Below are 57,671 nucleotides of genomic sequence, written 5' to 3'. Positions count from 1 at the left end.
TTTTAGTTTTGTAATTTTCGGTAAAGTTATCGAGTTGATTTACCAAAATTTGAGCAGCCCTTGCACCTAAATCTTCGGCGTGTTGAGAAACCGTTGTTAATTTTGGATATGAATGTTTTGACAAAAGACCATCGGTAAATCCAATTACCGAAATATCTTCAGGTATCTTGTATCCCAATTTTAAGGACATATTAATAGTTACTGCTGCCGCCGTTTCATCTAATCCCAAAACTGCATCAATATCATTGGTTTTCAGGAAATTTTCTATTTCATTCTCAAAACTTTCTGAATCTCCCAAGGACAATTCTACCAATGAAACCCCATTATTTTGTGCAGTTACTTCTTTTACCCCTTCTAATCTTAACTTAGCTACGCTTAAATCTCCTATGGTCTTAATTACTGCAATTTTTCTACACCCCGTATCAACAAGATATTGAATTGCATTCTTTGAAGCTACTTTATCATCGACAATGACCTTATCACATTCGATTTCTTCGCTTACCCTGTCAAACATTACGATAGGAACATTATCTCTCTTTAAAGCCTGATAATGATCAAACTTATTTAACACCTGTGTTTCTTGACTTAATGCTACTATAAAACCATCGACACTACTATAATTTAGCATTTCTACATATTCTACTTCTTTACTATATGATTCGTTGGTAATACAGGTGACGATTTTATATCCGCTTTTTGAAGCTTCTTGCTCTATCCCAAATAATGCTTTAGCAAAGAAATGATTAAGAATTTCGGGCAAAACAACGCCAATTGTTTTTGTCTTACTACTCTTTAAACTTACAGCCAAGGCATTAGGTTTATAATTATAAAAGTCGGCCAATTCGTGAACCCGATTTATCGTTTTTTGACTAATCTCGGGGTCGTTTTTCAATGATTTAGAAACCGTAGAAATCGATAAGTTTAACTCCTTAGCGAGCTGTTTTAGTGTAACCTTTTTCCTCATAACCGTAAATTTGGCATTCCATTATTTTAGACTAATAAGAATATTTGTCAAATTATCTTTGGAGTCTAAATTAAGCTTTTTTCTTAATCTATGCCTGCTTACGTCTACACTTTGTGAACTTATTCCAAGTAATGGTGCAATTTCTTTTGATGAAAGATTCATTTTAAGGTATGCACACAATCTTAAATCTTTAGAAGTTAGATTGGGATAGCTCTTGGATAATTTTTCATAAAACTCTTGATGAGATTTATCAAAATTGATCTCAAACAACTTACTTTCTTTATCGGTTATATAATATTCTACCAGCCTAAGAAGTTCATTATATTTGTTGGTTGGTAATTTTTGCTCTGAAGATCTTTGGATCTTAACAATTCTGTCTCTTATTTTTTTGAGAATCTTGTTTTTATTAAGATTGACATATGCAATTTGTGTAAGTTCCCTGCTCTTTGCCTTTATTTCGTCTTGTAATTTCGAATTATTAAGTTCAATAATTTTACGTTCCTGTTCTAATTTTTGTGATCTATGTTTTTCTTCTTGCTTTTTAAGTTTTTCGGCTTTTTGTTCCAGCAACATTGTTTCCTGTTTTCTCATCTTATAACGATTGAAGGAAACCATCGCCATTATCAATCCAAAAAACAGGAGGATATATAAAAAATATGCCCATGAAGTTCGATAGATAGGTGGATTTATAACAAAACTTAATGATGCCTCTTTAATTTTGCCATTATACTTGGCTCTCATATCAAAAACGTAACTACCTTCTTTGATATTAAATAGAGTTTGTTCAGTTTTTGTAGTCCAATTGCTCCATTCTTGATCATTAAATTTGGTTTGATACAAAATCTCATTCGCATAAACAGGAAGAGAATAATTTATTTTAAGGTCGTTGTCTGAAAAAGGTATCTCAGAACCTTCAAAATACAATTTAGAACTATTTACAGAGGTAAAGTCCCTTACCAGCAAATCGTTTTCTGAATTTTCAGATGTCGTCTTTTGATTTTTATAATACATTGAATATCCATTGAAAACAGGTATTATTTCATGCTCCTTGTCCAAAGCAAAAATATTTAATACCCCTGGTATCAACTGATCTTTCAATTCATGAAATTCAACTAAACCATTTTCACCCTCTATCGTAACGTTATTATCATCTACATACCAAATTTCTTTATTTCTTTTAAAAATCCTGGGAGCATCTCCTTTCTGTTTTCCAATTTTAACAATATCAAAAGCATCTTTTTTGTAGTTATAGGTATATGAATTAAAGTTCGAGGTGATAACGATTTTATTATCAACTTTTGACATCGACAGGGTTTGTCCCGCAAAGTCCTTTAAAGGATAAAACGCCTTTTTTTCAAGTGATTTCGTCTTATAATTTAATTCAAACCTAAACACCCCTTCAGACCGTAAAGCGACCCATATATTGTTATTAAGATCTACTTCAAGATATCTTGCAGATTTTTCAAAGCCATTTAACCTATTAGCATTCCAATTTCCATTATCATTTTGGTACAAAGAAACTCCATTATAATTACCAGAAACAATAAATGGAGCTTGTTGGTATGGCTCTTTAATTTTCTTAAAATTCCAAGCTCCTAAATCTTCTCCCAACCTAATAAGCGTTTTCCCTTTTACCAAATAAGCTCCTTTGTCGTGACCAACAAAAATGTCTTCATCAACTTTTTCGATATTCCAAACCTGACCATTAAGTAGTAGCTCAAATTCTGTATTGACCGAGGTATTATCTGTAACATAAAAACCTTGATTAGTCCCCAAATAAGTATGGTTCTTCTTTTTAAATACTGCATAGGTGGTACCCAGTTCACCATAATAATCATAAAAATAAGTAAGAGGGGAATTCAATTTTACATAATCTATCCCATAATCCAATCCTAACCACAAGTTATCTTCTTTATCTTGATAGATCGATAAAATTGTGTTGTTTTGAAGACCGCTTTTTTTATTAATGTTAAACGTTTCGCCTGTTTCGGGGTTTAATACATAAAGGCCATTTGATACTGTCCCCAATGCGATTTGACCATCTCTAAGCTTGGAAAAAGAAAAAATCTGCGCTTTCTTAATCTTTTCAATATTTGGAAAATCTAACGGGATAAGTTTTTCGTTATCAACTTCAAACAATCCCTGGGTATCTGTAATGACAACCAATTTGTCTTTTATAGAAGTTATACCGATAATGTGTTCATTAAGGTTTTGATCGCTAGCGACAGGCAATAAATTGGTTTGATCTAAGACAAAAACTCCATACTTAAGATCATTTACAAATAACTTGTCATTAACTACATAACTCCATTTAAAGCGATAAGGAGCGGGAATCTTGGTAATAAGATTACCATGGTTAACATATAAGTTTCTGAAAGTTTGAAAAACCACCTCATTTTTGATGTAATGCGTTCTCCAATATTCTTCAAGATGTGCCACAACATCTTTGTTATTGGTTGTAAGTGACACTACCTCGTAATCGCTATATTTTTTATTAATTAAAAGACCACATTGTCCATCGGCACCAAAATAAATGGAATCTTTATTCTTAACAAATAAGCTTCTATTTATTACATCAAAACCAGTTCCTGTAGATTTCCATTGTGTCCCATCGAAAATTAAAATTTGATCTCCGTTGGCCACATAAATAAGGCCATTATTATCTTGATCAATATCCCAAGATTGAGCATTAAAACCCATTTCTTTGGTATCGTAGTGGGTTATATGTGGCAATGCCTTACTGATTATCGACTGCGCAAAGCCATAATAACCCAAAAAAATCAAGAATAAAAATCGATACATTTCAACGAGAATTAATAGACGAAGACGTATAAAGATACCATAAAAATCTTAACATTTTATTTTAAACTTCTATTCAAAACTTGAAACTTGCATTAGATTACTACGATTGTCACTGCACATCTATTTGGTAAAAGAAAAACCTTTTTCAAGTTTGGTATTAGAACTTCCTCCTATAAAAATTTTAAAATCACCAGGCTCTGCTTCCCATTTTTTATTGGCGGTATAAAACTGAATCGTTTCTTGGGTAATCACAAAAGAAACCTCTTTACTTTGTCCGGGTTCTAATTCAATCAATTCAAAACCTTTTAGTTCTTTTATAGGCCTGGTAAGACTTCCTATTAAATCTTGAATATACAATTGCACTACTTCTTTCCCTTTTCTTTTTCCTGTATTAGTAACTGTTACTGAAACCGTAATTTCTTCACCTGAGGAAAAAGAATCCTCACTTATTTTAAAGTCTTTATATTGAAATGTTGTGTAACTTAATCCATGGCCAAATGGGAACAATGGGTCGTTTTTTTCGTCTGTGTAATGCGACCAAAACACCATGCCATCTTTATTCAAAGGTCTTCCGGTGTTTTTTGCATTATAATAAATAGGTACTTGACCTACATGACGAGGAAATGAAACCGGTAACTTTCCAGAAGGATTATAATCCCCAAACAAAACATCTGCTATTGCATTTCCTGATTCTGAACCTAAATGCCAGGTCTCCAGAATTGCCGGAGCTTTTTCTGCAATATTTGTAATTGCAAGGGGACGACCATTCATCAATGTCACTACAATGTTCTTATTTACTTCCCAAACCGCGTCAAAAAGTTTTTGTTGTGGTATGGTAAGCTCAATATTTACTTGACTTCGTCCCTCTCCAGACTGAAAAGCTTCTTCGCCAATTGCCATCACCACCACTTCTGCATTTTTTGCAATATTTACAGCTTCAGCAATCCCTGTTACATCTTCTCTATTGACTTTTAATTCTTTTATAAAACTTCGTTGACCAACACCCAGTTTGACCCCTTCTGCATGTGATATTGATACACTTTTTCCTACTGCCGATTTAATTCCTTCAAGCAAAGAAACGGCAGAATTTGGTACAGCCTTGGCTCTCCAACTTCCTATAGGTGTATCTTTGTCATTTGCAAGAGGACCAATTACCGCAATACTTTTTAAATCCTTTCTTAGTGGTAGTATATCATTATTATTCTTGAGTAAAACAATAGATTTTTTTGCTACATCTCTTGAGGCTTCCAGGTTTTCTTTGGTGTATATATCATTTTTTTCTCTTGCCTCATCACTATATTTATAAGCATCATCAAATAGGCCGAGCTCGTACTTAACTCTTAATATTCTTCTGGCTGCATCTTCTATAAGGTTTTCGTCTACTTTTCCATCTTTAACCAACTCCTCTAATCCGGTTTCATAGGCCTTTCCTTCCATATCCATATCATTACCAGCTATAATAGCCTTTTCGGCGGCTTGATTTTTATCCTTTGCAAATCCATGATATATCATTTCTGTGATGGACGCCCAGTCTGAAACAATAAAACCATCCCAGCCCCATGTTTTCTTCAAAATATCCCTTTGTAACATTTTATGACCGGTAGCAGGAATTCCATCAACTTCATTAAAAGCACTCATCATGCTCGCAACACCGGCTTCTACAGCCGCTTTAAATGGAGGCAAAACCGTATTATGAAGCTCATACTCTCCTATACTAACTGTATTATAGTCTCTACCACCTTCGGCAAAACCATAGGCTGCAAAATGTTTAACACAAGCCGCAAGTGTATTTGTATTAGACAAGTCTTCACCTTGAAAGCCTTGTATTCTTGCCACCGCAACCTTAGAACCAAAAAAAGGATCCTCCCCGGCTCCTTCCATAATTCTTCCCCATCTTGCATCCCTTGAAATATCTACCATAGGACCAAATGCCCAATTAATACCAGAAGCCGTAGCTTCTTTTGCGGCTACACTCGATGATTTTTTTATTGCTTCCAAATCCCAGCTAGCACTTTCTCCCAAAGGTATAGGGAAAATTGTTTTATAACCATGAATAACATCATAACCAAAGAGCAAAGGAATTTTTAGTCTTGAATGCTCCATAACATCACTCTGTATTTTTTTTGTTGCCTCTACTGAGGTAACATTAAGCATAGCACCAACTTCACCATTCTTGAGTTTTTCAAATTTTTCTTTGTTCCCTAAATCAGATGGTGGACCCGTTACATCCCAACTACCATTATACAAAACCAATTGCCCAATTTTCTCTTTGAGAGTCATTATAGAAAGTAATGAATCTATTTTATTTTCTATGATGTCTTTGTTTTCCATTTCAAGGATATTATTCTTATGTGAGTCTTGACCGAAAGAATTAAGAGAGCTAAAAAAAAGCATCCCTGTAACTATTAAAATTAAGGTCTCTATTTGATTTTTTAATGTTTTCATAAACAAATAAGTTTTCTGAATTTGTGCGTTTACAAGTTCTAATTTACAATACAACTTGTTAAATGGATCTTTTTAAGATCTAAACATTGTATATACATTAATAAAAACTAATTACAAACTTAGCATTATTATATCTAAAATATTTTATATCAGATATTTAATAAAAAATTATTTAAATAAAAACAGATGAAACATACTTAAATAAAGTTAATTTGTATAGATTAAATACATACCATATGTCAAGCCCCTATATCTAAAATTCTATAAATTTCTTATCATCGATAGAAGCTCTGCCATAATTGTAAGCATTAATAAAATCGTATTACAAAAACTAATTTTTGTGTAGATTTTTATGCAATTGATCCTATTTGTTTTAAAAATTGGTAAAAGCTTCAATAAATTACACATTAAACTTCATTTTATATTTATATCATAAAACAATAAGTATTTTTTAATTTTAAATAAATAAGGTTTTTATTGTAAGTTGCCATACAATTATAACGACTAAAAGTTTCACCCTTATATCAAAATAATATAACATGTCAAAAACATATTACGACCCGGCTGACTTAAGAAAATTTGGAAAGATTACCGAATGGAGCGAAGAACTAGGCACCAAATTCTTTGATTACTATGGCAAAGTATTTGAAGAAGGTGCTTTAACAGCCCGAGAGAAATCTTTGATTGCACTGGCCGTATCACACGTCGTAAAATGCCCGTATTGTATAGATGCTTATACCAAAGATGGTTTACAAAGAGGGATTACAAAAGAGGAAATGATGGAAGCAGTTCATGCAGGTGCAGCGATAGAAAGCGGAGCCACTCTTGTACATGGAGTACAAATGATGAATAAATATGAAAAATTATCTATGTGATATAGATCACCAATTTGTTTCATGAAATACTAAGCAATTTATTTTATCGTAAACTATGATTTAGTTAAGAAATAAGTGCTAATAAAATACAATCTAAGAGAACAAGAAGATGTCCGATACCAAAACGAAACAATCCTTACATAAAAGGAATGACCAATTGGCAAATGCTCAAAGACAATTAGAAATTTTGAACAATGGAATTTTTGCCAATGGTGAACTGCCAAAATTTGCAGATAAAATTGCCGAAATAGGTCATTCTCCTCTACGCCCAAACAAACTAGAGATCTTGCAAATTAATGTTGGGTACATGTGTAATCAGGTTTGTGAGCACTGCCATGTTGATGCTGGTCCCGATCGTAAAGAAATCATGACCAAAGAGACTATGCAGCAATGTCTTGAGGTAATCAAGAAAACAGGTGCCCATACCTTAGATTTAACCGGAGGTGCTCCCGAAATGAACCCTAACTTCAGATGGTTTGTAGAAGAAGCCAGTAAAGCCGGGATCAAAGATTTTATAGTACGAAGTAACCTTACAATTATTCGTGCAAACAAAAAGTATTATGATCTACCAGATTTTTTCAAAAAACACAATGTACATGTAGTATCTTCTATGCCGCACTGGACAAGAGGAAAAACCGATAAACAAAGAGGTGATGGTGTTTTTGATAAATCGATTAAAGCTTTGCAAGAACTAAATGAAAGAGGTTATGGCATGCCGAATAGTGAACTTAGGTTAGATTTGGTATACAACCCATCTGGCGCTTTTTTGCCCGGGGATCAAGCAGCGATGGAAAAAGATTTCAAAAAAGCGCTACTTGAAGATTTTGGAATCCATTTTCATAATTTATTTGCAATTACTAATTTACCTATTAGCAGATTTTTAGATTATTTGATCGCTTCTGAGAACTATGAAGATTATATGTATGCCTTGGTCGATGCCTATAATCCTGCAGCAGTGGCCAATGTTATGTGTACCAACACCATCTCTGTGAGTTGGGATGGATGGCTCTATGACTGCGACTTTAACCAAATGCTGGGCTTAAAGGTTGCTAGCAAAGTAAAACACATAAGTGAATACAATGAAGAATTGCTTCAGAATAGAAACATTGTAATCTCTCAACATTGCTACGGGTGTACGGCAGGTGCAGGAAGCAGTTGTCAAGGATCAGTAGCTTAATTTCTTTTACTACATTACCCCAAATGAAAAGTACATTCACCACCATACTATTCTTGTTTTCAGGTTTAATCTATACTCAGGATTCATTGGATGAATTATTGAAAAAATTCAATAATGAAAGTATCCCTTACATTTCTGTTACTGAATTAAAGGAAATTCAGGACAGCGTAATTCTACTTGACGCAAGAGAAAAAGAGGAATTTGAAGTAAGTCATATTCCCAAGGCAAAATTGATAGGATATAATCAATTCATGATACAAAATGTTATACAACAAAACATTCAAAAAAATGATACTATTGTAGTATATTGTAGTTTGGGGGTTAGATCTGAAGATATTTCCGAAAAATTAAAACAAGCAGGGTATCTCTATGTATATAATTTATACGGTGGTATTTTTGAATGGAAAAACAAAGATTTCGTAGTCGTAAATTCGAAAGAACAACCTACTGAAGAAATACATGCCTGCTCAGCGCAATGGGCAAAATGGTTACTAAAAGGGAAAAAAGTATATACAAATTGAAAGAAAAAAATCTACTTTTAATATTTACCCGCAATCCAGAATTGGGCAAGTGTAAAACTCGTTTGGCAGCAAAAATTGGCAATCAGGCAGCTTTAGAAGTCTATAAATTTCTATTACATCATACGGTTACTATCACCAAAAATCTTAATGTTACAAAGCAGGTACAATATTCTGTTGCTGTAAGAGAAAATGATCTTTGGAGCTCAAAAAACTATGAAAAAAGACAACAGTTTGGAGATGATCTTGGCCAACGTATGGAGAACGCTTTCAAACAAGGTTTTAATGATGGTTACCAAAATATTATAATCATTGGTAGTGACATTTATGACCTCACTCAAGCGGATTTGGATAACGCATTTAAGCAATTAGAAACACATGATTATGTTATTGGACCAGCCCAGGACGGAGGATATTATTTATTTGGAATGAAATCATTAAATTCACAGGTTTTTAAAAACAAAGTCTGGGGAACCGAAACAGTTCTTAAGGATACTCTTAACGACTTACAAAAAAGCAACGTAAAACTATTAGAAGAACGCAACGATGTGGATTATTATGAAGACATAAAAGATGTTGATGTTTTTCAAAAATTTTTAAACCAATGATAAAGTATATTGAAGAAACAACAGATTTCCTAAAAGAAAAAGGGTTCGAAAATCCAGAGATAGGAATTATATTAGGAACTGGGTTGGGACAGCTTATTAATGAGATTGAAATTATTACTGAAATAAGTTATAATCATATTCCAAATTTCCCTACGGCTACTGTAGAGTTTCATAAAGGAAAATTGATCTATGGTATTATTGAAGGCAAAAAAGCCGTTGTAATGCAGGGACGTTTTCATTTATACGAAGGGTATTCGCTTCAGGATGTAACGTATCCTGTGAGAATCATGCATAAAATGGGTGTAAAAACTCTTTTGGTTTCAAATGCTTCCGGAGCGATTAATCTCAACTTTAAAAAGGGAGAGTTAATGCTTATCGATGACCATATTAATCTTCAAGGAGGATCTCCTTTGGCATTTAAAGGAGTAGAAAAACTTGGAACTCGATTTACAGATATGAGCGCTCCATATGATCAAAAAATTAATACCAAGCTACGTGCTATAGCAAAAGAAAAGAATATTAATCTTCACGAGGGCGTTTATGCTTCTGTATTAGGACCGCAACTGGAAACAAGAGCTGAATATCGCTACCTGAAAATCATAGGAGCCGATGCTGTGGGTATGAGTACCGTTCCCGAAGTTATTGTTGCAAACCACCTTGATTTACCTGTAGCTGCTGTATCGGTTTTGACAGATGAATGCGATCCAGATCACCTTAAGCCTATTGATATTGATGAAATCATTGCAATGGCAGGAAAAGCCGAACCTGAAATGATTTTGCTTTTCAAAGAACTGATAAAATCTCTTTAAAGTAAATTCTGAAAGTTCTATCTTAACTTTTCGACTAATTAATTTATAACCCTATAATACCTTATATTTCCAAATTAAAGGAAAGACAAAATACAATTTATGAGCTATTTAAATACAACCCATGACGTATATAAAGAAGCAGCATTAACTCCAGATGTAGGACTTTGCTGTACAACAAATCCTATTTGGGAACTACCTGGTCTTAAAATTCCTAAAATTATGCAGGAAATGAACTATGGCTGTGGTAGTACAGTACATCCCAGAGATTTGAGTAATTCGCCAAAAATCCTATATGTTGGTGTTGGCGGAGGAATGGAGTTGTTACAGTTTTCTTATTTTTCTCGCCAAAAAAACGGAGTTATAGGAGTCGATGTAGTAAATGAAATGCTTGAGGCTTCTCGTAAAAACTTCAAAGAAGCCGAAGCTCAAAACGATTGGTTTAATAGCGAATTTGTAGATCTAAGACATGGTGACGCTTTAAATCTTCCTGTAGAAGACAACAGTATCGATGTAGCAGCGCAAAATTGTTTATTCAATATCTTTAAAGAAGAGGATCTAAAAAAAGCTATAGAAGAGATGTATCGGGTATTAAAGCCTCACGGCAGATTAGTCATGAGCGATCCTACTTGTGAGCAACCTATGAATGATAACCTTCGAAATGATGAGAGATTAAGAGCCTTATGTCTTAGCGGAAGCTTACCTATAGCAGAGTATGTTAAAGCTCTTACCGATGTTGGTTTTGGTACCATAGAAATAAGAGCTCGTAAACCTTATCGAATTCTGGATCCAAAAAATTATGATACCAACGAGTTGATTTACATCGAATCTATAGAAGTTGCCGCAATAAAGGATCCTATGCCAAAAGATGGCCCTTGCGTTTTTACCGGTAAAGCAGCTATCTATTTTGGAGATCAAGACTATTTTGATGATAAAAAAGGACATGTATTATTAAAAAATCAGCCGATTGCCGTTTGTGACAAGACTGCTGGGGCATTAGCCGATTTGGGAAGAGATGATATATTTATTAGCGAATCTACGTACCATTATGACGGTGGTGGATGCTGTTAAAAACGATGGCTAGCTAACTATAATCGAGAAGCCGGAAACCAAATTGGTTTCCGGCTTCTTTTTTTATCCAAAACCTTGACAATAATCACTGTATTCCATTAATCACTATCTTTAAGTATCATTTTCTAAACAACTTAAAACCTGGATTATGAATAGAAGAGTATGGTTAAAATCAACTTTAATTAGTGGTAGTATAGCCTCGTTGGGAGGAGTTGGCCTGGCCAATGCATTAACGCTAGAAGAGGTAAAGAAATTTAATCCTAGACCTCTTTCAGGTCTTATACGATTAAGCTCCAATGAAAATCCCTATGGCCCCTCAAAAAGAGTTCAAAAGGCTATTACTACGGCTTTTGATCATGGGTGTAGATACCCTTATGCCTATGCTGATGAATTAGCAGAAATTCTGGCAAAAAAAGAAGGAGTTACAAGAGAGCATATTATTATCTGTGGTGGTTCGACCGAGGGACTCAAGGTAACTGGGCTTACTTTTGCTTCGGGTGGTGGTGAAATCATCGCTGCAAAACCCACCTTTCTTGCCATGATGACCTATGCAAAACAATGGGGCGCAAGTATTAATTGGGTTCCTGTTGATAACAATAAAGGATATGATGTGGACGAAATCGAAAAACGAATTTCCTCGAAAACCAAATTAGTTTTTCTTTGTAATCCGAACAATCCTACGTCAACAATTCTTCCTTCGAAAAAATTAACTGATTTTTGTGATACCGTAAGTAACAAGACTATTTTGTTTAGTGATGAAGCTTATTATGACTTCATCGAAGAGCCTAATTACCCTTCAATGGTTGAGTTCGTTAAACAAGAAAAAAATGTAATTGTCTCTCGAACCTTCTCAAAAGTGTACGGAATGGCTGGTTTACGCATTGGTTATCTAATCGCAAAACCAGAATTGACACAAAAATTACGTAGAAATATGGTTGCCTATAGCAATGTACTAGCCATAGCCGGCGCAAAAGAAGCACTTTTGGACAAGGAATTTTATGCTTTTAGTTTACAAAAAAATCGAGAGGCCAAAGCCTTAATCTATAAAACACTTGACCAATTTGAATTGCCGTATGTAAAATCAAGTACCAATTTTATCTTTTTTAAATCAGGAAAAGATATTCGAACACTTCATAAAGAAATGATGAATAAAGGTGTACTTATAGGAAGGCCATTTCCTCCATTCTTTGATTGGTGCAGAATCAGTACTGGCACTCTTGAAGAAGTCTCAATGTTTACTAAGGCTCTATCTTCTATTTACGGTTAGAATTTTTTGGCCATTGCCTTTCTAAATTCGTAAATCACCAGAAATGTAGAACACCATAAGGGGCTCATAGTAACTTTAAGTTTTTTACCCTTCGAAAATCGTATTAATTGTCGGGCATAAAAACCGCCTTCTGCAGAATCCTCGAACTGCTTCATCCCTGTTCGCAAAACCAAATTTTTCAGGTTTTTAATTTCTCCCTTCAAAAATTTGGCAATATCTTCTCGATTAGTAATAAAAGGACGTCCCATCCCTATGAGGTCAACCTCTCCATTCTCTAGCACTTCATTACAAAAATCATAAGATCTGAAGCCTCCTGTAATCATTAAAGGTAACTCACTTATTGCTCTTACTTTTTTGGCAAAGTCAATAAAATAAGCTTCTCTTCTTTTGGTACTTTCTTTTACCTCTTTTCCTTCTTCGTTCAATAAGAAAAAGGCTAGTTTTTCATAAGTCCCGCCAGAGATTTCGAGTAGATCAATCCTTTCTTCATCCAACATTTTCACTACTTCTAGCGACTCTTCTTCAGTGAACCCTCCTTTTTGAAAATCTGCCGAATTTAACTTCACAGCTATTGGGAAATTTGCCCCAACCTCTTTCCTAATTTCCTGAATAATAGTTATAAGCAAACGACTTCTGTTTTCTATACTTCCACCCCATTGATCGGTTCTTATGTTTGTCTTTGGAGATAAAAATTGACTTAACAAGTATCCGTGGGCAGCATGAATTTGTACACCTGTAAAACCGGCTTCTTTGGCTAATCGCGCGGCTTTAACAAATCCTTTGATCACATCTTGAATATCTTCCTTGGTCATTGCTTTCGGTTTACCAAAAAGACCAAGTTTCTTAAGTTGTACCTCAGATGGGGCCAAGGGTCGAGAAGTCCCAAATCTATTAGTTTGTCTTCCCGAATGAGATATTTGCACCCAAATATGATTCCCTTTCTTTTTCCCTGCTTGTGCCCAAGATTTCAATTTGGGTAACATCTTTTCGTCATCAAAGCATACATTACCTGCCGATTCTAAATGTTTTCGGTCTATAACAACGTTTCCTGTAATCAATAATCCCGCTCCAGTATTTGACCAATCTTCATATAATCTTTCATGTCCTTTTACCGGTTCAAATTTTCTATTACTGATACGCTCTGTCATGGCAGATTTCACCAACCTATTTTTTAAAATGGTGCCACAAGGCAGTTTTAATTCTGTACTAATCATAATAAAATAGTTCGATTGCAATGATACATAATCCTTCTAAAATCCACAACTGACAGCCAATATAATATGTTAATATTTTTAACACATTATATGTTTTTTCTGTTCCAGAAATACGGTTTAACCGTAAAAATTTGCTTTTTATCGATATTTTTTGTTCTTTTATAGCCAAGAATTAATGAAAAAAACTCTAGTTTTCAATAATTTATAGCTATAATAAAACTCAAAACACCCTTAGAGTGATGAAAAAATGTAATGTATTATTTGTATTGGTTCTTACTTTATTCTATTGTAAAGTTAATGCACAAAATGCTCCTGACCATTCGGTTTGGGATCAAATTCTGATACTTAATGTTACTGATGATGGAAAAGTAAACTACGAAGGTGTAATGAAAGATAGCCCATTGTTTTATAAATACTTCAGATCATTATCTGAAAATTCTCCTACCGATCAATGGACTCGTGAAGAAAAATTAGCATATTGGATAAATGCCTATAACTCGATTGCCGTAAAAATGATAATTGATAATTATCCTGTAAAAAATATCAACGAACTTCACGATCCATGGAATCAAAAGTTCTTCAGAATTAAAGATAAAAGATATAGCCTAGACGATATTGAACATAAAATCCTAAGAAAATTTAACGAACCTAGGATACATTTTCTAATCAATTGTGCTTCATTCTCTTCTCCGAAACTTATGAATAGAGCATATACCGCTCAAAACATTGAAGAAGCTTTGGATAAATGCACCAGAGATTTTATTAATGACCCTGCAAGAAATACTATTACTCCAAACCAAATACAAGTTTCACAAATATTTGAATGGTATAAAGATGATTTTAATCAAGGGGATGTTGTCGAGTTTATTAATCTCTATTCTGAAGTACAAATTAATAAAATACCAAAAAATGGATATAAACAATACGACTGGACATTGAATGAACAGTAGTTTATGATCCTTAAAAGATTATAACCCCAAAATAAAACAAGCCATGACTAAAATCTTTGACCCCAAAAAGATGATTGGGATACTTTGCTTTCTTTCCATTTCATCTATTTCTGCTCAAACTATTCTTAACGGTTTTTTTCCTCAGCAAAATGAATTCACCTTTGCTACCTCGTATTCCTACAAGAGTTATGATAACTTTTACCGTGGTACAACAGCAACCGAAAGCAATCCGATGGGTATGGGACGAATCTCATCTTCTATTATAAGTGCATATGGAGAATATGGAGTGCTTAACTGGTTGTCAACAACAATGACAATTCCTTATGTATCGACAAAAAATGACCAGGGTGTTTTGGACCCGGTCCAAGGAACCAGTCAAGTAGAGGGTGTCCAGGATTTAAGCGTATTTCTAAAAGCCAAAATTCTTGATAAAAAATTCCAAAATGCCACAAAACTAGCAATTGGAGGAGCAACCGGGATAACATTACCTGTGGGTGGATATGAAGAAGCAGGAATCCTATCGTTGGGAAATGGGGCAACGGCCTATGACGGATGTGGTTTTGTTCAAATTACTACCTCCTCGAACATTTTTGTTGAATTACAAGCTGCATATAGTTTAAGAAATAATGCTGATTTTGAAGTTCCTAACGCCACAATGTACAGTGCCAAACTAGGATATTACAACAAATGGTTTTATGCACATGCAAAAGTAGGTATTCAAAATTCGTTAAGCGGATTTGATATTGGATCGCAAGAATTTATCGATGCCGGAGGAGCGGCAGCATTACCCGAAACCGAAGTAGATTATACTAACTTTTACTTTGATTTATATGTCCCGGTTTATAAAAACAACTTTGGAGTTTCTTCGGGATATGCGGTAAACATGAATGGGAAAAATTACGATAGAGCCTCTTCTTTTTCGATAGGTTTGGTTTATAAAGCCAATTAATCTAAAAATAATAACCTTACTTAAAAACACAAACCTCTAAAATAACATTCTTCTCCTGGATTAGAATTAATTTTAATTCAGGAGGAGAACTAAAAATACTTTGCATTGAACCTCACATAATGAGTTTATAAAGAACTAGATTATTAGAACAAATTAAAAACTATATTGGTCTTATCTCTAAAAAATCATTTATCTATGTAAAGAATGGCCCGAATTTTGGACTTACTCCAAGTGTCCAACATAATCTGTCCATAACCAATATACCCCGAGCAATAGAATAGATATAGAACTTGGGTTTGATGACGACATAAATTTCCCCCAGGAATCTATGGGACAGAAAATGTTTACCACTAAACTAAAAAAGTAATTATTTGGAATGAAAAACCTACTTATTATAATTATGATTTGCTTTTCGTTTGCATGCAGAGGAAGCAAGCAAGTAATACAAGATACCATAAAACCTTCTTCATCAGAATACGATATGGCCGATAAAAAGGATTCTGTAAAAATTACTATTCCTATAGAGAAAAAAGCCCCAGAAACACGTATCGAAGAAATTAAAACTGAAAAAGAGAAAAAAGATTCGGTCAAAATTGCTATCCCTATAGAAGAAAAAGCTCCTGAAGACTCCACTGGGAAAATCCAGATTAAAAAAAAGCCTACAGAAGCTAATACATCTCCTGGACCAACATCACCTCCTCCAACGCACCAATCCTGGAATGCTTTATTGAAAAAACATGTATCCAGTAATGGAAACGTAAATTATAGTGGTTTTATACAAGACCGTGCTGCTTTTAAAGTTTATCTAAATAAATTACGAGATAACATACCAGCAACACACTGGAGCAGAAATGATAAACTTGCTTATTGGATAAATGTATATAATGCGTTTACTGTGAAGCTAATCATAGACAACTATCCAATAAAAAGTATTAAGGATATCAAAAACCCCTGGGATCTACGCTTTTTCAGATTAGGAAAAAAATGGTATACACTTAATGATATAGAACATAGAATTTTAAGGAAAATGGGAGATCCCAGAATACATTTCGGGATTAATTGCGCTTCCTTTTCTTGCCCACCGCTATTGAACAAAGCATTTACACGCCAAAATGTAGATCAGGAACTTGAAAAATTGACGGTTGCCTTTATTAACGACCCTAAACGAAATACAATAAGCTCTGATAGGATACAATTATCTAAAATTTTCTCTTGGTTTGGTAAAGATTTCAAAAAAGAAGGAACTTTAATCGATTTTCTAAACAAATATTCGAAAGTTACTATTAATAATAACGCCAAGAAAAGTTTCAAAGACTATGATTGGGCATTGAATCAGTAGTTAAAAAACGCTTTAAAATCACTTCATAAAACATACTTTTTTAACAAAATTAGTATTCAAACTCCCTCCTATTTTTAAAAAATATTGAGGGAGTTTGTGTATTTTAAATGTTAATTTTTTTGTAAAAACTTAAAAAAATACTCAAGGTTAGTCGAAGGGTTTTAAAAACAAAAAAATTAAACAAAATTTTGATTATCAGGTGTTTACATGTTGTATATTAAAAATTAGCACACTTATATTTTTTACTTCAAACTAAAAATGAAGATCCTTACACTGTAAGGACGTTTCTTGATTTTCTACTAAAACTTCACATCGTCGATAAAGCGATAACTAAATAAAAGTCAAGTTATAACCATTCAAAAAACCGAAAATATGAAAGCTCCAAAAATTATATTAATTCTTTTAGCAGTATTATTTTTCAATCAAGTAAAATCTCAAAACAATTTTAATCATAGTGTTTGGGATCAGGCATTATTGTTAAATGTTTCTGAAGACGGAAAAGTAGATTATGACGGTTTTATGAGAGACAGTTCTCAACTTTATCAATATTTTCGTCAACTTTCTGAAAATCCGCCTCAAGAAAGCTGGTCAAGAGAAGAAAAATTAGCCTATTGGATCAATGCCTATAATGCGTATACCATCAAGTTGGTCATTGATAGTTACCCTTTAAAAAGCATTAAAGACATCCAAGATCCTTGGGGTAAGAAGTTTTTTAAAATAGATGGCGTGTGGCACAGTTTGGGTGAATTAGAACACAAAATCCTGAGAAAATTTGGTGATCCCAGAATTCATTTTGCTATTAACTGTGCTTCTATATCGTGCCCAGTGGTATGGAATAGAGCCTACACAGCAGATAACCTTCATACGGCATTAGATCAACAGACAGCAAAATTTATAAATGATCCCATAAGAAATACAATTACCGATAAAGAAGTAAGTGTTTCAAAAATATTTTCCTGGTATAAAAAAGATTTCAAAGTAAATGGTGGAGATGTAAAAGATTTTATAAACAGGTATGCTTCTGTTAAAATAACAAATCAACCTAAAAAAGGATATAAAGATTACGATTGGGGATTAAACGAACAAGCGGTAGTAACACCAGCTTTGGTAATAGACTAAAAGCAAAAATTAGCACACCCCTTAACTTAAATGAGTAAATTTATGCCCTAACAAATAAGTTTACAGATTGAAAGTATCTATAATCATCCCTATACTTAATGAAGCAGCTACTATTGGTAAGCTGCTTTCATACTTAATTGAAGCTGCTGCCAACATTGAAAACATAGAAGAAATTATCATAGTTGATGGCGGCAGTGTAGATGGATCATCAGATATTGTAGACGTCATTTCCAGGCGCACGAATCAAACTAGTATAAAACTTATCTCTTCAAAAAAAGGCCGCGCAATACAATTAAATGCTGGAGCAAAAATTGCAAATGCACCTATCCTGTACTTTCTTCATGCCGATTCTTACCCGCCTAAACATTTTGATCGATATATTACCGAAGAGGTTGAAAAAGGGAATAATGCCGGGTGCTTTAGAATGAAATTTGATTATAACCACTGGTGGTTACGTTTTTTAAGTTGGCTTACACAATTTGAAAGCAAACGTTGCAGAGGTGGTGATCAAAGTCAGTTTATCACCAAAGAATTATTTGAAGAAATTGACGGTTATGACGAATCTTATGTCGTTTACGAAGATAATGAATTGGTAGATCGATTGTTTGCCTTAAAAGAATTTGTAATTATCCCGAAATATGTAATTACTTCGGCAAGGCGCTATCGTGAAATTGGGGTGTGGCGATTGCAATATCATTTTTTAAACATCCATATGCGCAAATGGCTAGGCGCATCATCTGAAGATCTATATCGATATTATAAAGAAAAAGTAGTTAATTAAGCGCTCCTGTAAGCTCAATAATTATTTCGAAAATTTTCTTTTTGAATGTTGTAATTTCTGTACTTTGATCTTCTGTATCATCGGTATCGATAAGGTAATTAATCGTTTTACCATCGCCTATCGTAATCACCAAATAGACACCGCCCTGGTCGGCGCAATCCGGACACCCAAAAGTTTTATCTGACCCTTCGATAAGTTCTGCTGGGATTTCATTCAAAATGCTCTGATGTTTCATAAACTCTTCTCCAGGAAAAGTAAACGAACCCTTAAAACTGTAATTTTGGGTATAAAAATCAACAATACGATCTTCTTCTAGTTTTGTGCCATCTATTTTAAACACATCAAAACAATCCCCAAAACACTCTCCTGTAAACGATCCAAAAACCAAAGATTGTACTTGAACTTCTGAGGCTTGATCATCATCATCACTACATGAAAACATTACAAAAGCGATGGAGATTAAAAAAATGTGATACAATTTCATAATACTTTGTTTACCATTACATTAAAAAGATTCGTTTTTTTTAAAAGGTTGCGTATCATTAAGGTATCCTATTTTTAGTATTATATTTAACCTATGCAACTTAATATTAGAGTAGACAAAGATATCTTACAACAATTTGCAAATCAATTGGGCACAAAAGTTAATGATGATAGCTTTGTAATTCCCAAAAAATTAGGTTCTGGGTTAGCAAAAAAAACGTCTTTTAATGGAAAGCTTGAGTTTGTATCGATGCAATTTACTTTAAACCAACCTATACAAACAGCTTCAGAAAATCCAGAGAACAGCCCCTATTTTTTATTAAACATTAATCTTTCTCAAAAGCCTGTTGACAAAATAGTTAATACAAAGCGAGTAAAAATACAACGTGATACCCCATCAGGAATGTTATTTTACAAACCTGGCACATCAGTTTCTAGTATAAGTCCAGTTCAGGTTCCTTTTAATATTTTTTTAATCAAGTTTCCGAAAACATTGCTTGAACATTACTTAGAAAAAAAAGAGATTAATCATATCATGAAGGTAATCTCAACCAGTAATTTAATCTATGAAGACCTAGATCTAAATTCTGAAAATTATCTTCGAGAAACTTTGCTCCCTTCTTCAAACACTTTTCAAAAACATTCAAATTTGCTTAATTTTTTGGGGTTATTTATCAAAAAACTTTCCAGTCGTGAAACACTCGATACTACCGAAAATATAAATCCAACTGATCTTAAAAACCTGTTTATAATAGCTGGACAACTACGCAATCCTCTAGTTAACAATACTCCAACTATCGAAAATCTAGCTGAATCTTCGGCTATGAGTTTAACAAAGTTCAAAAATGTTTTTAAACAAGTCTTTGGCACTTCACCTTACCAATACCACCTAAAAGCCAAAATGCAATATGCCTATCGCGAGCTTGCGCAAAAATCCTATACCGTCTCAGAAATCAGTTACAAGCTTGGATATTCCCATCCTTCAAAATTTACAAGTGCTTTTAAGAAGCATTACAACATATTACCATCTAAAATAAAAGTATAATGGCTTACAGGGATAATTAATTGTCTTTTAGAGCTAATTAAAAAGCTTCCAGGCAAAGTACATTTGATAAAAACAAAATCATGAATATTTTTGTAACAGGTGGATCCGGGTTTGTGGGCCAGAATATCATTCCGTTATTAATTGAAAACGGACATACTATTTATGCACTAGCCAGGAGCCAAAAATCTGCTAAAAAGGTCAATGAATTAGGTGCAATTCCTGTATTAGATGATTTGGTTTCGCTATCAGAAAATACCGAAGAAGCATTGTCTTATTGTGATGCTGTGGTACATTCTGCCGCTTATATGAACTTTACCTATGATAAGAAAACCTTTTATGATGTCAATGTAAAAGCAACTGAAAATCTACTTTCTTTATCAAAGAAAAACAAAGTTAATACCTTTGTTTACATCAGTGCAGCACCAGTAATTGCAGGTTCACCTATCATTAATGCAAAGGAAATTGATGCCAGTTTTAAATTACCAAAAGCTCTTTATCCCAAAACCAAGGCCATCGCAGAAAGAAAAGTACTTGGCGAAAATTCAAAATCATTTATTACTATATCTCTTCGACCTCCTGCAATTTGGGGAAATAACAATCATCACTATGAAGAGTTTTTTTCCCGGGCTGTCGAAGGAAAATGGAAATGGCTGGGTAAAGGAGATCAAATACTTTCTACTATACACATTAAAAACTTGGGAAATGCAATTATCGCTGCATTAAAATCAAATAAAGGAGGGGAAGCCTATTTTGTAACTGATGGAGAACGGAGGCCAATGAAAGATTTTTTTACTGCAATCCTTAAATCACAAGGAATTGATCCCGGGAACAAAAGTATTCCCTTGTCTGCAGCTTCTTTTTTGGCAAATATGATAGATATTATCTGGAGGGTTTTTAGAATAAAATCAAAACCCCCAGTAGCGCCGATTATGATCAGGTTAATGGGACGAGAATTTTCAGTAAATGACAGCAAAGCGAGAAAAGAATTGGGTTATACCAATGCAATATCTATAAAAGAAGGGATAGAAGAATTATATAAAAAAGCTTGATGTAATTTTATAAAAGTTTTGACCGAAAAACACTACTTTTATTAAAAAGTGATATCTAATTTACTTATCTCAACACATCTTTGCCCTCTATGAAAGTAGTTCCACAGGTATTTTATAAGCATCCAAACATCGAAAAGGTTCTAGTCGATGGACTTTCTTGTGTAATCCTTAAAAGGGTACAACAAACAGACCTGCAAAATGAACGTTACCTGGCTGCTCATGCATTAACATTGGTATTAAATGGCGCGCTACAGGTTGAAAATCCCGAAGGTGATATTACCTTCGTTAACAAGAATCAGATGATTCTGTTACCAAAAGGGTTGTATATGATTTCAGATATCATTCCGAAAAATGAATTTTTTGACGCGGTTGTATTTTTCTTTGATGACGAAATCACCGACGAATTTCTTACAAATTTCGAAAGGACTCAATCTCAAAATTCTAAAGGAGCCTTATGCATTGAATACAATCAAAACCTAAGACTATTTGTAGATGGGTTACTTACCTTGTATAGAGGGAAACATCAAAACCAATTCACAAAACCAAAATTATTAGAACTCCTTCATCTTATTAGTTTTTCTGACTCTGGACAAGAATTTGTACAAAGATTGCAGGCCTTAAAATATAGAGCGCGTAGAAATATTAAAACATTTATGAGTCAAAACTTTGCAAAACCTCTTGATATTGAAGACTATGCTTATCTGACCGGAAGAAGTATTTCGACGTTCAGAAGAGATTTTACATCAAAATTTGGTATCTCTCCCAAAAAATGGTTAATCGAAAAAAGGCTGGAAAAAGCAGCCACTCTGTTGAAAGAAAAAAGCGATTCGGTCACGAGTATTGCACTACAAGTTGGATACGAAAACACATCTCATTTTATTAAGGCTTTCCAAAAACGGTTTAATACTTCTCCCAAACAATTCCAAATTAAATTCAGAAAACAAATTACCCTATAAAAACATCAAAACTTAACAAAACGATAATCTGCTTTCTTTAAAATATCTTTATCTTAAAGATCAACAAATGGAGTATCATTGTTATGTCACAAAACACTATTAATTTAATTTGTATCGGTATCTTGGTTTTTGTGATGCTGTACATTATGCCAATCATATACAGGAGGTTTGGCATTAGAACTAATAAGGATGGATATACTCGTGATGAAAAAAAACATTCTTTTAAAACTAATCTTTTATCCTTTGCGATTTTTATTTATCTAAATATAATCCTGGTATTAGCCGAATTTTTATTTAAGTACTTCAATCTCTTTTGAAACAATGATCTTCTTATTATTCTTGACCGAAAAACACCACTTTTAGCATTTCTGAAAATTTCTATGATCCTATTTAAAGGACATTTGTATTGAACTTAAATAGATACAAATGAAAAAAATAGGATGTATAGGACTTGGTATTATGGGTAGTCGTATGGCTGCCAATCTACAAAAAGAAGGGTATTCGCTTAATGTATACAATCGAACTAAAGAAAAAGCTTTACACCATATTCAAAATGGAGCGTTATGGTGCACCGATCCTAAGGAAGTTGGTGAACATTCGGATATAGTAATTACAATGCTTTCTACACCAGAAGTAGTCAAAGAAATAGCAAAAGGATTACTCTCGGGAATGAAAGAAGGTAGCTTATGGATCAATTGCAGTACCGTTAATCCCTCATTTACCAAAGAAATGTCTAGACTCGCAAAGGACCATCAAATACGATATCTGGACGCTCCCGTGGCAGGCACCAAAGGTCCTGCAGAAAATGGTGAACTGTTATTTCTGGCGGGAGGTGATAAAGTAGACATTGACGAGGCCGCACCTCTTTTCGAAATCATGGGCAAAACAACCTTGCATTTGGGTGAAGTGGGTAACGGTGCCGCTATGAAAATGTTAATTAACCAGTTATTAGGGCAATCAATGGTAGCCTTTGCAGAAGCCCTGGTGATGGGCCAGGCTATGGGATTAGAAAAAGAAACTCTTTTTAATGTATTGCTCAATACGCCTGTTGTGGCACCGGTGATGGGCGTTGTACGGTCCAAACTTGAAAACGGTAGTTATGACCCTAATTTCCCATTGCAATGGATACAAAAGGATCTTCACTTATCGAGTATCTCTGCTTATGAAAAGGGTATCGCAACTCCAAACCTTAACGCTACCAAAGAGATTTTTGCGCAAGCCAAACAACATGGTTTTGGTGACCAGGATTTTACGGCGGTATATGAGTTTTTGAACTTAAAAAAGTAGACTTGGTTAGAATAGCATAAAACATAGTAAACAATTCTGGTATATGTTTTGATGTTTCAACAACTATGAAGACAGCTTTTCCCCTCCTTTTACTTTTGTTTGGTTGTATATTGACCAATGGTCAGGAATCTCAGTTTCTGGATGGATACATCGTCACTTTTGCTAATGACACATTAGTTGGAAAAATCAAAGATCGAAAATCTGGCTTGAGACATGAATTGACTGATAAAATACAGATCAAACTTAATAATGGTCGCACTAAAAAAATTAAGAAAAAAAATATCATTAGCTATAAAAGAGGAAGCGAAGTATTTGTAAGAACCCATTTAACCGAACAAATCCCAATAATAAATCTAACAAATGAAACCAATTATTTTCTGGTTAAAGTAGTTTCGGGTCCTGCAGAACTTTATAAACATTATTTTAATGATCAAGATAGTGGGACCATAGATTGGGTATATCTGCTCAACTCAAAAAATTCTAATATCTACAAAAGACTTCCCTTTTTAGGGTACAAAAAGATATTGAAAAAGCATTTTGGGCCATCATCAGAAATAAATGCAAAACTAAAAAGTAAAAAATATAGATATGTCGATATTCCTGCACTCGTTCAGGAACTTAATGAATGACCTTTTTTACCACAATTTCAATTCAAAAAGAAGACAATCGGGTTCGTCCTGATAATGTTTTGGAAGCGAAGCCGTATCGCTAAGATTAAACACACCCAAAAAATCGAACCCTGCAGAAGTATAGTGTTTTATAAGCTTTTGATTATTGCCCAAAGTATCTAATCGAATGTATGTTTTCCCCTTTTGTTCGGCATGTTCTTTGGCCCATACTACAATATCATGGATATAGCCATTACCTCTAAAATTTGGGTTCGTACAGATTCTATGAATATAAACACCATCATTTTGATCTTGATCCCCCCAGATCTCTTGATCATTATAGGCTATGGCCCAGTTACAGGCTATTTCATTATCTTTAACCAGTTTCCACTGCCTACCTTCTTCAATTTCCTTTTGCACAAAAGAGTCATCAAAGTGAGGCCAAACCACCATCTTTCTTTCTATCTGTAAATCTCTTGCGGCTTGATATAATCTTAAAATTGCTGGTATATCTGCTAGTTCACAGTTCTGAATGTTCATTGCTTCATGTTTTTTACAAAATTCGCAAGAACATTTGCGAATTACAACCCAAAAATTGACACTGCCGAGTCAAAATTTAGAACGTCGCGACGATGCTATGGGCTTTTTTAACCTTCTCGAGGGCCGTTTTAACCTTCTCAAGGGCCATTTTAACGAAGTGTTAGACTTTGATAGACTATGTATTGAGAACATCTTGCTTAAATTTTAACTTCTTTGGCCTAATGTTAAGCCATTACGGCTCAATTTTTAACTCCCGGGGTCTAAATTTGGTAATGTTGAGCCTAATAGAAGGCCTTTTTGGCCCAACAGAAGATCTTTTTGGCCCAACAGAAGGTGTGGGCTCTAACTGCGGTTAAAAAATTGTTTAAGTTCAACCCCACGCCAGTACTCCATTATGCATATCATCCCTAAAAACACCATGTAATATCTCATTTTTACAAGGGTTAAGCACTAATTATTGGATACTATCTTGATAAAAAGAATGTACCTATTATGTGTTCCTTATCACGCTACTTTGTTTTGAAATTCCTTAATTATAGTATCATCCCAAATTTGTACTTCGATATATCGATCGTATTTCAATGCTTCTTTTGAGTTCCATTTATTTTCAGACGGAAGTCCGTATCCTTTTACCAGCTCCTCTAATTCATTCAGCAGGTATACCTGTCCGTTGCAGGCTTTTCGATAGGTAGCAAGTTTTGGTTCATCATGAAATTGAAACGAAACCATACTATCTGGATACGTAAAACTAATATGCTCATGATCAAAACGATCTAAAGGAATTTTGACCACCCCAGGGTTTTCATATAATGATTTTACCCAGTCGCATGCTCCCAGGGTAAAATAAAATGGATCATCTCTGCTGGGTTCTCCTCCTTTGGCTAAGAATCCTTTTTTTAATCTTTTTTCTAAGGCGAATCTTAGTGCAATGTAATTTGGAGGTCTATTGCTATTAAAACCAACCGATATGTTTTCTTGAATTTCTACTGCTTTCTCAAAACTGTTTTCTGTGATGTTGCGAAATGGACCTTGATCCATTTCGTAATAATGATACAAAAATTTAGGTATGCTCATTTATATGATTATAGTGTGTGGATATATCAAATTTGAACTTTCGAAAATAGTAAATAGTGTAACGATCAGGTTTCTTATTTTCCATGATATTCCATATTGGGTAGCGGTTCTCCCTTTTTTAGGTATTTATCAAACCAACGTATTACTTGCTCGTTTACTTCTTTCCTGTGTTCTCTGATACCATGATCACCTCCTTCAAACATGATTAATCGGTAAGGTATTCTATACTTTTCAAACTCCATAGCCAATGATAAACTTTGTTCGGGTTTTACGCGCCAATCGGCGTTACCATGTAGCATTAATATGGGCACATCTTTGGGAAACTTATCTACCCATTTTATGGCAGATCTTTTTGTTAGCTCTTCTTCTTTATTCGCTTCATAATTTGGGATCAACTCGGCCAAAACCTTTGTTTCCATTTGAGGTCTATTTTTTATAGTCAAAAAACTATTAGAAACTGCACCACCAACTACGGCCGCTTTAATTTTATCGGTTTTTGTAAGAGCGCTATACGTCATCATACCGCCGCGGCTCCAGCCATACATTCCTATTTTATCGGTATCGGTAGCTTCTATTTCTTCTAACACACTCGTTAAATTAACTACATCATTAACATCGGCACCTCCAAACTCTTCTTTACCTTCACTACCGCCATTACCGCGATATTGACTGGCAACAACCACATAACCTTCTTTTGCAATGCGCCCCAGTCCAATTGCTGCATCTGCAATTATCAAAGAACCAAACTCTCTATTCCCTCCGCGATTATAAATAATACCAGGAAATTTACCTTCTTTTTTGGGTTTAACCATAAAACCCTTAATCTTCAATCCATCGCTTTTATAAACGATACTATAAATCTCAATATCGCCCATATATTTATACGCTTCTTTCCAGACCCTTTGGCCGTCAACCTCCTTGGTAAGAAATGAATAAATAGGAGTACTTGACAGGTCAGAAACTAGTGTTTTTTCAAGCAATGCATTGTTCTCTTGCGCGCTACAACTTGAAAACAATAGGATAAAAAGTAGTAAACAGATATATCTCATTTTGAAGTATCGATGTGTGAAAATAGATTAAACCATTTAATCCGATACAAAGACGAGAGAATATAAACCCTGTGACAAATGCGCTTGTTATCGCGCCATTAACATAATAAAGAAAAGAGTATTTTTTTTGAGTACTACTTTGTCTTACATGTACACAACTTGAAGATATCAGAATTCGAAGTTAGTTTATCTCCTATCCTGCTTAAGGTATGCGTTTGAAATCCATTAAAATACTTAACCACAATCTCGTCACCAACGACTTCATACTCTCCTGCGACATTATTTTTACTAGCCAAATTTGGATTTCGTTCTACGATATCCTTAGGAATGAGATCTAAAAATACTTTACCTCCATTTTTAAATCGCAAGGTAGCGCCAGGTTTTCCATCTGAATGTTCGCAAGTATATTCTTGCCCCGCTAAACCGTCACTACCACATGAAATAGTAAGTGCCAGTATCGAAATTATAGCCAAAAATTTTCTCATAGATTGATTTGTTTTTTGAAGTTAATAAGACCTAATAAGTGATTGATGAAGTAAATATAAAAAAATTGAAGCCCAGAAGTGTTGCCCGAATTAGAATCTATAAAAAGATATGTTGATATTTATAAATTCGGAGCCGCAAATTATATTGCATAACGTATTAAATAGTCCTGGTTCTTATATCCCGTATTATATTTTTTTTATCATAGGTTATATCTAAAAAACTTATTCCTTTTTCATAACTATTGATGAATTGCTCCTTAAATTGATTTCTTATCTTTTCGACCTCTTCTATCACATCTGACTCTTTACCAAAATTTATGGCATTATAGGCCTTCTCAAAGTAATTATACCCCATAAAGTAAAAGATATCGTCGTTCTGAATGACATCCTTTAAGAAAGCTGTACTTAATAGGTTTATACGATAGGCAACGTGATAATAACCTGCATCACTAGCATAAAACCCTTCTTTATACTCCAGATCATAATAAGTAATTGCGTTCCAATACCCCGGAATATTGATTCTCGTATATCTTTTTGTATTGCTTAATCCATTTTGATGTTCGTAGGCTGTGATCCTTTCTTTCAATCTTTCTGGATTGGTTTCATAGAGCACATCGGATTCTTTTATGTATTGGCTTTTTAATTTTTGATATTGAGATTCATCGGTAGCATACTCTAGACGATCAATTGCTTTGCACCATTCAATTTTTTGAAGATAAGGTGCTACCCATTTTCTATCTTCTTCTCTAAAATGATTTAAATGTGTAGATAGATATCTAAAAGGATTTGAAACCTCTATTTTTTCTGGCTTCTCTAATGTCAATTTATGATGTCCAATACGTAATATACTCATTTCCTAATATTACACCTGTCCCGATTCTTTTAAGTACTTTTTTGCTAATTCTTGATTTTCTTCAGAGAAAGCACTCAACTCGGTTGGCAATGATGCTTTAATATTTTTACGAGCCTCTTCATCGGTGTTTCTTAAAAATTCTTCCATCCACATTCTTTTTCTTCTTATCAAGGTTTGTTTTACAGCACGTTTATACTCTGCCAACTCAGCTTCGCTTACTTCATAATTACTACGTGTTTTCATATTATAGGTCTCATAATAAAACCCGTTCCATTTTTCTTTAAATGCTGTTACTCTTTCGGGTCCATCGTTGGGTACAATGGTGACTAATGGCGACCGGACCCAATAATAGGCCCATTTTACACGTTTCTTAGTTTCATCATCCCCATGTAGAAATCGAAAATCGAGCATTTCTATCACTCTGGCAAAACCAAACACACGTATACAAGGGTTAAGATAGTCTTGGTTAGAACTAGGGTCGGTATCATAGATAGAAGCATCGATAAAAGGTTCAAACAACTCTTCTGGTATTTGTTCCTGAATCGCAAACAGGTTGGCCACAAATCGTTTCTTTTCTTTATCCCCGAGGTAATCAGTAAAGATTTGGATATCCTGCTCACTCCAAACCCTTTTTGACTCTCGAATATGATAGGCAATTTCTGGATATCTATTCAACACATAACCAGGTTGGCGAAACTCTCCGTTTCTCCATTGTTCTTTCCATTTGTTATAGATTTCTGGTACGGTCATGGTGGAGATTTTAATCAGATCTAAGATAGTGAAATTATATAGATTCCTGTGATTACATCGAGCACTAACGTATTTGTAACCAACATTGTAAAAACTATCCTTTTGAGATTTTACAGTTGTAATACGAAAGAAGGATTTCTCTCAAAAACTCACGCAAATAGTTATCGTCATATTCATAGAAGCAGAACTCTTTTGTGGGACTATCTAATTCATTCTCTATTTCTTGTATAAGCTGAGATACAAACGATTCATCTTTCTTACTATCCTCGTACATTCGTTCACCCATAGTTTTGGCATCGATACGATATCTTTCTATAGCCAGATACAGAATAGCTTCTATTCGAACAAATGCACTTTGAGATTTTCTAGCGAATACGGTCCACTTGGGAATATCTTTTAGTCTTAATTGTAACCACTCAAACTTTGTGATCGTATACCAATTATGAGTTATTCCTTCATATTCGAATGTTTCAATAAACTTAAGACCAACTTTCTTTAGGATTTTGTTTGAGGCGATATGGTCAACATCGGCAGCAGCACTAATTTCTTTTAAATCGAGTTTCTCAAATCCATATCTAAGAGATTCGATTGCAGTCTCTGTAGCAATTCCTTTTCCCCAATATTTTTTTCTAAGGCGATAACCCAAATCATAATAACCGAACTCTTTTCGTAACTCTTGTTCATATTTTAATCCGGTCCAACCAATAAAGTCTTCAGTTTTTTTATCGATAATGGCCCAGCGCCCAATGCCATTTTCGACATATTGTTTTCTTATAAAACCGATCGCTTGCCTCACTTCTTCGATTGTTTTTATTGGTTTTTTTCCTAAAAATTCATGAACCTCGGGGTCTGAGTCAAGGTCAAACATGCCCTGGGCATCATATTCTTCCAGATCCCTTATAAGCAAACGCTCTGTTTCTATATGAATTCTCATTTATTCTATCGTATTTAAATGACCCCAAACCATATATCACCTTTGTCAGATCTACTTCTTTTATTAATTCGATCTATTATTTACTATCGGTAATTTCTGCAATTAAATCAACCTCAAGCTTGGCATTAGGCTCATACAATCTGCTTATTTGTACCCAACTGGCTGCCGGATAATCCCCCTGATAAAAAGCTTTTCTGGCATCATTATACTTTTTCATTGCCTCGATATCGGTGGTGTACAGGGTTTCTTTTACCACATCTTTTGAGGTTGCGCCAAATGAAGCCAAGCATTCTTTTAAGGTGTTATAAAGTCTTGTAATTCCTTCCGGACTTAAATCGTCTGTTGGCACACCCGATATATAAATGGTATTCCCCACTTTTACCACCTGAGCATACCCTGCACTTTCGCTCTGTTTCTCGGGATTATCCCAATGCCATTTTTCTTTGACTATCGAAATCTTTTCGGGTTCTTTTTCTTCCTTCTGCTTGGGTTCAATTTCATTTTTGCAACTATTGCTTGTAAACAGCAATAGAAAGAGATTAAAAACTAATACTATATTTTTCATATATAGGTATATTAAAGTTACTGTCTTTTATTTCAGGTTTATCCCGTTACGTCAATTCTTTCTCATAAAGATTGTTTACCGATAACGGTAACTCTTTTGTTCCAACTTTTTTAAACCCTAGTTTTTCATAATAATGACAAAGCTTTGGATTCTTTGAGTCGGCATCAAGTCGTAAATATTTATAATCGTCTTTTTTTGCATTGTTTTCTATTTCCCGAATTACTTGAGCTCCAACTCCTTTTCCGTTATATTCTACTTTGACTACCAATGAATGGATATATTTTGCCCTTTCATTTTGTTTACCCCAATACAACACATCCTCATTCAGTATTCTCACCATGCCCAAACTTTCACTGTGTGGAGTCTCGATAAAAAAGAATTCATTGTTTTGAATCCCCTCTTCGATCCATTTTACTTTCTTTAAAGGTGGATTTTTCCAATACTGCCAATGGTCAATATTCATCTTATCGATTTTTTCGGCGGCTTTTTTGAATAGGTCCAAAACGATGTTCTTATCTTTATTCTCTATTTGTTTAAATACAATATCCATTATTATACATTGTCTGAAGCTACTTTACTGGTAGTTTTATTCAAAGTTAAATTCTCTCAACACCGGTAAGGCCTTATTATCAAAGTCAAATAATGCCTGATTTTCCCAAGGAGAAGCATCTTCAGATTGATTTCCTTTCCAGGCAATTAATTCGGCGCCCCAATAACAAAAGCCTATTCCGTTTTTTACTCTTTGAGTTACTATTTTCAGTTGTTTTATAAATTCTCTCTGACCATTGGTCGTTGCCGGAAATTGAGGTAAAATCAAATGTTCATCCAGTCCAACAATGTTATTTGTCGCATCATTCCATTGGAGGGTAAATGGATAAGCGGTTTCGGCAATTAGTATTTTTTTGTTATGTTTTTCACTTAAATCCTCCATTGTCGTTTCAAGATCATGTAAGGATTTGCTGTGCCAAATTGGATAATAGGACAAACCCATAATATCATAATCCAACATACCTGCTTGGTCAAAAAACCAATCGGCATTTTCGATACCTGCAAAATGTATAATGACTTTTGTGTTACCAGAACTTTCTCGAACCGCCGCAATTCCCGATTGCATTAGTTCACTAAATTGCTGAAAGTTGTTGGTGATATGCCCATATGGATGAAGAAAGCCCGTATTTATTTCATTACCAATTTGAATGTAATTTGGGTTGATTTCGTCTATCACCTTCTTGGTATAATGATAAACGCTGTCTTTCAAAGAAAGATAACTTATTCCTTGCCATTGCATTGGGGGTTCTTGGCTAGCAGGGTCTGCCCAGGAATCTGAATAATGGAGCGTTAACCACGTTTTAAATCCGTTTGTTTTTAGGGTTTGAGAGAATTGCTTTACTTCATTAAAACCAGAATGTTCATCACTTGGGTTCACCCAAAGCCTTAATCTAACCGTATTTATTCTGTTTTGTTTTAGTATAACCAAGAAGTCACTTTGATTTCCATCCAAATCATAGAATATCGGATTAGCATTGGATATTTCTGGATAACTAGAAATATCAACCGCCGAAATAAAATCATTATTGCCTTCCTCTGAAACAGGCGTATTCGTATCATCTTTATTACAAGAGACAAGAGTCAAAAAGGTTATAAATATGTGAATGGTTCTAGTCATTTTCAAATCACCGGTAAGGAACACTGCGTACAATGTTAGCTATCGGTTTCTTTTTTTATTAATTGATGTATTTCCTTTGCTTGTTCAAAGTGTCTTTGCTCGTGTGTAACAATAATTTCAAATGCCTTTTCTAATTTATATACGATATTCTTGTTTGCAGGAGATGAGATTATTGTTCCTTTTTCGGCCAGATCTTTTGAGTTTTCAATCATTTCTTTCAGCTCTGATTGATGTGCTTTAAATCGATCGAGAATCCCCTTTGCAATTTCACTTTTTACAGGCTCCCAAATAGGAAAGGTTTTTATTTTCTTTTTTCTATCCGGCTGGACTGATTTCAAAATCATGGTTCCAAAGAACGAAACCATAAACCTTAATTTTGCCATAAAAGGAGGTTTATAAGTTCCTTTTCGTATTGACTCGATCACAGGAAAATAGGTTTCATTGATTACCATTAAATGGTCAATATTTTGTGCAATACTCCAGGTTTGTGGGTTGGGTTTCCAATTCAGTTGTTCGACACTTAACTCACCAAAGGTCTCTATAAAACCTTGCGTATTCTTCTCTATTTGCTCACTCCAACTCTTCATAGTTACAGATTTATGCTTTCTTACATACAACTAATAATCGTGCAAACTGCTATGCTTTCATTTGTATTATAAAATTACAACATAATCAATTACTTATGTAGCATAAAGTATCGTATTTTATTCAATTTCTATATAGTGCGATTTACCACCAGAACGATCTCCATTAAGCCAGCTCCAATCAAACATAAGTTCCAGTTTTGAATCTTTATTGATAATGATCGTTCCTGTAGATTCTCCCGACAATAACTCGTGATCTGTAGTTACACATTGAAACAGAAGTTCTATCTTATTATTTTCAGTTTGTCTACCCACAACGAATCCTTCTAGTACCTGTCCGCCCTTATAGGTACCCGTAATCACATTTTTATTCTGAAAATAATGAAAAACGGTTTCTTGGGACGATAACCCCTCTTTATTGGCAATCGCTCTAAACTTTTTGTTGTTTACGTTCATTACTGGTTTAAGTTAATTTTGGTGAATATAAAAAGAAAAACGCTTTATATAAGCTGTTGCGAGGATATGGGTACTCTATTTTGTAAAACTTTATAATTGGTTAAGCAAACACAGATTGCAAATTCATGACGGTAGTGTCTTTTTAAATCAAAAATAAATGTGAATAGTAGTATATAAATCATAATAATACCCTATCTATGCATAATAATTGTAGTCGATAAATCTTATGACTACAAAATCTTTAAGAGGATAATATAGCTTGTTTTAATTGACACTTTACCAAAGTTGAAGAATTCGAGATCATTACAAACTTTTAGGTTATAACAATTAAAATTTAGATCTATGTTAAGAATTCAGATTAAAGAAGGAGAAAATATTGATAGAGCTCTTAAAAGATACAAGAGAAAGTGCAAAAATGTAAAGCTTGTTCAAGAAATAAGATCACGCAAAGAGTATGTAAAAAAGTCTGTTAGAATGCGTGAACAACTTAAAAAAGCACAACATAAAGCAAAATACCTTAGAGAACACAGTGACGAGATATAAAGCTGTGCTTTTTGAGTAGTAGTGCTTTTGCACATAAAAGTTTCGATTGTGAATTGATGTGTGTGGTTGACGTTAACGTATTAAGTATATTCCAGGCTGAAAGTCTTTGTAGTAACTATTCTAATTATGTTTTACATATCATTTTTGTTACTTCTAACATATAGGCTACCGGTAGTGGTGTAAACGTTATTATACAGTTTTGGTAGTCGTCATTTGTTTATGATTCTTTCTATTTCTGATTTCCGATTCCGAGAATTTTCTAACTCTTTTTCCTTTCTTTCGATTTTCCATTCCACTAATTCAATATTCTTTAAATGGGCTTTTTTCATAATATCATTGTCGATAGTAGAAGTTTTATTTTTCATGATAGTTAGTTCAATATTGTCTTTGAATAAAGCACTTTCCCATACTTGTATATCTCCGATTACCTGTGTCAATTCTTCTTTGAGTTTAGATTGATTTTGCCTTATTACAGTATAAGATTCTAAGTCATTCTGGAGTTTTTTATTCTCAAGCTTTAATTTCTCTTTTTCGTGTCTCCACTTTTCTTTTTCTAATACCAATTTGTTTTCAGAAGAACTATATTGATAAAAATTCCCAAATACTGATACAATCAAAGCGATAAATGCTATTAAAGTTTTTGGGGAAGTCCAAGTTGAATCATTATTACTCATTGCTATTCATTTTAGTTATTATAGATGGTCTTGTGTATAAGCAAAATAATTACCCCTGTAATAAGAGGCCGTCCTGGAATAATTCTTATTAATTTTTATTAAGTGATTTGCTTACGCCATGATCTATTTCAACTATAAAAATATCTCATAAATCATTGCAGAAACATCCCCTGTATAGGGTATATTTTAAGTTTGAGTAATGTACCAAGCTTTGTAGCCACTAGTCGAGAGACTGGTGAGAGCGAGGGGTTATTTAGAATGATTCTACACCTGGGAAAAACGCCCCGGAAAACCCGGGAACATTTTCCTGCCCCGGAAAAACGTGCCGGGTTTTCCGGCAACATATTCCCCGCTCGGAAAGTTGTGCCGGAATTTCCGGCGACACATTCTGATCAGATAATGAGCTGTCGGAATTTCAAGCCTATTTTTCCTTAAAAATTATCCAGTGATAGGTATACGCTCGGGAAATTCTTCCGATTTTGAGCAATTATCATGTTTTCTTTTTGTTTATTCTAAATCTATTTTCTGTTTGTTTTTTAAGTGGTTTGCTTTCTTGTTCCCCGAAGTCAGGAGACTTTGCACAGCGGGGATAGGTATGGGGGTATGGATTACACATCTGTGGTAGTGGTGGTTTTAGATTTGTTCGGGAAATCCATACATTAACCCTACTATTAATAATACGATGGCATATACTAAAGCTACAATATCCCAAACTTCAATTTCTCTCCTTCTTAATGCTAAAAGAAATTTTAGAAAACCTAATACTATAGTTATAATTAAAAATGATTTCATTTTTTTGAGTGTTTATAAATTATCTACACTGGTAGCGCATATCCATATACTAAACTAAACAATTATAACATGCTTTGTCTACAGGGATTCTGTAGCAGATGAGTTTATCGGTAAACAGTCTATTGACAATAGACCGAAAACCATCAACCATTAACCAAAAACTATCAACTAAAAATACTGCCCGATCCCAAATACAAAACCGTTGGTAGCATCTTCGGTAACGCCATAGCCGTAGTCGATTCTAAAAATGGCATTAAAGATCTTTTTGTGCATAAAACGTAGCCCTACTCCAGGATACAGTCTAAAGTTTTGTGTATCGCCAAAGTCCCCAAAATCACCACCGGGATTGCGCCAGCTACCCCCATCTACAAAGACATTGCTTTGCAATACAAACCAATCTTTTTCATAGATCGTATGGCGATATTCGGTATTTAATACAATCACCCCGGTACCCCGGTCGATTACATTACCCACCCCACGAATGTTTAGGTTATTGTCTACTGCAAAGGGTGCAAACGGAGATTCGTCGTTACTGGCCAGCCCAAAGCGCAGTCGCGAGGCCCAGTTCCCTTTTTTACCAATACGGTGATAATACAAAAAGTCGTTCCACCAGATAAAAAAGTCGGGCAACACATTTTCGGTACTTATTACATATTGGGTATTCAGGATACTGCGAAAACCAGAGACATATTGGTAATCATAATTAAGGTTGTTGTATTCATATATGAATTTGTACAGTAGCTTATTTACATCAAAATCCTGGGGCACATCTGGCGAGGTAACACCATCTTTATATTCATAATCCTCGTTAAAGTAATTGATCCCCAGTTCGATTCTATTTTGCAGGTTAAACTGGTACAACCCCAAGATTTCGTAAGAGGTATTGTTGTATCGATAGTCTGCGGTTCCGTCTTCCAGGAACACGGGTTCTTCGGTAGTGATGTTACTATAATTAAGGGCTAATCCAGCTTTTTTTCCAAACAAAAAAGGCGCCCTTATATTGGCCAGATATGACGAATAAATATCGTTTTGATAGATTCCGCCAACGGTAATGTTTCTTCCAAATAGATTAAACTCATACAAACCCAAGCGAAACGCAAATTCGTCGTCGTTGGTGGTATACACATTGGCCGATGGGATGATGGTAAAGTTTTCCTCAACGCCATACACCACCTGGTATCCACCTTCTTTTTCGTGTACCTGGTAATAGGCATGGGCGACTGCCGGTAATCTTTTTAATCGTTCTACGTCCTTCTCGATCAATAAAGAGTCGAGCACTTCGCCTTTCTTGATACTGGTAAGCTTTAGTAGGGCCGAGGTTTTGGTTTTGTTATTCCCCTGTACTACGATATCTGTGATCACAGGGTTTTGTGCAAAAGCTATGCTGGTAAAGAGTAGGATGATAAGAGTGAAGGTAGTTTGCATCAGTGTATCGAGTAGAACTCTTTTATTATTTTTTCTGAAGGTTTGTTTTGTATGGTAAACTGATTATTTACTTTTCCACCTACCTCATTATGGTTGTGAAACCATTTCCAAATGAATCCCCCTGCAAACCAGGGTTCGTCCCAAAACTCTTGATACAGTGCCGTAAGTGCATTATTTTGAGCTTCAAAGTTAAAATTGCCTTCTACTACTGTTGAGTCCCAAGGTTCTTTACCGGTATAGTGAACGCTGCGGTACCCATACTCGGTAAACAACACAGGTTTATCAACGGTATCTTTAAGTTTCACAATATTGGTTTTATGTTTCTGCCAACCCGCTCTTAATTCTTCAACCGTTGGGGTTTTACTTTCTGAAACCGGAAAATAGGCATCGACCCCAATATAATCCAATTGTTTCCAAAAAGGGACCTTGGCAATCTGATCCCAGTTTTCGGCATACGTGAGTTTTCCTTTATATATTGTTCTGATTTCTTTGATGAGTTCGCTCCAATATGTTGGTCTTGTTTGCGCGAACGTATGCAACTCTGTACCTATGCATAGAATAGGTACCTTCATCTCTTTGGCCAATTGTGCGTAGAGCATGATGAACTCTCTGTATGATTTTTCTAATTGCTTCCATTGTTCTTCAGAATTCATTTTTATGTTTCCGGTAAACTCCCCTCGCCATACCCATATTTGTGGTTTGAGCATTACCTTGATTCCTTTTTCGTTAAGTAATTCGATAGTTCTTTTGGCACCGTCCCTTCGTTCTCCCCACCATTGTCTTTCGATATTAAAAACTACAGTTGGCGTCTCCAGGTTTCTTAAAAACCCAAAGGGCATTACGGCCGCCCAATTGGCATTTACCTGTACTACGGGATCAATCGCATCGGGAGAAATTTCCTTGGGAGAACCTACAAAACTTACCCCATTTATCTTGGGTTGCTGGCCAGAACAGCTCGAAAAAATAGCAATAAGCAGCAGTAAAAAAACCTTCTTCATGTGTTTTTTTACTGCTGAAAATACGATTTTATTAGAATACAGCTCTTAAACCTATATTAAATGTCTCTCCCAACCCGGTATTACTTCCGTCTACAAAGTTGGTATACAGGGCTTCTATATTAAGCTCATCGGTTAACTGATATTTGGCACCACCACCAAGGGCGGTAAAACTTTGATCAAAATCGTTTCCAAGATCAATTAACTCTGAATGTTGAGCGAGTACCAATACCGTAAACTTCGAACTTGGGAAATAACTAAAGAATACACCAGGCGTTAATCGCAGACTGTTGTTTGCAAAACTATCTTCTTCGTCGCCAAAATTCAATTCAGAATTAAGTTCTCCAAAGATTTGAAATTTGTTTCCTGTAAAGGTGTGGTCATAAAAGAATCTGTTTTGCCATATAAATCCGTCTTGATCCAGGAATACCCCGTCTTCGGTCTCATTATCTACCAACGGAATAAAGAATGAACTCTGGATCGAGAAGTTGTTTACGTTTTTAAGCGGTACAAACTTTACCGAGGGTGCAAAAGAAGTAAACCCAGACCTGGCAGTGCCACTTTCTCCATCAAATTGAAACACTTCGAGTGCATCACGATCTGCAACGACATTAGATCTAAACTCTAGAATTACCCCAACATTCCAGCGTTTATTATTTCCCACCCCTGTATATGCCTCGAGTGTAGATGTGAAAAAAGTTTGTCTGGGTTCGTCTCCTTCACTAAACGTACTCTCGGTTTGAGTATACAGATTGTTAAACCATTTGAGATCATATTGACCCTTGCCAATTAACTTTGATGGCGTTAAGGTTTGAATTACCGATCCCTGGTTTTCTTGTTCGTCTTGTGCAAACCCAATAGTAAGTATAAAAAGACTTAATGCGGTTAATAAAATTTTTGGAGTTTTCATTTTTTTGATTTTTTTGAACGTATGCATCTTGCTAAAGTGTTCTATGTTTCATGAATACTTTAATAAGTGAATATATTATTGTGAGATTTAATTAATGTTAATGTTAATGTATTATTTAACTCGATTTAGGCTCCAGTCATACGGATAATAGGACACCTTGGCACCAGAAGGAATTTTTTCTTTTCTGAACGTATTGACATAGTCAATTTCTGATCCGTTTCTTGTAAAATCTTCTTTGTACCACTCAAAGATTTGAGACAATTGTACTTTCTTTCCTTTTACTCTGATAAAACTTGGATTATTAAGAGCCTTTACGGTTTGTCGTTGTAATTGCTTCCCTAAAACTGAAGGTTTATAAGCTTCTGGAATGATTGGAGGACACCCCAATCCAGCACATACCAGCGCAAAATGAAAGCGAGCTTCGTTCGGGAAGTTCTTGCGTAAGATTTTGTTTTCTAAGTCATTAAGAGTTGTCACTTTTCCTCCTAAATTATACGTGGTTTTATCAAAAAATCCTTTGATATTAAGAGGTGATTTTACAGGATACTTGGTTACGATACCTTTAATAACTGCGAGGTTATAGGCATTGATATAAAATGCCTGATACGTTTTTGGTTCACTCTTGGATACAGTAATAGTAGCTGCCATATCTAATAGTTCATTCAAAGCTACCGGGTCCTTTTTAATCGCATTGTATTTTACTTTTCCGTTAACCACATAAGACTTAAAAAAAGCATCGGACTTGGTAAAGAAATCGGCAGTGCTTTGCGAAAATCCTAACTGCGTAAGGAGTAGTATTAAAATGATTGTTATCTTCTTCATGGTTTTATTTTTTGATCAGTAAATACTGTAAACTGAATTTAATATGTTAAAATTTACCTCGGTAACGAGCATTCAGTCGAACGGTAAATAAGCAACTTACAAACAAATTCACTTTTTATTTCCTAGAGGTTTTTATGGGTAAACACGTTCGTAAAGTTATTTGCTTCCTTACAAAACTATTTGTTTTTAGATTCATTCTAAATTAAACCAATGACTTAAGTTCTTATATTTATGATCGACTTACTTACCCAAGCGATCGCTCTTTTATAAAAATTGACAACCAACACTCATCTTATATGGAACACATTGTAATAATTGGAAATGGAATTTCAGGAGTAACTGCGGCAAGGCATATTCGCAAAATGTCTGACAAACGCATTACTATAATTTCTACCGAAACTGAATATTTCTTTTCCCGAACTGCGCTTATGTATGTGTACATGGGACACATGAAATTTGAACATACCCAACCCTATGAAAACTGGTTCTGGGAAAAAAACAACATAGAACTTAAACAAGGATTTGTTTCCAAGGTAAATCACGAAGCAAACGAGTTGGTTTTTTCGAATGGAGAAACCATGAATTATGATAAACTAATCATTGCCGTGGGTTCAAAACCCAATAAGTTTGGATGGCCCGGTCAGGATCTCGATGGTGTGATGGGAATGTATCACAAGCAGGACCTTGATAATCTTGAGAAATATGCCCCAGATAACAAAACTTGCAAACGTGCTGTTGTAGTAGGTGGTGGTTTAATAGGAATTGAATTGGCCGAAATGTTACATTCCAGAGGTATTCCAGTAACTTTTTTAGTTAGAGAAGATAGCTTTTGGAATGGAGTATTGCCGGCCGGAGAAAGTGGAATGATCAATAGACATATCTTAAATCATCATATCGATCTTCGACTAGGCATGAACCTAAAAGAAATCCTTGCCGATGAAAATGGTCAAGCTCGTGCCGTGGTTGTACAAGAAACTGGAGAGGTAATCGATTGCGAGGTAGTAGGACTTACCCCTGGCGTGTCTCCAAATGTAGATTTCCTGAAAGATTCTGGAATCGAGTTAGGTCGCGGTGTGAAAGTAAATCGATTTCTCGAAACCAATATTCCAAATATATATGCCATTGGGGATTGTGCCGAACAACATGAAGCCATTGGATTGCGCAGACCTATTGAAGCTGTTTGGTATACGGGCCGTATGATGGGTGAGACTGTGGCGCAAACCATTTGTGGAAACAGAATTGAATACAAGCCCGGGCATTGGTTTAACAGTGCCAAATTCATGGATATCGAATATCAAACTTATGGTTGGGTATTTGGACAACCCAAGGAATACGAAGAACAATTTCATTGGATTCACGAAGATGACACCAAATGTATCACGGTTTCCTACCATAAAGACACCAAAGAATTTTTAGGCATTAATACATTTGGTATAAGAATGCGTCATGAGGTTTTTGACCGTTGGCTGAACGAAAAAAGAGATGTTGACTATGTTATGCAACATCTACCTGAAGCCAATTTTGACCCAGAATTTTATAAAAAATGTGAGCCTGAGATTCTTTCGGCTTATAAAAAATCGCAATTAGAAACTGTATAAAGTAAAAAGACCCCAAAGGTCTTGAAGGCCTTTGGGGTCTATTAAAATATAAAAAACAATGAGTAATAAATTAAATCATAGTATGTCCCTTGCCAGTCCGGATGCAAAAGGAATCTCTACAAAGCAAAAAATTGCATTAGCGGTAGGCCTTATTGGTCTTTTTATCCTGGTATTGTCACTTTTTAATAACAATTTCCCTAATCAAGGCGTGTTTTTGGCTGTTTCTCTAGGTTTAATAACCCTGGGTACTGTTTTATTTGCAAATGATGCTTATCTCACCAAACTAGAAGGTATAAAAAATGACGGAGTTTGGTTCAAATCGATGTCATCTCGTGGTATACTTGGTTGGTTAACAGGAGTAGGATTAACCGCTTTTTATATCGTTTTATACTTTTATCCAGAAGTATTGGGTATGGGCACGAATGGAGAAGCCAACACAGGATTAATCGCATTGTTTGATCCTCTAAGTAACCTATTAAGCGGTCGACCTGCCAGTCAATGGTTCGTATACGGAACATTATATACCATTGCTATACTCGCCTTTGGATATAAATTTATTCTGAAATATCGCCATAATCGATATCAACAATTACGAACGGTATCTGTTATGTTTTTTCAATTAGGTTTTGCTTTTCTGATACCTGAGTTTATGTATGTGATGAATTCAGACGTGCCATACTATGATCTTAAAAACATGTGGCCCCTTAACTATTACAACTTTGATCAATATAGAATAGATGCATTTATTAAAACCGAAACGATTGGTCTTGGGCTGCTAGCTCTGGGGATTTTATCCATATTCGTAATTTCTCCATTTCTTACTTATAAATATGGAAAAAGATGGTATTGTTCTTGGGTGTGTGGATGTGGTGGCTTAGCCGAAACTGCAGGTGATGCCTTTAGACAATTATCCAGCAAAAAGGTAAGCGCTTGGAAATTAGAACGATGGTTGATCCATACTGTTTTGGTATTCTCTGTAGTGATGACCACCGCTGTAGTCTATACTTATTTAGGATATGACCCAAATAAATATTGGTTAACAAAAAATGTATTTTTAATTAGCGTTGCAGTTTTTCTAACGCTGGTTTTTGCAGGAGTTTTACTCTTTAAAAGAAAAGAATTAGGGAAAGATGCCCGGTATGGTGCTATTGGGTATTTTGTAGTCATTGTTGCACTTATCGCTATGCACTTTTCAGGAACAACGAATGAAGTTTTCCTTATCAAAGCAGGAACAATGAGGTCTGCTTATGGCTTATATATTGGCTCTATCTTTTCTGGAGTTATTGGTACCGGTTTCTATCCCATACTTGGGAATCGTGCCTGGTGTAGATTTGGTTGTCCAATGGCCGCTATTTTGGGATTCCAACAACGATTGTTTTCAAAATTCAGAATCACTACCAATGGAGGACAATGCATATCATGTGGAAACTGTTCTACCTACTGTGAAATGGGAATCGATGTTCGCTCTTATGCACAAAAGGGAGAAAATATAGTACGATCCAGTTGCGTAGGTTGCGGAATTTGCTCTGCTGTATGTCCAAGAGGAGTATTAAAATTAGAAAATGATAAGTTGGATGGAAGAATTAATCCAAATGAAATATTATTGGGTAACGACGTAAACCTAATGGATTATGTAAATAATAAATAGTCATTTATTTATAAACTCATAAACGCCAAACTCTTTGTATAGAGTTTGGCGTTTTTTATTCGTATAATTTCAAAAAAAGTTTGTTAGTATTCTAAATCTGCTTCGTCTAAAAGCCTACATAAATCAGTCACCATGATTCAAAGGTTATCTATAGTTTTACTAGCACTTTTTCTTTTCGGGTATTCTCCAATCTTAAAAAAGGAATATCATTATGAATATTATCCCACCGGAATGGTTAGGGCTGAAGGATGGAAACTGGGAGAAGCTAAAGTTGATTTTTGGCACTTTTATGATCAAAATGGTAATGTTTCTCGTGGAGGGCATTTTATAAACAATAAAAAGGAAGGATTTTGGTCCTTTTATAGTACAAACGGAAAGGTATCTAAAGAAGGACATTTCAAAAACAACAAAAAAAATGGCTATTGGTACTTCTACTCAAAAGAAGGTAAATTACTTAAAGAAGGCCATTTTATAAATGATAAAGCCGAAAATTGGTGGATTATTTACGATATTGCGGCCAAAATAACACGTAAGTATCAATATAAAAACAATAAAAAAGAAGGATATTGCCTATTGTATAGAAACAATAAGCTTTTTAAAGCCGAAAGATATATTAATGATATGAAAACTGGTGAATGGACCGATGTCTTTAGTTTTAAAAGAGATAATCCTAATGCTTCTCTATAAATGCCTCCAATAATAAAAGTTATCATACCTGCTTTTAACGAAGAAGATTCTATTGCACATGTGATTAAGGAAATCCCGGCTACTGTATCTGAAGTTATTGTGGTGAGTAACAATTCCACAGATAATACAGAAAGTGTAGCAAAAAATGCAGGTGCAACCGTACTACAAGAAACTAGAAAAGGATATGGTTATGCATGTTTAAAGGGCATGGATTATATAGCTTCTTGTGATTCCAAGCCCGATATTATCGTTTTTCTTGATGGGGACTACAGCGACTACCCTGCAGAGCTTACCAAAATTGTGGCTCCAATTTTGGATCAGGATATTGATATGGTAATAGGGGCTAGAGTAAAAAGACTAAGAGAATCTGGATCGATGACGTTTCCGCAAATATTCGGAAATTGGTTGGCTACCAGTTTAATGAAACTTTTTTTTAATGCTAAATTTACAGATCTCGGTCCCTTTAGAGCGATTAAATATAACAAGCTCTTATCCCTTGAAATGGTCGATAAAACCTACGGTTGGACGGTAGAAATGCAGCTAAAAGTGTTAAAGAAACGTTATAGTTATACCGAAGTCCCTGTACATTACAAAAAGAGAATTGGGGTCTCAAAAGTTTCAGGAACCATAAAAGGTGCTATATTTGCAGGCGTTAAGATTTTAAGTTGGATTTTTAAATATAGCTTTTCATAATGGATATTGCTATCATCATAACCTACACATTGGCCCTACTGATTATATTTATGTATAGTCTGGCCCAACTGAATCTGCTTGTTAATTATCTAAAAGCCCGAAAAGAACCAGAAAATTCGCCAACTTTTGATTTCTCAAAACAAGAAGAGATTCCCCATGTCACCGTGCAATTACCGGTGTTTAATGAGTTGTATGTAATGGATCGCCTATTGGATAACATTGCAGAACTTGAATACCCGAAAGACAAACTCGAAATACAAGTTCTAGACGATTCTACCGATGAGTCTGTGGTTACCACTAGTGCACATATAGAAAAACTTCAGAAAACTGGATTGGATATTAAACATATTCGTAGAGAAGATCGCTCTGGTTTTAAAGCAGGTGCTCTTAAAGAAGGTTTGAAAATTGCCAAAGGAGAATATGTTGCTATTTTTGATGCAGATTTCCTTCCAGGAAAAAAATGGTTACTACAAACCATCCCCTATTTTAAAGATGAGAATATCGGTGTTGTACAAACCCGGTGGGGCCATATAAACAGAGATTATTCAATGCTTACCAAAATTCAGGCATTTGCTTTGGATTTCCATTTTACTATGGAACAGGTAGGGCGTAATTATAAGGACCATTTTATCAATTTTAACGGTACTGCTGGAGTGTGGAGAAAGACCTGTATTGAAGATGCAGGAAACTGGCAAGGAGATACGCTTACTGAAGATCTTGATTTAAGTTATAGAGCACAGCTCAAAAAATGGAAATTTAAATACCTTGAAGAAGTTGAAACACCAGCAGAATTACCAGTAGTGATAAGTGCTGCTCGTTCGCAACAATTTAGATGGAACAAAGGTGCTGCAGAAAATTTCCAGAAATTATACTGGAAACTACTTAAAGACAAATCGGTTCCTTTTAAGACTAAATTTCATAGCTTCTTTCACCTGTTAAACAGCAGTATGTTTTTATTGGTACTATTGGTAGCTGTTTTAAGTGTACCGGTAATGTATATTAAAAACAGCAACCCCATGTTTAGCTGGTATTTTAATGTGATTGCCTTTTTTGCATTAAGTACCGTAATATTTTTCTTTTGCTACTGGCATACTTTCAAAAAAATACATGGCAAGGGATTCTGGAACTTTATGGAATACATAAAAATGTTCTTTACATTTTTTTCTATTGCCATGGGGTTCTCTGTTCATAATTCTATGGCCGTTCTAGAAGGGCACTTTGGGAAGAAAAGTGAATTTGTGCGTACGCCAAAATTTAATGTAAAATCTCTCAAAGATTCCTGGAAAGGAAATAAGTATATTAATAAGAACATCTCTGGAAACACTATTATTGAAGCTCTATTAATGGCTTATTTCGGTTTTGCTTTGTATAGTGCTTTCAAACTTCAGGATTTTGGACTATTCTTGTTTCATATCATGCTTTTCTTAGGATTCGGTTTTGTATTCTTTAAATCTGTTACTTCTAAACTATAATGCTGGAACAATGGAAATATCATAAATTTTCCATTCTATTCATTTTTATTGGAGTTCTTTTTTATTTGAGTTTTGCATACCAATTAGAACGAACAGATTTTACAAAAATGATCACTCTTTGGGGTGCGTTGTTTCTTATATCCTATAAACTAATTCAATTAAATCCAAACAACTGGAAAATGTTGGCCATTGCTGGCCTTCTGTTTCGTATTACTTTTTTGTTTGCCATTCCCAATTTATCACAGGACTTTTATCGATTTATTTGGGATGGACGAATGTTACTAGAAGGATTTAATCCCTACCTATCCTTACCCGAGGTTTGGGTAGCCCAAGGTAATGCTCCTATTGCGCAGGCCCAAGAGTTGTATAATGGCATGGGAGAGTTAAATGGAAGTCATTATACCAATTATCCCCCAATAAGTCAACTATGTTATTTTATTGCCGCTCTGTTTGCAAGCAAAAGTATTTTGGGATCGGCAATGGTGTTTAGAACACTTATTATATTGGCAGATATTGGTGTCTTTTTCTTCGGAAAGAAGTTATTAAAGGCTCTTCACCTTCCAGAAAAACAGATCTTTTGGTACATTCTTAACCCATTTATCATTATAGAACTTACCGGAAACCTTCATTTTGAAGCGGTAATGGTATTTTTTATTGTATGGGCACTATATCTGCTGCACAAAGGATATTGGTACTGGGCAGCAGTTGCTTTAGGGTTTTCGGTGTCGGTTAAGTTAATTCCTTTATTATTTTTACCATTATTCTTTAAAAAGTTTACTTTGAATACTAATGAAGCTTATGACAAGCATAGCCTAACGGTGGGCTTGCCAAAATTAATAGGCTTCTATGGCATTGTATTGTTTACGGTCTTCCTGACTTTCGCTCCTTTTTTATCCGGAGAGTTTTTTCATAATTTCAAAAGAACCATCACGCTTTGGTTTCAAAATTTTGAATTTAATGCGAGCATATATTTTATAGTACGATGGATAGGGTATCAAATTGTGGGATGGAATGTCATTGAAACTGCAGGCAAGATTATGCCTTTGGTTACCATAAGCGTTTTATTGGTATTAACTTTTTTCAGAAAAAATAAAACCATGCCACAGTTAATAAGTACAATGGTTTTGGGTATTTGCACTTATTATTTTTTGTCAACCACGGTTCACCCCTGGTACATTGCCGTACCGTTGGTGCTCTCTGTATTTACCCGATACAAGTTCCCTATTGTTTGGTCTTTTGCTGTAATATTAAGTTACACTGCATACCTGCATCCGGGTTTTAAGGAAAACTTGTGGATGGTAGGCCTTGAATATATTATCGTTTTTATAGTGTTAGGTTGGGAAATCTATAAAAACACCAAGACCACTACCCCAGAAGAAGTGATTTCTACATCATCTTCAAGTTGATTACCTCCTGCTCGGTAAGTTTGCGCCAATGACCACGAGGTAGATCTTTTTTGGTTAATCCAGCAAAAATTACACGATCTAATTTAATTACATCATAGTTAAGATGCTCAAAAAGTTTGTGGATGATATTATTTTTTGAAGATTGTAACTGTATTCCTACTTCATTCTTTGAAGCTCCTTCGATATAAGAAACCTCATCTGCTTGAATAAAACCTTCTTCAAGTTTTACTCCGTTGGTAATCTTCTCGAGATCTTCAAATTTAAGGTTGCGATCCAACTCGACATGGTAGATTTTTCGTACCCCACTATCATAATTAGTAAGCTTTTTTTCTAGATCTACATCATTGGTAAAAAGCAATAACCCTGTAGTATTACGTTCTAATCTTCCTACTGGTTTTAATTTTGTCTTTGAAGCATTGGCAACCAACTGCATTACTGTTCTATTTTTCTCTGGGCTGGTTGTGGTTACAAACCCCTTGGGTTTATTAAGGAGTACATACTCTTTCTTTTCAGGTGTTATAAGTCTTCCATCAAATTTTACTTCATCGGTCAACTTTACTTTATACCCCATTTCGGTAACAGGCTTTCCATTTACCCAAACACTTCCTGTTTGAATATATAAATCTGCCTCACGACGGGAACATATACCAGAATTTGCTACAAATTTATTGAGTCGAATCTCATCAGAATCCGAAATTTTTCTCGGCCCACTTCCTCTTTTCTTCTGTGGTCTTCCTCCATGACCCGATGACTTAGGTCTAGGTTTACTTCCTTGTCTTCCACTGCTTTTTCCTCTTTGAGAATTACCTCCGCGACTCATATCTAAAAATTTTGTGCAAAGATAGCTTATTACTACATACGTTTAACAATTATTATTCATCAAACCTTACGGTAGTTTGTCGCTTACGATTTATATGTAACTGGGTCACATCGGGTCTTGAATAATGACCTACAGGGTCAAAATTTTGACGTTCCTGCAATACGTGATTAAAATCTAATGTCTCGATCAAAAGTCCTTCTTTATTCAGTACTGGTTCTAAAACCCATTCTCCATCGGGTCCGGCGATGCACGAACCTCCATTACCCAATACATCAGGTGCTTTTTTTAATATTTCATCGAGATGCGGTGTACTAGAAGGAAAATCTTCGGTTCTCATTAAGCTCGAGACAGAAATCACATAAGAACGTGACTCTCTAGCTATAAAGCGTGTAATGTCTTTGGTATTATAGTCACTTCCTGGCCAGACCGCTATATGCAAATTTTCTCCTTGCCCGTATAATGCCGCTCTTGGCAATGGCATCCAGTTTTCCCAACAGTTTAACCCACCTACAGTAAATGCTTTTAAAGGATGTACCAACAGTCCATTTCCATCGCCTGGTGACCAGGTAAGTCGCTCCTCATAGGTAGGTTGCAATTTTCTATGCACCGATTTAATTTCTCCAACTTCATTAATATAAACCAATGACGCATATAAGCTATGCCCTCCTCGATCTTGCGGTCTCTCTATGATACCTAAATAAATGGCCATTTTATGTTTGGCGGCAAGCTCGCATACGGTATCCAAGTCTCCTTTTTCGATACTAATTGCGTTTTGGGCATAATGTGCATGTAATTCTTTTTGAATTTTACTATCGAATTGTGCCCCATCGGTTAATGAAATCCAAAAAGGATAACCTGGTAGCAAGGCTTCCCCAAAAACAATAAGTTCTGCTTTTTGATCTGCAGCTTCGGCAATTGCGTTTTTAATCTTGTTCAGAGTACCTTTTTTATCCAACCAAACAGGCGAGATTTGTGCAAGAGCAACTGTAAGTAATTGATCTTTCATAAAAGAAATATTAATAATGAGTTTCTTGTTTAAGAATGAAAATTAGGAAATCTTCAACTTTTGATTAACAAAAAATTAACCTATACAAAATTGATTTTCAAAGCATTAAATAAAAAATAGTTTTTAAAAAAACATTACTTGGTAACATTAAGATAACATTTATGACCCTCGAAAATCTCAATTTCAACAATATTCTAAATCAAACCTTGAGGATTTATCAACATAAAATCATTTCTACATCTATTCCTAAAAGGTAAACATATAAAAACTATGTATTACTCAAAGTTTAATTTACGTTAAAACCTATATGGTTTAACCCAAACGTAATCATAGCAACACAATCTAATAAACCAAAAAATCAAAATAACAGCAGATACGATACTACATTTGACTCGTAAAATTAAAGCAAATAAAAATTTTAAACTCAAATCTTTAAAACACAAAAAAATGAAAAAGTCAATTGTTTTATTAGTAACATTAGTATTAGGTTTTGGTCAGATTTTCGCTTCAGACAATAACCTTATTGAATCCGAGCAGCAAATAAGAAACGAAGTTGCCATTTTATTAAAGAGCCCAGAAATAACAGTTGAGAAGAGTAACCTTTCTGCAGATATTCAATTCAAACTTAACAAAAATGGAGAAATTGAAGTATTAACTGTAGATTCTAACAAAAATAATGTAATTGATTACGTAAAATCTCGACTTAATAACAAAAAGGTGTTAGAACAAAAGATAATTAATGTAAATCGAGTATATAATCTTACATTAATCATCAAAAAACCAGAAAACATTTAATTGAGTTAGCCATTCTAAAAATCAGAGCAGCCTAGGTGCTGCTCTTTTTTTACCAAAGAACTCTATCCAAAATCATATTGACATCTATAAGTATAATACTTAATGTACCCGCAACAATAATAAGCTTAAGTATATTATGCAACCAGACGTAATGGGTCTTTCCTTTAGATATCCATAAAGCTACCAAAAATAGAAAAAGAAGGATCAGGCACGCATAAAAATAGAGATACATAAGCCCAATTTCATATCTGGTAAGTAAAAGATAAATAGGAAGTCCAGAAGTTAATATTAAGGCACTTATGATTCTTTTTGAAATTAACTCACCATATACAACGGGTATTGTTTTATAATTTTGAGCCATATCCCCTCTTAAATTACCCAAATCCTTGACCATCTCGCGAATCATAAGCATTAAAAACAAAAAGGTTGCATGCACAAAAATGACCTCATCAAAATTTTTATAATAGATAAATACTGCAAAAAAAGGTGTAATCGCCAATATTGAAGCTATCATATTGCCGACTATAGGATACTTTTTTAATTTATGAGAATAAAACCATATTCCAAAAATGTAGAGAGAGAAAAAGAGAACCGCCCTAAAGGAAACATAGCTTGCAAATACTACCGATAGGAAGTTTAAAACAAAGTATCCGGTGAGTTTGGTTTGTTGGCTCACCAAACGGTCCAACATGGTTTTTTGAGGTCTGTTGATCAAATCCTTTTCGCGATCATAAAAATTATTTATAATGTACCCCGCAGCAATTACCCCAGCCGAAGCTAAAACAATGACAAATAAATTTGGATCAAGAATAACATTTCTTAATCTAATATCGGGTGCCAAAATAAATATCGAGGTAAGGTACTGAGCCAAAACTATAATTAAGATATTATAGCCTCTCACAACAGAAAATAAACTCAGTAATTTAAGTAGAATAAGTTTATTTTTTCTAGTAAGCATGACGATGCTTATTAAAAATTATAAACTACTTCTAATTTATAATCTTTAAGTGAAGCTTGCGCTTTTTCAAAATCTTGGGTAAACCCTAGTATGTAACCTCCCCCACCAGAACCACATAACTTAAGGTAATAATCATTAGTCTCGATTCCTTTTTTCCATAAACTATGAAATTGTTTTGGGATCATGGGCTTAAAGTTGTCTAAAACGACATGCGAAAGCTCTTTTATATTTGAAAACAAAGATTTAACATCTCCTTTCAGGAAATCATCTACACAAGCATCAGTATATTTCACGAATTGATTTTTAAGCATATTACGGAAACCTTCTTGTTTCATATTTTCCATAAAAATGCTCACCATGGGTGCAGTTTCACCAACAATACCACTGTCTAACAAAAACACTGCTCCCTTCTTGTTTTCAACACTTTGCGAGGGAATCCCAGCAGGCTCAATATTATCCTTAGAATGAATAAGAATAGGAAGGCTTAAATAACTATTTAAGGGATCTAATCCTGAGCTACTCCCATGGAAAAAGGATTCCATCAATCCAAAAACTTCTTTAAGTTTTAATAATTTATCTCTGGTAAGATTTTCGAGCACGGTTATTTTATCATAAGCATACTTATCATATACTGCAGCGACCAGAGCACCACTACTTCCTACACCATATCCTTGTGGTATACTGCTATCAAAATACATCCCAGAATTTATGTCTGAATGTAGCTTATCAAAATCAAATTTTACAACACCCTTATTTTCAATACCCTCAAGGTATTTTGCAAACTCTTTAAGATTCTCATTGGATTTAATAGCTTCTTGATCTGGTGTTTCAGATACCTTTAATGCTCCCTTAAAAAAGTTGTATGGTATAGAAAGCCCTTTAGAATCTTTAATAATACCATATTCTCCAAATAGAAGTATTTTAGAATAAAATAACGGTCCTTTCATTATTCTTTGCTGTAGTTATATCTTATTTGTATTCCGATTAAGGATAAAGTTACAATAATTTTGCACCCAATCCTATTTTGTCGCAAATATACTGCCCATTCTGGCAATATGCAACTAACTCATTGGTAATGAAACCCAAAACCTTTTCTTTTTCAGAATTTGGAAAAAGCAAATGCACATTTGCACCTGCATCCAAGGTAAAACATAATTTGGAACCGGTTTTTTTGCGATACTCCCAAACTTTATTAATTACAGATAATGTATTTGGCTTCATTAAAATAAAATAGGGTAGTGATGTCATCATCATGGCATGTAAAGTAAGTGCTTCACTTTCGACAACCTCAATAAATGAATCCAGATCTCCAGAAATTAGTATTTCTTTTAACCTGGTAATATTTTCTGAAGCCTGTTCAAAACGCTTTGCTGCAAAAGGGTGACCGTGCATAAGATCATGCCCAACGGTGCTACTGACTTGTTTTTCTCCTTTGTCTATTAAAAGAATGGCATCTTGATAATCTATAAAGTTTTTATGAATGCTATGCGGAAATTTGATTGCAAAAGTATCATTACTACCTTCAATACCTTTATGCTCTCCCCAAACAGTTATTGGGCCTTCAAGACTTCTACATGCGCTTCCCGAACCTAATCTTGCCAAAAATGAAGTTTTCTTAAGAAATTCTTCTTCTACAATATTGGGATTAATCTTTTTTTCTAACTGCATGATACAAAATGCAAGCGCACTCATACCGCTTGCAGAAGAAGCAATACCACTACTATGTGGAAATGTGTTACTGGTTTCTATTGTAAACGCATAGTTTTTCAAAAATGGAACGTATGCTTCAATTCTTTTAAAGAAATTTTGAATCTTTGGTTTAAAATCGGGTTTAGGATTTCCTTCAAAAAATAGTTCAAAATCAAAGTCTTCAGAAATTTTATTTTTCTTTTTATATGACAAACTTGTTGTAGTTTTGCATGCATCCAAAGTAAAGCTAATCGAAGCATTTTCAGGAAGTTGAACAGGTCTTTTTCCCCAATATTTTACTAAAGCAATATTACTTGGCGAAGTGCAACGTATTGTTCCGGTATCTGGTAACTCAGAAAAAATTGGCAAAACAAACTCGGGATAATCTATCATAGTATAACAGAATTTTAGGCAAATATAGGTGGTCTAAGATATTTAGGCACATTGGTAGTAAAAATAAATTGCTATTTTAGTACTGCACTAATCTATTTTAATGAAAAAAAGGTTAATTCGCATCGGTATTGCGGTTCTTGTATGTTTACTCATAGGGTTTTTAAGTAGTATTGCTACGCAAACTTCTATTGATACATGGTATGTAACTTTAAAAAAACCTTCTTTTACACCCCCTAATTGGATTTTTGCTCCTGTATGGATGGTCCTATATATACTAATGGGCATATCGGCCGGAATTGTTTGGAGCAAAGGTTTTTATCATAAATGGGTAAAAGTTGCGTTATATCATTTTGGGTTTCAATTGTTACTCAACGCCGCTTGGTCCATTTTTTTCTTTGGATTGCAAAATCCTTTGCTTGCATTATTGGATATTATTGCCCTATTTATCCTATTGCTATTTACAATCAAATGGTTCACGGTTGTAAATAGTATTGCCGCTTACCTACTTATCCCTTATGTTGTTTGGGTTGCATTTGCAACTGCATTGAATTTTGGCATATGGCAACTAAATTAAGTTAAAGAATAAGGAATTTCATTTTTTTATGAGTAAAAAAGCAATAGTCTTACAGACTACTCTAGAATTAATAACAAAACAAGGTATTGGTGCTACTTCTCTTTCTCAGATTATTAAAGAATCTGGTGTAGCCAATGGTACCGTATATCACCATTTTAAGAATAAAGAAGAGATTATCACAGAATTGTATTTAATGCTTACCCAGGATTTTGGTACTGTCGTAATGCGTAATATTCCGGAAGATGATATTAAAAAACAGTTTACTGTCATGTGGCTTAATTTGTTTTATTATTTTGTAAATAACCCTTTAGCTTTTATCTTTTCTGAACAAATTGCACGTTCGCCAGAAATCCCACAGTCCTTAAAAGATAAAGCAAGAGAATACTACCATGATATCGAAGAATACTTTAAACGAGGTGTTAAAGAAAAGGTGTTTAAAGCCTACAACACATTGGTGATGGAAGAATTATTTTTTGGGAACGTAGTCTCTTTGGTAAAAATTCATGAAAACGAACAAATAAAACTCCAGGAAAAACATATTAATCAAGCTATTGAAATATCGTGGAGAGGTTTTTTAAAAGACAAAACAATAATTTAGGCTAGAATATAAAGGCAATCTTATAAAGAAACCCGCTATAACAAAGCGGGTTTCTTTATAATTCATTGTTTTAAACAATCACATTTTATTTAATTAAAAACAATATTTACACAGGAGTCTTTGTACAGGTCCTTTAACACAATTTCTACTGCTTTTCTCGCATTCTCTGCTCGTCCAATTTCTCCTCCCTTAAAAGTAAGCTTACCAGTATCTCGACTCCAGTAAAAATCATTATTATCAGATTTAATTATTCGTTTATTGTCTTTGGTGGTAACCTGAAAAGCATCAAACTCCTGGCTATATTCTAACCCTGACGGAAAATATACTTCGGTTACAAACTTTGTACTACCTTTTCCATAAACGTAACAAACACACTCACCAATATCTTTGGCTTCCGAAACTCGAATCATATTATTTTGAACAATTTTCCAACCGCCATTAGATCTAATAGCTACAACATCCATTAACATAGTTCCTTTTTCTGCTATTTTTTTATCTATATAAGATTCAAAATTAATTACTGCCGAAATGGTTCCGGCACGTTCTTTTTGTGTTTGAAAAACAACTTTGTCTAAAATAAGTTTGAATTTATAGTTATTATCGTTTACGATATCATCCAATTGAGAGGCGATATCCTTCTTACTATAATTTTTCCGCACCAAAGCTCCAGATAAATTTACATATACAGTATTACCATTGTATTTCTCATCAAACAGCTCCAATACATCTTCTTTTTGGGTCCCTTGCGTTAATGCATTCATCTTATTGATATAATCCATCAATAATTGCTTTATAGGTTCATTCCCATTGAATGCTGTGACCTGTTGTATACTGTTAAATGTAAACGCAAGAATAAGAAGTAAAGTAATTTTTTTCATAGTTAAAAAGGTATTGGTTAATACTCTATTAAGTTAAGAAATTTTACATTAAAAAGCGAATATTACCGATACTATTATCACTATAAATTACTTAATTCTAACAATTTAATTACCGTTTTCAAGTTTCGGGTAGTAGCACTACATTTCAATTTTTTTTCAAAGAAGTTATTATTCAACTTTGTTTTACCATACCCAATAGCTGCAAAAAAGTACACTACTTCTTCTGTAATTATAAATTCTTCCTTTCCATATGTCGTGGTTTCAAGTTCTTTTTTCATTGTGGTATCCGGCGAATTGGAAAGTAATGTGAAATACATCTTTTTTTCCTCGATTTCTCCATTGGCAATACGATCCAAAAAAGGATTTTCTTTATAAATTGAATCTAATTTTTCATGAGTAAGTACCAATACAGGAACTTCATATCCAAATATTTCAAGAATCCCTTGTTTAATAAGCGAACCAATTTGTTTCACATCCTCCTTTTCGCTTTTAAAAACAACATTACCACTTTGGATATAGGTCTTTACCGAAACAAAACCCAAATTTTCAAACATGGTTTTAAGATCAACCATCTTTATCATTTTCTGTCCGCTTACATTAATCCCTCGCAGTAGAGCAATATATGTGTTCATAATTTACTTGGTATTATTGGTTATAGCCTGCGCTGCAATAAAACCTCCGGTCCAGGCATTTTGAAAATTAAACCCTCCGGTAATTGCATCAATATTGAGTACTTCTCCGGCAAAATATAAATTTTTGTATTTTTTACTTTCAAAGGTTTTAAAGTTTAATTCTTTTAGATCTATGCCTCCAGCTGTTACAAACTCTTCTTTAAAAGTGCTTTTTCCTTTTACCTGAAAGGCCCCTTTTGTAAGCTCCTCAGACAACTTATGAAGCTGAGATTTATTTACATCTGCCCAGCGTATCTCTTTTTTAATTCCTGATGCCAGTACTAAACTTTGCCACAATCTTTTTGGCAACTCGAACTGGGCATAAGTATACACCTGTTGTTTTGAATGGTTATTTTTTAATTCTTTAAGTTGACCTAATGTTTCTTCTTGTGTGGCATACTGAAGCCAATTTACACTAATTTCAAAATTATACTGAAATTCATTAAGCTCTATTGCTCCCCATGCTGATAGTTTTAATATGGCCGGACCGCTCATCCCCCAATGTGTTATCAACAAAGGCCCTTCACTAGTTAACTTTGAGTTTTTAACTTTTACGGTCGCATTGGTCACTACTCCCGGAAGATTTTTAATTCTTGGATCTTTAATATTAAATGTAAACAACGATGGTACGGGATCAATTGCATTATGACCCAAATCTTGTAATAATTTCCAGATTTTGGGATTACTTCCTGTGGCAATCATCAATTTCTTGGTAATAAAATCCCCTTGAGTCGTATTAATGTTCCAATATGTATCTTCAACTTTAAAAGCTTTCACAGAGTGATTTGTAAGTACTTCGACTCCTAATTTTTTAGCTTCAGTAAGGAAACAATTGATAATGGTCTGTGAAGAATCCGACACCGGGAATATCCTTCCATCTGCTTCAATTTTTAATTCAACACCTTTACGATCAAACCATTCCATGGTATCCCCCGTCATAAACGTATGAAAAGGTCCTTTAAGTTCTTTTTCTCCTCGAGGGTAATTTTTACTCAACTCATTCGGTACAAATTCGGCATGGGTAACATTACAACGCCCACCTCCTGATACACGTACTTTTGATAGCACCTCTTTTCCTCGTTCTAAAATGGCAATTTTAAGATTGGGATCATTTTCGGCAACATTAATTGCGGTAAAAAATCCAGCAGCACCACCACCAACAATAATTAGATCATAGCTCATTATACAAAATTCGGAAAATCTGTGATGACAACATCAACATTCCACTTTTTTGACTGTTTAATCAAATTTTCAGTATTGACTGTCCAAACATATACCCTGAGCCCTTTTTCCTGAGCCAAAGTAACCTCATCATTAGTTAACGTTGTAATTGGTGGGTGTATAGAGAAAGCATCCAGTTCTTTGGCGACCGGTAAAACGGCGGTAATATTTTCTTCGGTCAGCACACCAATTTTGAATTTCGAATTAGTTTCCTTTATCTCAAACAATTGAGGATGGTCAAAACTTGAAATTATAAAATGATTATATTCCCAATGGGTTTTGTGAATGTACTCTTCGACTAACTTTACCATAGGAATCGCAGTATTTTTCCCTTTTAGCTCAATATTCAAGTTACATCGAGCATCAATAAGGTGCAAGACTTCCTCTAAAGTGGGAATTTTAAACCCTTCTTCGCTACTGAACTTTTTTAATTCACGTATAGTATAATCACTTACGTTTCCTTTACCATTGGTGGTTCTATCCAGTGTTTCATCATGAATTACTACTAATTCTCCCGATTTACAAAGATGCACATCGATTTCGATACCATCAATAGGATATAATAAAGCTTCGGCAATTGATTCTAAGGTATTCTCTGCCACAAGACCAGCTGCCCCACGATGTCCGAATATTTTCATTTAAAAAGATTTTCAATACAAAATTACACAAATATGCTTCCAGAGCCTATTCGATTGTATTTAAGATAGTTTGTTTATATTGGAATTGCATACGAGCACATTCAAAATCATGAATAAACCTTTTTATTTTACTATAGGGGTCATTACTGCTGTACTACTAACCCCAAGTTTAGCGTACCTGCTTACTCTTAATGTAAGCACTTTTGAAGGAGGGAGGGGATTTGCGTTTGTATATAGTATGCCCATTATTTTTTTGGGACTTCTTATTTCCTGGTTTGTATTACATCAGATTTTATCAAAAAAGAAACTATATTATCAAAAATCAACTAGAATCTTAACCGTTGTTTCGCTGCTTTTGATCATTGTTTACAGTGGTATATATATCCATGACATCAATGAAAGAAAGGAATGGAAAAGAAATCGATCCGGGTGCCAGAAAAAAATAGATGATACATATCATGGTATTATAATAGATACAACTAGAGGTAATCTTAAA

The 57,671-nt window shown here is 34.5% G+C and carries 59 protein-coding genes (2 of these 59 running past the window's edge); 28 read left to right on the top strand and 31 right to left on the bottom strand.

Going from position 1 to position 57,671, the window contains the following annotated elements; genetic code table 11:
* The 3 genes from U6A24_RS07320 to bglX form a co-directional block, all read right to left on the bottom strand.
* Positions 1-964: the 5' portion of a LacI family DNA-binding transcriptional regulator gene (locus tag U6A24_RS07320; RefSeq protein ID WP_324179293.1), read on the bottom strand. The gene continues 47 nt to the left of window position 1, outside the view; the window shows 964 of its 1,011 coding nt (coding positions 1-964); its start codon is at positions 962-964; its stop codon lies beyond the left edge, outside the window.
* A gap of 21 nt (positions 965-985) precedes the next feature.
* On the bottom strand, positions 986-3,766 hold the full coding sequence (locus U6A24_RS07315; protein WP_324179292.1) for a helix-turn-helix and ligand-binding sensor domain-containing protein: 2,781 nt from the start codon (positions 3,764-3,766) through the stop codon (positions 986-988).
* A gap of 120 nt (positions 3,767-3,886) precedes the next feature.
* On the bottom strand, positions 3,887-6,211 hold the full coding sequence (bglX, locus tag U6A24_RS07310) for a beta-glucosidase BglX (RefSeq protein WP_324179291.1): 2,325 nt from the start codon (positions 6,209-6,211) through the stop codon (positions 3,887-3,889).
* Between the two features lie 539 nt (positions 6,212-6,750).
* Between bglX and U6A24_RS07305 the strand changes: the two genes are divergently transcribed.
* From U6A24_RS07305 to U6A24_RS07275, 7 genes are all read left to right on the top strand, one after another.
* On the top strand, positions 6,751-7,086 hold the full coding sequence (locus tag U6A24_RS07305) for an arsenosugar biosynthesis-associated peroxidase-like protein (RefSeq protein ID WP_298545331.1): 336 nt from the start codon (positions 6,751-6,753) through the stop codon (positions 7,084-7,086).
* Between the two features lie 109 nt (positions 7,087-7,195).
* Positions 7,196-8,263 carry an arsenosugar biosynthesis radical SAM (seleno)protein ArsS gene (gene arsS / locus U6A24_RS07300; protein ID WP_324179290.1) on the top strand — a complete coding sequence of 356 codons (1,068 nt, stop codon included), beginning with the start codon at positions 7,196-7,198 and terminating at the stop codon, positions 8,261-8,263.
* Between the two features lie 23 nt (positions 8,264-8,286).
* Entirely contained in the window at positions 8,287-8,784 is a 498-nt protein-coding gene (locus U6A24_RS07295; protein WP_324179289.1) for a rhodanese-like domain-containing protein, read from the top strand.
* Positions 8,748-9,389 (top strand): TIGR04282 family arsenosugar biosynthesis glycosyltransferase, encoded by a 642-nt coding sequence (locus U6A24_RS07290; RefSeq protein WP_324179288.1) that lies wholly within the window; start codon positions 8,748-8,750, stop codon positions 9,387-9,389. Before U6A24_RS07295 ends, U6A24_RS07290 begins: the two co-directional genes overlap by 37 nt.
* Positions 9,386-10,198, top strand: a complete 813-nt coding sequence (locus U6A24_RS07285) for a purine-nucleoside phosphorylase (RefSeq protein WP_324179287.1) — start codon at positions 9,386-9,388, stop codon at positions 10,196-10,198. Before U6A24_RS07290 ends, U6A24_RS07285 begins: the two co-directional genes overlap by 4 nt.
* Before the next feature lie 99 nt (positions 10,199-10,297).
* Positions 10,298-11,266, top strand: a complete 969-nt coding sequence (gene arsM / locus U6A24_RS07280) for an arsenosugar biosynthesis arsenite methyltransferase ArsM (RefSeq protein WP_324179286.1) — start codon at positions 10,298-10,300, stop codon at positions 11,264-11,266.
* Positions 11,267-11,414: 148 nt separating this feature from the next.
* Complete coding sequence (locus U6A24_RS07275; RefSeq protein WP_324179285.1) at positions 11,415-12,533, top strand: pyridoxal phosphate-dependent aminotransferase; 1,119 nt, start codon at positions 11,415-11,417, stop codon at positions 12,531-12,533.
* Here the strand turns inward: U6A24_RS07275 and U6A24_RS07270 are convergent.
* Complete coding sequence (locus U6A24_RS07270; RefSeq protein WP_324179284.1) at positions 12,530-13,747, bottom strand: NADH:flavin oxidoreductase/NADH oxidase family protein; 1,218 nt, start codon at positions 13,745-13,747, stop codon at positions 12,530-12,532. The genes U6A24_RS07275 and U6A24_RS07270 overlap by 4 nt on opposite strands.
* Positions 13,748-13,986: 239 nt before the next feature.
* Here U6A24_RS07270 and U6A24_RS07265 point away from each other — a divergent pair, with 239 nt between their 5' ends.
* The 5 genes from U6A24_RS07265 to U6A24_RS07245 all read left to right on the top strand — a co-directional run bounded on the left by U6A24_RS07265 (position 13,987) and on the right by U6A24_RS07245 (position 18,885).
* Positions 13,987-14,697, top strand: coding sequence for a DUF547 domain-containing protein (locus tag U6A24_RS07265; protein WP_324179283.1), 711 nt, complete (start codon positions 13,987-13,989; stop codon positions 14,695-14,697).
* Positions 14,698-14,740: 43 nt separating this feature from the next.
* Positions 14,741-15,646, top strand: coding sequence for a hypothetical protein (locus U6A24_RS07260; protein ID WP_324179282.1), 906 nt, complete (start codon positions 14,741-14,743; stop codon positions 15,644-15,646).
* Positions 15,647-16,022: 376 nt separating this feature from the next.
* Positions 16,023-16,985, top strand: a complete 963-nt coding sequence (locus tag U6A24_RS07255; protein WP_324179281.1) for a DUF547 domain-containing protein — start codon at positions 16,023-16,025, stop codon at positions 16,983-16,985.
* A gap of 372 nt (positions 16,986-17,357) precedes the next feature.
* Positions 17,358-18,104: a DUF547 domain-containing protein gene (locus U6A24_RS07250; protein WP_324179280.1), complete on the top strand. Its 747-nt coding sequence runs from the start codon at positions 17,358-17,360 to the stop codon at positions 18,102-18,104.
* 67 nt (positions 18,105-18,171) lie between these two features.
* Positions 18,172-18,885, top strand: a complete 714-nt coding sequence (locus tag U6A24_RS07245) for a TIGR04283 family arsenosugar biosynthesis glycosyltransferase (RefSeq protein WP_324179279.1) — start codon at positions 18,172-18,174, stop codon at positions 18,883-18,885.
* Here the strand turns inward: U6A24_RS07245 and U6A24_RS07240 are convergent.
* The gene (locus U6A24_RS07240; RefSeq protein ID WP_324179278.1) at positions 18,878-19,369 is read right to left on the bottom strand and encodes a hypothetical protein; all 492 of its coding nucleotides are present in this window, start codon (positions 19,367-19,369) and stop codon (positions 18,878-18,880) included. The genes U6A24_RS07245 and U6A24_RS07240 overlap by 8 nt on opposite strands.
* A gap of 93 nt (positions 19,370-19,462) precedes the next feature.
* On the opposite strand from U6A24_RS07240, the gene U6A24_RS07235 reads away from it, so the two are divergent.
* From U6A24_RS07235 to U6A24_RS07215, 5 genes are all read left to right on the top strand, one after another.
* A complete protein-coding gene (locus U6A24_RS07235; protein WP_324179277.1) occupies positions 19,463-20,413 on the top strand; it encodes a helix-turn-helix domain-containing protein in 951 nt (316 codons plus the stop codon).
* Positions 20,414-20,493: 80 nt separating this feature from the next.
* Complete coding sequence (locus U6A24_RS07230; RefSeq protein WP_324179276.1) at positions 20,494-21,462, top strand: NAD-dependent epimerase/dehydratase family protein; 969 nt, start codon at positions 20,494-20,496, stop codon at positions 21,460-21,462.
* 89 nt (positions 21,463-21,551) lie between these two features.
* Positions 21,552-22,418, top strand: coding sequence for an AraC family transcriptional regulator (locus U6A24_RS07225; protein WP_324179275.1), 867 nt, complete (start codon positions 21,552-21,554; stop codon positions 22,416-22,418).
* Positions 22,419-22,844: 426 nt separating this feature from the next.
* The gene (locus U6A24_RS07220) at positions 22,845-23,705 is read left to right on the top strand and encodes an NAD(P)-dependent oxidoreductase (protein WP_324179274.1); all 861 of its coding nucleotides are present in this window, start codon (positions 22,845-22,847) and stop codon (positions 23,703-23,705) included.
* A 65-nt stretch (positions 23,706-23,770) separates the two neighbouring features.
* Positions 23,771-24,334 (top strand): hypothetical protein, encoded by a 564-nt coding sequence (locus U6A24_RS07215; protein WP_324179273.1) that lies wholly within the window; start codon positions 23,771-23,773, stop codon positions 24,332-24,334.
* 6 nt (positions 24,335-24,340) lie between these two features.
* On the opposite strand, the gene U6A24_RS07210 is transcribed toward U6A24_RS07215, so the two are convergent.
* From U6A24_RS07210 to U6A24_RS07155, 12 genes are all read right to left on the bottom strand, one after another.
* Positions 24,341-24,853, bottom strand: a complete 513-nt coding sequence (locus tag U6A24_RS07210) for a GNAT family N-acetyltransferase (protein ID WP_324179272.1) — start codon at positions 24,851-24,853, stop codon at positions 24,341-24,343.
* 504 nt (positions 24,854-25,357) lie between these two features.
* Entirely contained in the window at positions 25,358-25,927 is a 570-nt protein-coding gene (locus U6A24_RS07205; RefSeq protein ID WP_324179271.1) for a hypothetical protein, read from the bottom strand.
* 74 nt (positions 25,928-26,001) lie between these two features.
* Positions 26,002-26,976, bottom strand: a complete 975-nt coding sequence (locus U6A24_RS07200) for an alpha/beta hydrolase family protein (RefSeq protein ID WP_324179270.1) — start codon at positions 26,974-26,976, stop codon at positions 26,002-26,004.
* 134 nt (positions 26,977-27,110) lie between these two features.
* Complete coding sequence (locus tag U6A24_RS07195) at positions 27,111-27,461, bottom strand: hypothetical protein (RefSeq protein ID WP_324179269.1); 351 nt, start codon at positions 27,459-27,461, stop codon at positions 27,111-27,113.
* 157 nt (positions 27,462-27,618) lie between these two features.
* Positions 27,619-28,314 carry a hypothetical protein gene (locus tag U6A24_RS07190; protein WP_324179268.1) on the bottom strand — a complete coding sequence of 232 codons (696 nt, stop codon included), beginning with the start codon at positions 28,312-28,314 and terminating at the stop codon, positions 27,619-27,621.
* A 9-nt stretch (positions 28,315-28,323) separates the two neighbouring features.
* Complete coding sequence (locus U6A24_RS07185) at positions 28,324-29,064, bottom strand: hypothetical protein (RefSeq protein WP_324179267.1); 741 nt, start codon at positions 29,062-29,064, stop codon at positions 28,324-28,326.
* A gap of 94 nt (positions 29,065-29,158) precedes the next feature.
* Positions 29,159-29,998: a GNAT family N-acetyltransferase gene (locus U6A24_RS07180; RefSeq protein ID WP_324179266.1), complete on the bottom strand. Its 840-nt coding sequence runs from the start codon at positions 29,996-29,998 to the stop codon at positions 29,159-29,161.
* A 76-nt stretch (positions 29,999-30,074) separates the two neighbouring features.
* Complete coding sequence (locus U6A24_RS07175; RefSeq protein ID WP_324179265.1) at positions 30,075-30,563, bottom strand: RidA family protein; 489 nt, start codon at positions 30,561-30,563, stop codon at positions 30,075-30,077.
* A gap of 46 nt (positions 30,564-30,609) precedes the next feature.
* The gene (locus U6A24_RS07170; RefSeq protein ID WP_324179264.1) at positions 30,610-31,113 is read right to left on the bottom strand and encodes a GNAT family N-acetyltransferase; all 504 of its coding nucleotides are present in this window, start codon (positions 31,111-31,113) and stop codon (positions 30,610-30,612) included.
* A 36-nt stretch (positions 31,114-31,149) separates the two neighbouring features.
* Positions 31,150-32,229: a glycoside hydrolase family 53 protein gene (locus U6A24_RS07165; protein WP_324179263.1), complete on the bottom strand. Its 1,080-nt coding sequence runs from the start codon at positions 32,227-32,229 to the stop codon at positions 31,150-31,152.
* Between the two features lie 35 nt (positions 32,230-32,264).
* Positions 32,265-32,816, bottom strand: a complete 552-nt coding sequence (locus U6A24_RS07160; protein WP_324179262.1) for a DinB family protein — start codon at positions 32,814-32,816, stop codon at positions 32,265-32,267.
* Between the two features lie 117 nt (positions 32,817-32,933).
* Complete coding sequence (locus U6A24_RS07155; protein ID WP_324179261.1) at positions 32,934-33,269, bottom strand: hypothetical protein; 336 nt, start codon at positions 33,267-33,269, stop codon at positions 32,934-32,936.
* A gap of 342 nt (positions 33,270-33,611) precedes the next feature.
* Here U6A24_RS07155 and rpsU point away from each other — a divergent pair, with 342 nt between their 5' ends.
* Positions 33,612-33,812 (top strand): 30S ribosomal protein S21, encoded by a 201-nt coding sequence (rpsU, locus tag U6A24_RS07150; protein WP_324179260.1) that lies wholly within the window; start codon positions 33,612-33,614, stop codon positions 33,810-33,812.
* A gap of 209 nt (positions 33,813-34,021) precedes the next feature.
* Here the strand turns inward: rpsU and U6A24_RS07145 are convergent, their stop codons facing one another.
* The 5 genes from U6A24_RS07145 to U6A24_RS07125 all read right to left on the bottom strand — a co-directional run bounded on the left by U6A24_RS07145 (position 34,022) and on the right by U6A24_RS07125 (position 39,430).
* Positions 34,022-34,486, bottom strand: a complete 465-nt coding sequence (locus tag U6A24_RS07145; RefSeq protein WP_324179259.1) for a hypothetical protein — start codon at positions 34,484-34,486, stop codon at positions 34,022-34,024.
* Between the two features lie 960 nt (positions 34,487-35,446).
* Positions 35,447-36,703 (bottom strand): POTRA domain-containing protein, encoded by a 1,257-nt coding sequence (locus U6A24_RS07140; RefSeq protein ID WP_324179258.1) that lies wholly within the window; start codon positions 36,701-36,703, stop codon positions 35,447-35,449.
* Positions 36,703-37,701: a glycoside hydrolase family 113 gene (locus tag U6A24_RS07135; protein ID WP_324179257.1), complete on the bottom strand. Its 999-nt coding sequence runs from the start codon at positions 37,699-37,701 to the stop codon at positions 36,703-36,705. Before U6A24_RS07135 ends, U6A24_RS07140 begins: the two co-directional genes overlap by 1 nt.
* Before the next feature lie 31 nt (positions 37,702-37,732).
* Positions 37,733-38,608: a hypothetical protein gene (locus U6A24_RS07130; RefSeq protein ID WP_324179256.1), complete on the bottom strand. Its 876-nt coding sequence runs from the start codon at positions 38,606-38,608 to the stop codon at positions 37,733-37,735.
* A 111-nt stretch (positions 38,609-38,719) separates the two neighbouring features.
* Positions 38,720-39,430 carry a DUF547 domain-containing protein gene (locus tag U6A24_RS07125; protein ID WP_324179255.1) on the bottom strand — a complete coding sequence of 237 codons (711 nt, stop codon included), beginning with the start codon at positions 39,428-39,430 and terminating at the stop codon, positions 38,720-38,722.
* Positions 39,431-39,726: 296 nt separating this feature from the next.
* Here U6A24_RS07125 and U6A24_RS07120 point away from each other — a divergent pair, with 296 nt between their 5' ends.
* The 6 genes from U6A24_RS07120 to U6A24_RS07095 all read left to right on the top strand — a co-directional run bounded on the left by U6A24_RS07120 (position 39,727) and on the right by U6A24_RS07095 (position 46,934).
* Positions 39,727-41,028, top strand: a complete 1,302-nt coding sequence (locus U6A24_RS07120; protein ID WP_324179254.1) for an NAD(P)/FAD-dependent oxidoreductase — start codon at positions 39,727-39,729, stop codon at positions 41,026-41,028.
* A gap of 58 nt (positions 41,029-41,086) precedes the next feature.
* Positions 41,087-42,676: a 4Fe-4S binding protein gene (locus U6A24_RS07115; protein WP_324179253.1), complete on the top strand. Its 1,590-nt coding sequence runs from the start codon at positions 41,087-41,089 to the stop codon at positions 42,674-42,676.
* Between the two features lie 132 nt (positions 42,677-42,808).
* The gene (locus U6A24_RS07110; protein ID WP_324179252.1) at positions 42,809-43,363 is read left to right on the top strand and encodes a toxin-antitoxin system YwqK family antitoxin; all 555 of its coding nucleotides are present in this window, start codon (positions 42,809-42,811) and stop codon (positions 43,361-43,363) included.
* Positions 43,364-44,056: a glycosyltransferase family 2 protein gene (locus tag U6A24_RS07105; protein ID WP_324179251.1), complete on the top strand. Its 693-nt coding sequence runs from the start codon at positions 43,364-43,366 to the stop codon at positions 44,054-44,056.
* Complete coding sequence (locus tag U6A24_RS07100) at positions 44,056-45,528, top strand: cellulose synthase family protein (RefSeq protein WP_324179250.1); 1,473 nt, start codon at positions 44,056-44,058, stop codon at positions 45,526-45,528. The genes U6A24_RS07105 and U6A24_RS07100 overlap by 1 nt, the downstream gene beginning before the upstream one ends.
* 107 nt (positions 45,529-45,635) lie before the next feature.
* On the top strand, positions 45,636-46,934 hold the full coding sequence (locus tag U6A24_RS07095; protein ID WP_324179249.1) for a mannosyltransferase: 1,299 nt from the start codon (positions 45,636-45,638) through the stop codon (positions 46,932-46,934).
* On the opposite strand, the gene U6A24_RS07090 is transcribed toward U6A24_RS07095, so the two are convergent.
* Both U6A24_RS07090 and U6A24_RS07085 read right to left on the bottom strand, forming a co-directional pair.
* A complete protein-coding gene (locus tag U6A24_RS07090; protein ID WP_324179248.1) occupies positions 46,915-47,754 on the bottom strand; it encodes a pseudouridine synthase in 840 nt (279 codons plus the stop codon). The genes U6A24_RS07095 and U6A24_RS07090 overlap by 20 nt on opposite strands.
* Positions 47,755-47,806: 52 nt before the next feature.
* Positions 47,807-48,760: a carbon-nitrogen hydrolase family protein gene (locus tag U6A24_RS07085; RefSeq protein WP_324179247.1), complete on the bottom strand. Its 954-nt coding sequence runs from the start codon at positions 48,758-48,760 to the stop codon at positions 47,807-47,809.
* Positions 48,761-49,207: 447 nt separating this feature from the next.
* Between U6A24_RS07085 and U6A24_RS07080 the strand changes: the two genes are divergently transcribed.
* A complete protein-coding gene (locus tag U6A24_RS07080) occupies positions 49,208-49,555 on the top strand; it encodes a hypothetical protein (RefSeq protein WP_324179246.1) in 348 nt (115 codons plus the stop codon).
* Positions 49,556-49,604: 49 nt separating this feature from the next.
* Here U6A24_RS07080 and U6A24_RS07075 read toward each other — a convergent pair whose 3' ends face one another.
* Genes U6A24_RS07075 through U6A24_RS07065 form a run of 3 tightly spaced genes read right to left on the bottom strand, consistent with a single transcriptional unit; the run spans position 49,605 to position 52,595 of the window.
* Entirely contained in the window at positions 49,605-50,513 is a 909-nt protein-coding gene (locus U6A24_RS07075; protein ID WP_324179245.1) for a geranylgeranylglycerol-phosphate geranylgeranyltransferase, read from the bottom strand.
* Between the two features lie 11 nt (positions 50,514-50,524).
* Positions 50,525-51,460 (bottom strand): mevalonate kinase family protein, encoded by a 936-nt coding sequence (locus tag U6A24_RS07070; protein WP_324179244.1) that lies wholly within the window; start codon positions 51,458-51,460, stop codon positions 50,525-50,527.
* Between the two features lie 49 nt (positions 51,461-51,509).
* Complete coding sequence (locus tag U6A24_RS07065) at positions 51,510-52,595, bottom strand: diphosphomevalonate/mevalonate 3,5-bisphosphate decarboxylase family protein (protein ID WP_324179243.1); 1,086 nt, start codon at positions 52,593-52,595, stop codon at positions 51,510-51,512.
* Between the two features lie 100 nt (positions 52,596-52,695).
* Here U6A24_RS07065 and U6A24_RS07060 point away from each other — a divergent pair, with 100 nt between their 5' ends.
* Both U6A24_RS07060 and U6A24_RS07055 read left to right on the top strand, forming a co-directional pair.
* On the top strand, positions 52,696-53,169 hold the full coding sequence (locus U6A24_RS07060; RefSeq protein ID WP_324179242.1) for a TspO/MBR family protein: 474 nt from the start codon (positions 52,696-52,698) through the stop codon (positions 53,167-53,169).
* 28 nt (positions 53,170-53,197) lie between these two features.
* Positions 53,198-53,767, top strand: a complete 570-nt coding sequence (locus U6A24_RS07055; RefSeq protein WP_324179241.1) for a TetR/AcrR family transcriptional regulator — start codon at positions 53,198-53,200, stop codon at positions 53,765-53,767.
* Positions 53,768-53,856: 89 nt separating this feature from the next.
* On the opposite strand, the gene U6A24_RS07050 is transcribed toward U6A24_RS07055, so the two are convergent.
* The 4 genes from U6A24_RS07050 to U6A24_RS07035 form a co-directional block, all read right to left on the bottom strand.
* Positions 53,857-54,645: a hypothetical protein gene (locus U6A24_RS07050; RefSeq protein WP_324179240.1), complete on the bottom strand. Its 789-nt coding sequence runs from the start codon at positions 54,643-54,645 to the stop codon at positions 53,857-53,859.
* A gap of 80 nt (positions 54,646-54,725) precedes the next feature.
* The gene (locus tag U6A24_RS07045; RefSeq protein ID WP_324179239.1) at positions 54,726-55,277 is read right to left on the bottom strand and encodes a DUF1697 domain-containing protein; all 552 of its coding nucleotides are present in this window, start codon (positions 55,275-55,277) and stop codon (positions 54,726-54,728) included.
* Between the two features lie 3 nt (positions 55,278-55,280).
* Positions 55,281-56,498 carry a BaiN/RdsA family NAD(P)/FAD-dependent oxidoreductase gene (locus U6A24_RS07040; RefSeq protein WP_324179238.1) on the bottom strand — a complete coding sequence of 406 codons (1,218 nt, stop codon included), beginning with the start codon at positions 56,496-56,498 and terminating at the stop codon, positions 55,281-55,283.
* Positions 56,498-57,175 (bottom strand): glycerophosphodiester phosphodiesterase, encoded by a 678-nt coding sequence (locus tag U6A24_RS07035; RefSeq protein ID WP_324179237.1) that lies wholly within the window; start codon positions 57,173-57,175, stop codon positions 56,498-56,500. The genes U6A24_RS07040 and U6A24_RS07035 overlap by 1 nt, the downstream gene beginning before the upstream one ends.
* A gap of 109 nt (positions 57,176-57,284) precedes the next feature.
* Between U6A24_RS07035 and U6A24_RS07030 the strand changes: the two genes are divergently transcribed.
* Positions 57,285-57,671, top strand: the 5' portion of a protein-coding gene (locus U6A24_RS07030) for a hypothetical protein (RefSeq protein ID WP_324179236.1). It continues 177 nt past the right edge of the window; only the first 387 of its 564 coding nucleotides appear in the window; it begins with the start codon at positions 57,285-57,287; the stop codon falls past the right edge of the window.

The organism is Aquimarina gracilis, assembly GCF_035285365.1.
Lineage (GTDB): Bacteria > Bacteroidota > Bacteroidia > Flavobacteriales > Flavobacteriaceae > Aquimarina > Aquimarina gracilis.
Note: the sequence above shows the minus strand (reverse complement) of the source record. Positions and strands in the feature narration are given on the sequence as shown.

Excerpts from the sequence above, each read along its gene's own strand:
- arsM (WP_324179286.1), top strand. The coding sequence starts at position 10,298 with ATGAGCTATTTAAATACAACCCATGACGTATATAAAGAAGCAGCATTA.
- bglX (WP_324179291.1), bottom strand. The coding sequence starts at position 6,211 with ATGAAAACATTAAAAAATCAAATAGAGACCTTAATTTTAATAGTTACA.
- U6A24_RS07215 (WP_324179273.1), top strand. The coding sequence starts at position 23,771 with ATGAAGACAGCTTTTCCCCTCCTTTTACTTTTGTTTGGTTGTATATTG.
- U6A24_RS07140 (WP_324179258.1), bottom strand. The coding sequence starts at position 36,703 with ATGCAAACTACCTTCACTCTTATCATCCTACTCTTTACCAGCATAGCT.
- U6A24_RS07200 (WP_324179270.1), bottom strand. The coding sequence starts at position 26,976 with ATGAGATATATCTGTTTACTACTTTTTATCCTATTGTTTTCAAGTTGT.
- U6A24_RS07080 (WP_324179246.1), top strand. The coding sequence starts at position 49,208 with ATGAAAAAGTCAATTGTTTTATTAGTAACATTAGTATTAGGTTTTGGT.
- U6A24_RS07050 (WP_324179240.1), bottom strand. The coding sequence starts at position 54,645 with ATGAAAAAAATTACTTTACTTCTTATTCTTGCGTTTACATTTAACAGT.
- arsS (WP_324179290.1), top strand. The coding sequence starts at position 7,196 with ATGTCCGATACCAAAACGAAACAATCCTTACATAAAAGGAATGACCAA.
- U6A24_RS07210 (WP_324179272.1), bottom strand. The coding sequence starts at position 24,853 with ATGAACATTCAGAACTGTGAACTAGCAGATATACCAGCAATTTTAAGA.
- U6A24_RS07275 (WP_324179285.1), top strand. The coding sequence starts at position 11,415 with ATGAATAGAAGAGTATGGTTAAAATCAACTTTAATTAGTGGTAGTATA.
- U6A24_RS07045 (WP_324179239.1), bottom strand. The coding sequence starts at position 55,277 with ATGAACACATATATTGCTCTACTGCGAGGGATTAATGTAAGCGGACAG.
- U6A24_RS07090 (WP_324179248.1), bottom strand. The coding sequence starts at position 47,754 with ATGAGTCGCGGAGGTAATTCTCAAAGAGGAAAAAGCAGTGGAAGACAA.
- U6A24_RS07175 (WP_324179265.1), bottom strand. The coding sequence starts at position 30,563 with ATGAAAAATATAGTATTAGTTTTTAATCTCTTTCTATTGCTGTTTACA.
- U6A24_RS07170 (WP_324179264.1), bottom strand. The coding sequence starts at position 31,113 with ATGGATATTGTATTTAAACAAATAGAGAATAAAGATAAGAACATCGTT.
- U6A24_RS07285 (WP_324179287.1), top strand. The coding sequence starts at position 9,386 with ATGATAAAGTATATTGAAGAAACAACAGATTTCCTAAAAGAAAAAGGG.
- U6A24_RS07115 (WP_324179253.1), top strand. The coding sequence starts at position 41,087 with ATGAGTAATAAATTAAATCATAGTATGTCCCTTGCCAGTCCGGATGCA.
- U6A24_RS07185 (WP_324179267.1), bottom strand. The coding sequence starts at position 29,064 with ATGACCGTACCAGAAATCTATAACAAATGGAAAGAACAATGGAGAAAC.
- U6A24_RS07035 (WP_324179237.1), bottom strand. The coding sequence starts at position 57,175 with ATGAAAATATTCGGACATCGTGGGGCAGCTGGTCTTGTGGCAGAGAAT.
- U6A24_RS07060 (WP_324179242.1), top strand. The coding sequence starts at position 52,696 with ATGAAAAAAAGGTTAATTCGCATCGGTATTGCGGTTCTTGTATGTTTA.
- U6A24_RS07315 (WP_324179292.1), bottom strand. The coding sequence starts at position 3,766 with ATGTATCGATTTTTATTCTTGATTTTTTTGGGTTATTATGGCTTTGCG.
- U6A24_RS07145 (WP_324179259.1), bottom strand. The coding sequence starts at position 34,486 with ATGAGTAATAATGATTCAACTTGGACTTCCCCAAAAACTTTAATAGCA.
- U6A24_RS07290 (WP_324179288.1), top strand. The coding sequence starts at position 8,748 with ATGGTTACTAAAAGGGAAAAAAGTATATACAAATTGAAAGAAAAAAAT.
- U6A24_RS07070 (WP_324179244.1), bottom strand. The coding sequence starts at position 51,460 with ATGAAAGGACCGTTATTTTATTCTAAAATACTTCTATTTGGAGAATAT.
- U6A24_RS07130 (WP_324179256.1), bottom strand. The coding sequence starts at position 38,608 with ATGAAAACTCCAAAAATTTTATTAACCGCATTAAGTCTTTTTATACTT.
- rpsU (WP_324179260.1), top strand. The coding sequence starts at position 33,612 with ATGTTAAGAATTCAGATTAAAGAAGGAGAAAATATTGATAGAGCTCTT.
- U6A24_RS07225 (WP_324179275.1), top strand. The coding sequence starts at position 21,552 with ATGAAAGTAGTTCCACAGGTATTTTATAAGCATCCAAACATCGAAAAG.
- U6A24_RS07160 (WP_324179262.1), bottom strand. The coding sequence starts at position 32,816 with ATGAAGAGTTGGAGTGAGCAAATAGAGAAGAATACGCAAGGTTTTATA.
- U6A24_RS07255 (WP_324179281.1), top strand. The coding sequence starts at position 16,023 with ATGAAAAACCTACTTATTATAATTATGATTTGCTTTTCGTTTGCATGC.
- U6A24_RS07235 (WP_324179277.1), top strand. The coding sequence starts at position 19,463 with ATGCAACTTAATATTAGAGTAGACAAAGATATCTTACAACAATTTGCA.
- U6A24_RS07075 (WP_324179245.1), bottom strand. The coding sequence starts at position 50,513 with ATGCTTACTAGAAAAAATAAACTTATTCTACTTAAATTACTGAGTTTA.
- U6A24_RS07205 (WP_324179271.1), bottom strand. The coding sequence starts at position 25,927 with ATGAGCATACCTAAATTTTTGTATCATTATTACGAAATGGATCAAGGT.
- U6A24_RS07110 (WP_324179252.1), top strand. The coding sequence starts at position 42,809 with ATGATTCAAAGGTTATCTATAGTTTTACTAGCACTTTTTCTTTTCGGG.
- U6A24_RS07295 (WP_324179289.1), top strand. The coding sequence starts at position 8,287 with ATGAAAAGTACATTCACCACCATACTATTCTTGTTTTCAGGTTTAATC.
- U6A24_RS07180 (WP_324179266.1), bottom strand. The coding sequence starts at position 29,998 with ATGAGAATTCATATAGAAACAGAGCGTTTGCTTATAAGGGATCTGGAA.
- U6A24_RS07095 (WP_324179249.1), top strand. The coding sequence starts at position 45,636 with ATGATCACTCTTTGGGGTGCGTTGTTTCTTATATCCTATAAACTAATT.
- U6A24_RS07155 (WP_324179261.1), bottom strand. The coding sequence starts at position 33,269 with ATGAACGTAAACAACAAAAAGTTTAGAGCGATTGCCAATAAAGAGGGG.
- U6A24_RS07190 (WP_324179268.1), bottom strand. The coding sequence starts at position 28,314 with ATGAGTATATTACGTATTGGACATCATAAATTGACATTAGAGAAGCCA.
- U6A24_RS07135 (WP_324179257.1), bottom strand. The coding sequence starts at position 37,701 with ATGAAGAAGGTTTTTTTACTGCTGCTTATTGCTATTTTTTCGAGCTGT.
- U6A24_RS07065 (WP_324179243.1), bottom strand. The coding sequence starts at position 52,595 with ATGATAGATTATCCCGAGTTTGTTTTGCCAATTTTTTCTGAGTTACCA.
- U6A24_RS07040 (WP_324179238.1), bottom strand. The coding sequence starts at position 56,498 with ATGAGCTATGATCTAATTATTGTTGGTGGTGGTGCTGCTGGATTTTTT.
- U6A24_RS07270 (WP_324179284.1), bottom strand. The coding sequence starts at position 13,747 with ATGATTAGTACAGAATTAAAACTGCCTTGTGGCACCATTTTAAAAAAT.
- U6A24_RS07125 (WP_324179255.1), bottom strand. The coding sequence starts at position 39,430 with ATGAAGAAGATAACAATCATTTTAATACTACTCCTTACGCAGTTAGGA.
- U6A24_RS07230 (WP_324179276.1), top strand. The coding sequence starts at position 20,494 with ATGAATATTTTTGTAACAGGTGGATCCGGGTTTGTGGGCCAGAATATC.
- U6A24_RS07085 (WP_324179247.1), bottom strand. The coding sequence starts at position 48,760 with ATGAAAGATCAATTACTTACAGTTGCTCTTGCACAAATCTCGCCTGTT.
- U6A24_RS07100 (WP_324179250.1), top strand. The coding sequence starts at position 44,056 with ATGGATATTGCTATCATCATAACCTACACATTGGCCCTACTGATTATA.
- U6A24_RS07265 (WP_324179283.1), top strand. The coding sequence starts at position 13,987 with ATGAAAAAATGTAATGTATTATTTGTATTGGTTCTTACTTTATTCTAT.
- U6A24_RS07195 (WP_324179269.1), bottom strand. The coding sequence starts at position 27,461 with ATGAGAAAATTTTTGGCTATAATTTCGATACTGGCACTTACTATTTCA.
- U6A24_RS07250 (WP_324179280.1), top strand. The coding sequence starts at position 17,358 with ATGAAAGCTCCAAAAATTATATTAATTCTTTTAGCAGTATTATTTTTC.
- U6A24_RS07105 (WP_324179251.1), top strand. The coding sequence starts at position 43,364 with ATGCCTCCAATAATAAAAGTTATCATACCTGCTTTTAACGAAGAAGAT.
- U6A24_RS07055 (WP_324179241.1), top strand. The coding sequence starts at position 53,198 with ATGAGTAAAAAAGCAATAGTCTTACAGACTACTCTAGAATTAATAACA.
- U6A24_RS07240 (WP_324179278.1), bottom strand. The coding sequence starts at position 19,369 with ATGAAATTGTATCACATTTTTTTAATCTCCATCGCTTTTGTAATGTTT.
- U6A24_RS07120 (WP_324179254.1), top strand. The coding sequence starts at position 39,727 with ATGGAACACATTGTAATAATTGGAAATGGAATTTCAGGAGTAACTGCG.
- U6A24_RS07260 (WP_324179282.1), top strand. The coding sequence starts at position 14,741 with ATGACTAAAATCTTTGACCCCAAAAAGATGATTGGGATACTTTGCTTT.
- U6A24_RS07305 (WP_298545331.1), top strand. The coding sequence starts at position 6,751 with ATGTCAAAAACATATTACGACCCGGCTGACTTAAGAAAATTTGGAAAG.
- U6A24_RS07220 (WP_324179274.1), top strand. The coding sequence starts at position 22,845 with ATGAAAAAAATAGGATGTATAGGACTTGGTATTATGGGTAGTCGTATG.
- U6A24_RS07165 (WP_324179263.1), bottom strand. The coding sequence starts at position 32,229 with ATGACTAGAACCATTCACATATTTATAACCTTTTTGACTCTTGTCTCT.